This is a genomic window from Meridianimarinicoccus zhengii (genome assembly GCF_003254465.1).
Taxonomy (GTDB): domain Bacteria; phylum Pseudomonadota; class Alphaproteobacteria; order Rhodobacterales; family Rhodobacteraceae; genus Meridianimarinicoccus; species Meridianimarinicoccus zhengii.
Genome location: NZ_QDFI01000028.1, coordinates 1 through 50,137, shown reverse-complemented (window position 1 = coordinate 50,137; position 50,137 = coordinate 1). Strand labels below are relative to the sequence as shown.

55 protein-coding genes, 2 tRNA genes and 2 pseudogenes are annotated in these 50,137 nt (G+C 68.6%); 35 read left to right on the top strand and 24 right to left on the bottom strand.

Annotation, left to right across the window (positions count from 1 at the left end; genetic code table 11):
* Together DDE13_RS10855 and bchO are read left to right on the top strand one after the other, a co-directional pair.
* Positions 1-318 (top strand): annotated as a pseudogene (locus tag DDE13_RS10855) (magnesium chelatase subunit D); the annotation flags it as partial.
* A 4-nt stretch (positions 319-322) separates the two neighbouring features.
* Entirely contained in the window at positions 323-1,186 is an 864-nt protein-coding gene (gene bchO / locus DDE13_RS10850) for an alpha/beta fold hydrolase BchO (RefSeq protein WP_111404102.1), read from the top strand.
* Between the two features lie 58 nt (positions 1,187-1,244).
* On the opposite strand, the gene DDE13_RS10845 is transcribed toward bchO, so the two are convergent.
* Positions 1,245-2,129 (bottom strand): NAD(P)-dependent oxidoreductase, encoded by an 885-nt coding sequence (locus DDE13_RS10845; RefSeq protein WP_111404101.1) that lies wholly within the window; start codon positions 2,127-2,129, stop codon positions 1,245-1,247.
* A 224-nt stretch (positions 2,130-2,353) separates the two neighbouring features.
* Between DDE13_RS10845 and DDE13_RS10840 the strand changes: the two genes are divergently transcribed.
* Together DDE13_RS10840 and DDE13_RS10835 are read left to right on the top strand one after the other, a co-directional pair.
* Positions 2,354-4,183 carry an autotransporter assembly complex protein TamA gene (locus DDE13_RS10840; protein ID WP_111404100.1) on the top strand — a complete coding sequence of 610 codons (1,830 nt, stop codon included), beginning with the start codon at positions 2,354-2,356 and terminating at the stop codon, positions 4,181-4,183.
* 5 nt (positions 4,184-4,188) lie between these two features.
* Positions 4,189-8,256 carry a translocation/assembly module TamB domain-containing protein gene (locus tag DDE13_RS10835; protein WP_162630951.1) on the top strand — a complete coding sequence of 1,356 codons (4,068 nt, stop codon included), beginning with the start codon at positions 4,189-4,191 and terminating at the stop codon, positions 8,254-8,256.
* Positions 8,257-8,274: 18 nt separating this feature from the next.
* Here the strand turns inward: DDE13_RS10835 and DDE13_RS10830 are convergent, their stop codons facing one another.
* The 4 genes from DDE13_RS10830 to gmk are packed head-to-tail and all read right to left on the bottom strand — an operon-like array spanning position 8,275 to position 11,681.
* Positions 8,275-9,330: a sensor histidine kinase gene (locus DDE13_RS10830; RefSeq protein ID WP_111404098.1), complete on the bottom strand. Its 1,056-nt coding sequence runs from the start codon at positions 9,328-9,330 to the stop codon at positions 8,275-8,277.
* 4 nt (positions 9,331-9,334) lie between these two features.
* Positions 9,335-10,507, bottom strand: a complete 1,173-nt coding sequence (locus DDE13_RS10825) for a trans-sulfuration enzyme family protein (RefSeq protein ID WP_111404097.1) — start codon at positions 10,505-10,507, stop codon at positions 9,335-9,337.
* Positions 10,504-11,043 carry a gamma carbonic anhydrase family protein gene (locus DDE13_RS10820; RefSeq protein WP_111404096.1) on the bottom strand — a complete coding sequence of 180 codons (540 nt, stop codon included), beginning with the start codon at positions 11,041-11,043 and terminating at the stop codon, positions 10,504-10,506. Before DDE13_RS10820 ends, DDE13_RS10825 begins: the two co-directional genes overlap by 4 nt.
* The gene (gmk, locus tag DDE13_RS10815; RefSeq protein WP_111404095.1) at positions 11,040-11,681 is read right to left on the bottom strand and encodes a guanylate kinase; all 642 of its coding nucleotides are present in this window, start codon (positions 11,679-11,681) and stop codon (positions 11,040-11,042) included. Before gmk ends, DDE13_RS10820 begins: the two co-directional genes overlap by 4 nt.
* A gap of 331 nt (positions 11,682-12,012) precedes the next feature.
* On the opposite strand from gmk, the gene DDE13_RS22840 reads away from it, so the two are divergent.
* Positions 12,013-12,672 (top strand): PAS domain-containing protein, encoded by a 660-nt coding sequence (locus DDE13_RS22840; protein WP_162630950.1) that lies wholly within the window; start codon positions 12,013-12,015, stop codon positions 12,670-12,672.
* A gap of 59 nt (positions 12,673-12,731) precedes the next feature.
* Here the strand turns inward: DDE13_RS22840 and DDE13_RS10805 are convergent, their stop codons facing one another.
* Positions 12,732-14,102: a class II 3-deoxy-7-phosphoheptulonate synthase gene (locus tag DDE13_RS10805; protein WP_111404093.1), complete on the bottom strand. Its 1,371-nt coding sequence runs from the start codon at positions 14,100-14,102 to the stop codon at positions 12,732-12,734.
* Positions 14,103-14,387: 285 nt separating this feature from the next.
* Between DDE13_RS10805 and DDE13_RS10800 the strand changes: the two genes are divergently transcribed.
* Both DDE13_RS10800 and DDE13_RS10795 read left to right on the top strand, forming a co-directional pair.
* The gene (locus DDE13_RS10800) at positions 14,388-15,371 is read left to right on the top strand and encodes a GlxA family transcriptional regulator (RefSeq protein ID WP_111404092.1); all 984 of its coding nucleotides are present in this window, start codon (positions 14,388-14,390) and stop codon (positions 15,369-15,371) included.
* Positions 15,372-15,507: 136 nt separating this feature from the next.
* Entirely contained in the window at positions 15,508-16,152 is a 645-nt protein-coding gene (locus DDE13_RS10795) for a VPLPA-CTERM sorting domain-containing protein (protein ID WP_111404091.1), read from the top strand.
* Positions 16,153-16,175: 23 nt separating this feature from the next.
* Here DDE13_RS10795 and DDE13_RS10790 read toward each other — a convergent pair whose 3' ends face one another.
* Complete coding sequence (locus DDE13_RS10790; protein ID WP_111404090.1) at positions 16,176-17,294, bottom strand: PQQ-dependent sugar dehydrogenase; 1,119 nt, start codon at positions 17,292-17,294, stop codon at positions 16,176-16,178.
* A gap of 173 nt (positions 17,295-17,467) precedes the next feature.
* Between DDE13_RS10790 and DDE13_RS10785 the strand changes: the two genes are divergently transcribed.
* The 7 genes from DDE13_RS10785 (at position 17,468) to DDE13_RS10755 (ending at position 23,847) form a co-directional block, all read left to right on the top strand.
* Positions 17,468-18,661, top strand: a complete 1,194-nt coding sequence (locus DDE13_RS10785; protein WP_111404089.1) for an ABC transporter substrate-binding protein — start codon at positions 17,468-17,470, stop codon at positions 18,659-18,661.
* Positions 18,662-18,720: 59 nt separating this feature from the next.
* Positions 18,721-19,509 (top strand): ABC transporter ATP-binding protein, encoded by a 789-nt coding sequence (locus DDE13_RS10780; protein WP_111404088.1) that lies wholly within the window; start codon positions 18,721-18,723, stop codon positions 19,507-19,509.
* 73 nt (positions 19,510-19,582) lie between these two features.
* The gene (locus DDE13_RS10775) at positions 19,583-20,293 is read left to right on the top strand and encodes an ABC transporter ATP-binding protein (RefSeq protein WP_111404087.1); all 711 of its coding nucleotides are present in this window, start codon (positions 19,583-19,585) and stop codon (positions 20,291-20,293) included.
* A gap of 3 nt (positions 20,294-20,296) precedes the next feature.
* Positions 20,297-20,674: a hypothetical protein gene (locus DDE13_RS10770; RefSeq protein ID WP_111404086.1), complete on the top strand. Its 378-nt coding sequence runs from the start codon at positions 20,297-20,299 to the stop codon at positions 20,672-20,674.
* Positions 20,671-21,147: a hypothetical protein gene (locus tag DDE13_RS10765; protein ID WP_111404085.1), complete on the top strand. Its 477-nt coding sequence runs from the start codon at positions 20,671-20,673 to the stop codon at positions 21,145-21,147. Before DDE13_RS10770 ends, DDE13_RS10765 begins: the two co-directional genes overlap by 4 nt.
* A gap of 394 nt (positions 21,148-21,541) precedes the next feature.
* The gene (locus DDE13_RS10760) at positions 21,542-22,552 is read left to right on the top strand and encodes a branched-chain amino acid ABC transporter permease (protein ID WP_111404108.1); all 1,011 of its coding nucleotides are present in this window, start codon (positions 21,542-21,544) and stop codon (positions 22,550-22,552) included.
* Between the two features lie 2 nt (positions 22,553-22,554).
* Positions 22,555-23,847 carry a branched-chain amino acid ABC transporter permease gene (locus DDE13_RS10755; protein WP_111404107.1) on the top strand — a complete coding sequence of 431 codons (1,293 nt, stop codon included), beginning with the start codon at positions 22,555-22,557 and terminating at the stop codon, positions 23,845-23,847.
* Positions 23,848-24,028: 181 nt separating this feature from the next.
* On the opposite strand, the gene DDE13_RS10750 is transcribed toward DDE13_RS10755, so the two are convergent.
* Positions 24,029-24,463: a hypothetical protein gene (locus DDE13_RS10750; protein WP_111404084.1), complete on the bottom strand. Its 435-nt coding sequence runs from the start codon at positions 24,461-24,463 to the stop codon at positions 24,029-24,031.
* A gap of 227 nt (positions 24,464-24,690) precedes the next feature.
* On the opposite strand from DDE13_RS10750, the gene DDE13_RS23210 reads away from it, so the two are divergent.
* The 3 genes from DDE13_RS23210 to DDE13_RS10740 all read left to right on the top strand — a co-directional run bounded on the left by DDE13_RS23210 (position 24,691) and on the right by DDE13_RS10740 (position 25,136).
* A complete protein-coding gene (locus DDE13_RS23210; protein ID WP_222626079.1) occupies positions 24,691-24,852 on the top strand; it encodes a hypothetical protein in 162 nt (53 codons plus the stop codon).
* Positions 24,853-24,965: 113 nt separating this feature from the next.
* Positions 24,966-25,040 (top strand) — tRNA-Gly (locus DDE13_RS10745).
* A 21-nt stretch (positions 25,041-25,061) separates the two neighbouring features.
* Positions 25,062-25,136: transfer RNA gene (locus DDE13_RS10740), tRNA-Gly, on the top strand.
* A gap of 135 nt (positions 25,137-25,271) precedes the next feature.
* Here the strand turns inward: DDE13_RS10740 and DDE13_RS10735 are convergent.
* Positions 25,272-25,916, bottom strand: coding sequence for a hypothetical protein (locus DDE13_RS10735; RefSeq protein WP_111404083.1), 645 nt, complete (start codon positions 25,914-25,916; stop codon positions 25,272-25,274).
* 177 nt (positions 25,917-26,093) lie between these two features.
* Between DDE13_RS10735 and hisB the strand changes: the two genes are divergently transcribed.
* Complete coding sequence (gene hisB, locus DDE13_RS10730) at positions 26,094-26,681, top strand: imidazoleglycerol-phosphate dehydratase HisB (RefSeq protein ID WP_111404082.1); 588 nt, start codon at positions 26,094-26,096, stop codon at positions 26,679-26,681.
* Between the two features lie 3 nt (positions 26,682-26,684).
* Positions 26,685-27,323 carry an imidazole glycerol phosphate synthase subunit HisH gene (gene hisH, locus DDE13_RS10725; RefSeq protein ID WP_111404081.1) on the top strand — a complete coding sequence of 213 codons (639 nt, stop codon included), beginning with the start codon at positions 26,685-26,687 and terminating at the stop codon, positions 27,321-27,323.
* Positions 27,324-27,550: 227 nt separating this feature from the next.
* Here the strand turns inward: hisH and DDE13_RS10720 are convergent, their stop codons facing one another.
* Positions 27,551-27,946: a DUF2147 domain-containing protein gene (locus DDE13_RS10720; RefSeq protein WP_111404080.1), complete on the bottom strand. Its 396-nt coding sequence runs from the start codon at positions 27,944-27,946 to the stop codon at positions 27,551-27,553.
* Between the two features lie 184 nt (positions 27,947-28,130).
* Between DDE13_RS10720 and hisA the strand changes: the two genes are divergently transcribed.
* A complete protein-coding gene (hisA, locus tag DDE13_RS10715) occupies positions 28,131-28,847 on the top strand; it encodes a 1-(5-phosphoribosyl)-5-[(5-phosphoribosylamino)methylideneamino]imidazole-4-carboxamide isomerase (protein WP_111404079.1) in 717 nt (238 codons plus the stop codon).
* Between the two features lie 159 nt (positions 28,848-29,006).
* On the opposite strand, the gene DDE13_RS10710 is transcribed toward hisA, so the two are convergent.
* From DDE13_RS10710 to ychF, 3 genes are read right to left on the bottom strand one after another with little or no spacing between them, the layout of a single operon-like run.
* The gene (locus DDE13_RS10710) at positions 29,007-29,498 is read right to left on the bottom strand and encodes a DUF302 domain-containing protein (RefSeq protein ID WP_111404078.1); all 492 of its coding nucleotides are present in this window, start codon (positions 29,496-29,498) and stop codon (positions 29,007-29,009) included.
* Complete coding sequence (locus tag DDE13_RS10705) at positions 29,495-30,169, bottom strand: hypothetical protein (RefSeq protein ID WP_111404077.1); 675 nt, start codon at positions 30,167-30,169, stop codon at positions 29,495-29,497. The genes DDE13_RS10710 and DDE13_RS10705 overlap by 4 nt, the downstream gene beginning before the upstream one ends.
* A gap of 45 nt (positions 30,170-30,214) precedes the next feature.
* A complete protein-coding gene (gene ychF / locus DDE13_RS10700; RefSeq protein ID WP_111404076.1) occupies positions 30,215-31,312 on the bottom strand; it encodes a redox-regulated ATPase YchF in 1,098 nt (365 codons plus the stop codon).
* Positions 31,313-31,436: 124 nt separating this feature from the next.
* Between ychF and trpA the strand changes: the two genes are divergently transcribed.
* Complete coding sequence (gene trpA / locus DDE13_RS10695; RefSeq protein WP_111404075.1) at positions 31,437-32,228, top strand: tryptophan synthase subunit alpha; 792 nt, start codon at positions 31,437-31,439, stop codon at positions 32,226-32,228.
* A 133-nt stretch (positions 32,229-32,361) separates the two neighbouring features.
* Here trpA and DDE13_RS10690 read toward each other — a convergent pair whose 3' ends face one another.
* Positions 32,362-33,165 carry an ABC transporter permease gene (locus DDE13_RS10690; protein ID WP_235868669.1) on the bottom strand — a complete coding sequence of 268 codons (804 nt, stop codon included), beginning with the start codon at positions 33,163-33,165 and terminating at the stop codon, positions 32,362-32,364.
* Positions 33,166-33,362: 197 nt separating this feature from the next.
* On the opposite strand from DDE13_RS10690, the gene DDE13_RS10685 reads away from it, so the two are divergent.
* Complete coding sequence (locus tag DDE13_RS10685) at positions 33,363-33,959, top strand: GcrA family cell cycle regulator (protein WP_111404074.1); 597 nt, start codon at positions 33,363-33,365, stop codon at positions 33,957-33,959.
* 34 nt (positions 33,960-33,993) lie between these two features.
* Here DDE13_RS10685 and DDE13_RS10680 read toward each other — a convergent pair whose 3' ends face one another.
* Entirely contained in the window at positions 33,994-34,890 is an 897-nt protein-coding gene (locus DDE13_RS10680) for a hypothetical protein (RefSeq protein ID WP_111404073.1), read from the bottom strand.
* 143 nt (positions 34,891-35,033) lie between these two features.
* On the opposite strand from DDE13_RS10680, the gene rimO reads away from it, so the two are divergent.
* From rimO to DDE13_RS23205, 3 genes are all read left to right on the top strand, one after another.
* Positions 35,034-36,404 carry a 30S ribosomal protein S12 methylthiotransferase RimO gene (rimO, locus tag DDE13_RS10675; RefSeq protein ID WP_111404072.1) on the top strand — a complete coding sequence of 457 codons (1,371 nt, stop codon included), beginning with the start codon at positions 35,034-35,036 and terminating at the stop codon, positions 36,402-36,404.
* Complete coding sequence (gene cutA / locus DDE13_RS10670; RefSeq protein WP_111404071.1) at positions 36,401-36,736, top strand: divalent cation tolerance protein CutA; 336 nt, start codon at positions 36,401-36,403, stop codon at positions 36,734-36,736. Before rimO ends, cutA begins: the two co-directional genes overlap by 4 nt.
* Before the next feature lie 118 nt (positions 36,737-36,854).
* Positions 36,855-37,283: a CBU_0592 family membrane protein gene (locus DDE13_RS23205; RefSeq protein WP_111404070.1), complete on the top strand. Its 429-nt coding sequence runs from the start codon at positions 36,855-36,857 to the stop codon at positions 37,281-37,283.
* 12 nt (positions 37,284-37,295) lie between these two features.
* Here DDE13_RS23205 and DDE13_RS10660 read toward each other — a convergent pair whose 3' ends face one another.
* Both DDE13_RS10660 and DDE13_RS10655 read right to left on the bottom strand, forming a co-directional pair.
* Positions 37,296-37,604, bottom strand: coding sequence for a DUF6455 family protein (locus DDE13_RS10660; RefSeq protein WP_111404069.1), 309 nt, complete (start codon positions 37,602-37,604; stop codon positions 37,296-37,298).
* An 83-nt stretch (positions 37,605-37,687) separates the two neighbouring features.
* Positions 37,688-38,410: a M48 family metallopeptidase gene (locus DDE13_RS10655; protein WP_235868668.1), complete on the bottom strand. Its 723-nt coding sequence runs from the start codon at positions 38,408-38,410 to the stop codon at positions 37,688-37,690.
* A gap of 46 nt (positions 38,411-38,456) precedes the next feature.
* Here DDE13_RS10655 and DDE13_RS10650 point away from each other — a divergent pair, with 46 nt between their 5' ends.
* Positions 38,457-38,843 (top strand): thiol-disulfide oxidoreductase DCC family protein, encoded by a 387-nt coding sequence (locus DDE13_RS10650; protein WP_111404067.1) that lies wholly within the window; start codon positions 38,457-38,459, stop codon positions 38,841-38,843.
* A 55-nt stretch (positions 38,844-38,898) separates the two neighbouring features.
* Positions 38,899-39,144, top strand: coding sequence for a hypothetical protein (locus DDE13_RS10645; RefSeq protein WP_111404066.1), 246 nt, complete (start codon positions 38,899-38,901; stop codon positions 39,142-39,144).
* On the opposite strand, the gene DDE13_RS10640 is transcribed toward DDE13_RS10645, so the two are convergent.
* Complete coding sequence (locus tag DDE13_RS10640) at positions 39,141-39,368, bottom strand: DUF167 domain-containing protein (RefSeq protein ID WP_111404065.1); 228 nt, start codon at positions 39,366-39,368, stop codon at positions 39,141-39,143. The genes DDE13_RS10645 and DDE13_RS10640 overlap by 4 nt on opposite strands.
* Before the next feature lie 83 nt (positions 39,369-39,451).
* On the opposite strand from DDE13_RS10640, the gene DDE13_RS10635 reads away from it, so the two are divergent.
* From DDE13_RS10635 to DDE13_RS10625, 3 genes are all read left to right on the top strand, one after another.
* A complete protein-coding gene (locus tag DDE13_RS10635) occupies positions 39,452-40,030 on the top strand; it encodes a nitroreductase family protein (RefSeq protein ID WP_111404064.1) in 579 nt (192 codons plus the stop codon).
* Positions 40,027-40,719 (top strand): EI24 domain-containing protein, encoded by a 693-nt coding sequence (locus tag DDE13_RS10630; RefSeq protein ID WP_111404063.1) that lies wholly within the window; start codon positions 40,027-40,029, stop codon positions 40,717-40,719. The genes DDE13_RS10635 and DDE13_RS10630 overlap by 4 nt, the downstream gene beginning before the upstream one ends.
* A gap of 95 nt (positions 40,720-40,814) precedes the next feature.
* Positions 40,815-41,318: a chlorhexidine efflux transporter gene (locus DDE13_RS10625; RefSeq protein WP_111404062.1), complete on the top strand. Its 504-nt coding sequence runs from the start codon at positions 40,815-40,817 to the stop codon at positions 41,316-41,318.
* Here the strand turns inward: DDE13_RS10625 and DDE13_RS10620 are convergent.
* The 3 genes from DDE13_RS10620 to purF all read right to left on the bottom strand — a co-directional run bounded on the left by DDE13_RS10620 (position 41,278) and on the right by purF (position 43,616).
* Complete coding sequence (locus tag DDE13_RS10620) at positions 41,278-41,565, bottom strand: DUF1467 family protein (RefSeq protein WP_111404061.1); 288 nt, start codon at positions 41,563-41,565, stop codon at positions 41,278-41,280. The two genes, DDE13_RS10625 and DDE13_RS10620, sit on opposite strands and share 41 nt — an antisense overlap.
* On the bottom strand, positions 41,562-41,966 hold the full coding sequence (gene mce, locus DDE13_RS10615; protein ID WP_111404060.1) for a methylmalonyl-CoA epimerase: 405 nt from the start codon (positions 41,964-41,966) through the stop codon (positions 41,562-41,564). Before mce ends, DDE13_RS10620 begins: the two co-directional genes overlap by 4 nt.
* 153 nt (positions 41,967-42,119) lie before the next feature.
* The gene (purF, locus tag DDE13_RS10610) at positions 42,120-43,616 is read right to left on the bottom strand and encodes an amidophosphoribosyltransferase (RefSeq protein ID WP_394340298.1); all 1,497 of its coding nucleotides are present in this window, start codon (positions 43,614-43,616) and stop codon (positions 42,120-42,122) included.
* A gap of 243 nt (positions 43,617-43,859) precedes the next feature.
* On the opposite strand from purF, the gene DDE13_RS10605 reads away from it, so the two are divergent.
* Positions 43,860-44,564, top strand: coding sequence for an NlpC/P60 family protein (locus tag DDE13_RS10605; protein ID WP_111404058.1), 705 nt, complete (start codon positions 43,860-43,862; stop codon positions 44,562-44,564).
* Positions 44,565-44,586: 22 nt separating this feature from the next.
* On the opposite strand, the gene DDE13_RS10600 is transcribed toward DDE13_RS10605, so the two are convergent.
* From DDE13_RS10600 to DDE13_RS10590, 3 genes are all read right to left on the bottom strand, one after another.
* Positions 44,587-45,147: a CvpA family protein gene (locus tag DDE13_RS10600; RefSeq protein ID WP_111404057.1), complete on the bottom strand. Its 561-nt coding sequence runs from the start codon at positions 45,145-45,147 to the stop codon at positions 44,587-44,589.
* A gap of 21 nt (positions 45,148-45,168) precedes the next feature.
* Positions 45,169-46,539, bottom strand: a complete 1,371-nt coding sequence (gene radA, locus DDE13_RS10595; protein ID WP_111404105.1) for a DNA repair protein RadA — start codon at positions 46,537-46,539, stop codon at positions 45,169-45,171.
* Positions 46,540-46,727: 188 nt separating this feature from the next.
* Positions 46,728-47,300: a biotin transporter BioY gene (locus DDE13_RS10590; protein WP_235868667.1), complete on the bottom strand. Its 573-nt coding sequence runs from the start codon at positions 47,298-47,300 to the stop codon at positions 46,728-46,730.
* 109 nt (positions 47,301-47,409) lie between these two features.
* Here DDE13_RS10590 and DDE13_RS10585 point away from each other — a divergent pair, with 109 nt between their 5' ends.
* The 4 genes and pseudogenes from DDE13_RS10585 to DDE13_RS10570 form a co-directional block, all read left to right on the top strand.
* Positions 47,410-48,066, top strand: a complete 657-nt coding sequence (locus DDE13_RS10585; RefSeq protein ID WP_111404103.1) for an SDR family NAD(P)-dependent oxidoreductase — start codon at positions 47,410-47,412, stop codon at positions 48,064-48,066.
* A 179-nt stretch (positions 48,067-48,245) separates the two neighbouring features.
* A complete protein-coding gene (surE, locus tag DDE13_RS10580) occupies positions 48,246-49,031 on the top strand; it encodes a 5'/3'-nucleotidase SurE (RefSeq protein WP_111404056.1) in 786 nt (261 codons plus the stop codon).
* The gene (locus tag DDE13_RS10575) at positions 49,028-49,681 is read left to right on the top strand and encodes a protein-L-isoaspartate(D-aspartate) O-methyltransferase (RefSeq protein ID WP_111404055.1); all 654 of its coding nucleotides are present in this window, start codon (positions 49,028-49,030) and stop codon (positions 49,679-49,681) included. Before surE ends, DDE13_RS10575 begins: the two co-directional genes overlap by 4 nt.
* A gap of 72 nt (positions 49,682-49,753) precedes the next feature.
* Positions 49,754-50,137 (top strand): annotated as a pseudogene (locus DDE13_RS10570) (peptidase M23); the annotation flags it as partial.

Here is a 50,137-nt window from a genome sequence, read left to right as displayed (position 1 = left end):
GGGCTGCGCGCGGGACTCGAGGCAGCGCTGGCCGCGCGCGGCCGCGGCATGACACCGACACTGGCGCTGCTGACCGACGGGCGCGCGAATATCGCGCTCGACGGACGTGCCGACCGGACGCAGGCGGGCACGGACGCCACGGCGATGGCGCAAGCGTTGCGCGCGCGTGGCGTACCTGCGGTCGTCCTCGACACCGCCGCGCGGCCGCAGCCCGCGCTGCGTGCGCTCGCCGCGGCGATGGCCGGAACATACCTGCCGCTGCCGCGCGCCGATGCTGGGCGTTTGTCCCGCGCGCTCGGCTCGGCGCTGGCGGACTGACCGGATGGACTGGGCGCGCGACCTGCCCACGTGGCCGCTGCACCAGCATTCGCGGCGCGTTGCCATGCGGCCCCATGACTGGCACGTGCAGGAGACGGGCACCGGCCCGACGCTGCTGCTGTTGCACGGCGCGGGCGGATCGACCCACAGTTTCCGCGACCTGATCCCGCTTCTGGCCGGGGATTTCCACGTGGTGGCGATCGATCTGCCGGGACAGGGATTCACGCGAATGGGCACGAAGCTGCGCTGCGGCCTGCGCCCCATGGCCGAGGACATCGCGACGCTGATCCGGGCTGAGGGTTGGGCCCCCGCGGCCATCGTCGGGCATTCCGCGGGGGGCGCGCTGGCGCTGCGGCTCGCCCAGATCCTGCCCAACGGGGACTCACCGGCGCCGAAGATCATCGGGCTCAACGCGGCCCTTGCCCCGTTCGACGGGCTGGCGGGCTGGTTGTTCCCGGTGCTGGCGAAGACACTCGTGCTCAACCCGCTGGTGCCGCGGCTCTTTTCGCTGACATCGGGCAATCCTGCGCGGGTGCGGCAACTGATCGAAAGCACGGGGTCGCGGATCGGGGACGCGGATCTGGCCCTCTACACCCGGCTGATCGCGGATCGCGGCCATGTGGACGCGACGCTGCGGATGATGGCTGGCTGGAACCTCGACCCGCTGCTCGCGGATTTGCCGGGGATCACGGCGCCCGTCGTGCTGATCGCGGCGGACGGCGACCGGGCGGTTCCGCCAGTGACGTCCGTGCGCGCTGCGGCGCGGCTGCCGGACGCGCGGGTCATCCATGTTGCGGGACTGGGGCACCTCGCCCATGAGGAAGACCCGAACCGCATCGCCGCCATCCTGCGCGACGCGCTGGCCTGATCCCCGGCCGGGCGCGCGGGCGCGGCATCCGCCGCGCCGCGCAACCCAAGAAATTTAATTAAATTTCTTTGCCGCGCAGCACGCGGAGGCGCTGGATCAGGCTGGAGGTGTCCCAGCGTCCGCCGCCAAGGTTCTGCACGTCCCCGTAGAACTGGTCAACCAGCGCCGCGACCGGCATCGTCACGCCGATCTCCTTGGCCTGCTCCAGCGCGATCCCGAGGTCCTTGCGCATCCAGTTCACCGCGAAGCCATGGTCGAAATGGCCATCCACCATCGTGTCGGCCCGGTTGGTCAGCTGCCAAGACCCGCCCGCGCCCTGGCTGACGAGTTTCGCCACCTGCTTGGCGTCGAGCCCGGCTTCCAGCGCCAGCATCAACCCTTCGGAGATGCCCTGGACGATGCCGGCGATGCAGACCTGGTTGACCATCTTGGTCAACTGTCCCGCACCGACATCGCCGAAGCGTTCGGTCGCCTTGGCATAGGCGCCCATCACCGCGGCTGCGCGATCGTAATCGCCCTGCGCCCCGCCGCACATGATCGCAAGCTGGCCTCCCTCTGCACCTGCCTGGCCACCGGAGACGGGGGCGTCGACGAAGCCGATGCCCTTGGCACCCGCGGCGTCAGCGAGTTCGCGGGCCACCGTCGCGGAGGCGGTCGTGTGATCGACCAGCAGCGCCCCCGAGGTCATTCCCGCAAGCGCGCCATCGTCGCCCAACACCACGGACCGCAGGTCGTCGTCATTTCCCACGCAGGTGAACACGATCTCCGCATCCGCGGCCGCTTCGCGTGGGGTCGGCGCGAAGCCGCCGCCATGTTTTCCGGCCCAAGCTTCGGCCTTCGCGGTGGTCCGGTTGTAGACCGTCACGGTATGGCCCGCCGCGGCAAGATGCCCCGCGATCGGGTAACCCATGACCCCGAGCCCCAGAAATGCCAGTTTCGCCATGATCTCGTCTCTCTCCCTGTTGCGGTCGCGGCATGGCGCCGGACGCGATTTCCGCCATCGTGTCGCAGGCAGGACGCGCAGGGTCAATGTGCATGGGTGCAGATCAGACCTGCGCATCCGGGCATCGGCGCCGAAAATTTATGGCGTCGCAGGGTGACATCGCAGCGACGGAATGAGAAAAGCGAAGGGAACGAGGGGCGAACTCTCGCGGGCAGGAGAATGCGGTGCGGTTCAAATGGGCAGGCGCGATCACGATCTGCGCGATGGCGGAAGCGGCATTTGCGGTTGAAACGATCACCGTCAACGTGATCGGGATCGACGACGAGAACCGCGGCGCGGTGACCTCGGCCATCGAGCGGTCGTCCCTGGCCTTCCGGTCGCTGGAGGATCCGTTCGAAAGCGATGCGGACCTGTTCGGCGCGGCGGTTACCGACTATGCGCGCATCCTTGGCGGGCTTTACGGCGAAGGGTTCTACGGCCCCAGTGTCTCGATCCTGGTGGACGGGCGCGAGGCGGCGGATATCGATCCGTTCAGCCCGCCCACGACCATCGAGACCATCACCATCAATGTCACTGCCGGGCCGCGCTTCGGCTTCGGCACGCTGGACGTGGCGCCCCGGCCCGCGGCGCGGCAGGGCACGCGGCTCGTGGATGGGTTCACGAGTGGGCGGCAAGCGCGGTCCGGCCTGATCGCGCGGGCGGCCAACGCGGCGGTCGGCGAATGGCGCGACGAGGGCCATGCCAAGGCGACGGTCGCCGACCAACGCATCACCGCCGACCACCGCGACGCCCGGCTCGACGTGCAGATCGCGCTGGCACCGGGGCCGCAACTGCGTTTCGGCACGGTGGCACTGGGCGGCGACACCGGCGTGTCCGACCGGCGGGTGCGCCAGATCATGGGCTTTCCCGAAGGCGAGGTCTATTCCCCCGAAGCGTTGCGCGAGGCCGTGAACAGGCTGCGCCGTTCGGGCGTCTTCCGCACCGTGAGCGTGCGCGAGGCCGATCAGCCGAATCCGGACGGAACGCTGGATTACGCGGTGACGCTGATCGAGGAAAAGCCCCGCCGCTTCGGGGCTGACGTGGAATACAGCACGGTGGACGGCTTGTCGGTCGGCGCGTTCTGGCTGCACCGCAACCTGTTCGGCGGGGCAGAGCGGCTGCGGATCGACGGGCGGGTGCAGAATCTTGGCGGCGACGAGGCGGGGCTCGTGGATCGCGGGGGCGAGGATTACGAACTGAACCTGCGGCTGACGCGTCCCGGCACGTTCGGCCCTGACAACGACCTGTTCACCTTCGCGTCGCTCGAGTCCATCGACGACCCCGACTACAAGGAAGACAGCTTCCGCTTCGGCGTCGGCGTCACGCGCTATTTCTCGCCCGACTTGACCGGCGAGCTGGCCATCGGCCTGCGCTTTTCCGACGTGACCGACGCGTTCGGAGAACGCACGTTCCGGCACGTGGTGTTTCCGGGCCGGCTGGAATGGGACCGGCGCGACGATCCGGGCAACGCCACGGAAGGCTTCTTCATCGCCGCCGACGCCACGCCCTATATCGGGATCGATGGGTCGCAAAGCGGCACGGTCGCCGAGCTTGACCTGCGCAGCTATTACGGGTTCGGCCCCAACGACACCACCGTTCTGGCCGGACGCGTGCACCTTGGCAGCGTGGTGGGATCTGACCTGGACGCGACCCCGCCAGAATTCCTGTTTTTCTCGGGCGGCGGCGGCACGGTGCGGGGTCAGAAATACCAGTCGCTCGGGATCGAGCAGGCCAATGGCGAAACGTCCGGCGGGCGCAGCTTTCTCGGGCTTTCGGGCGAGGTCCGGCAACTCATTTCCGGCTCCATCGGGGCAGTTCTGTTCGCAGATGCGGGCTATATCGGCGCGGACAGCTACATAGATGGCGACGCGAGGTTCCATGCCGGTGCGGGCGCGGGGGTCAGGTTCGGCACGCCGATCGGGCCGATCCGCGTGGATCTCGCCACGCCCGTCAGCGAATTCGGTGACCGGTTCTCGCGGGTCGAGCTATATATCGGTGTGGGGCAGGCATTCTGATGGGCATGATCCGTTCACTTCTGTCGAAGCCCGCCGCCGCTGTTCTGGCCTCCGCGCTGCTTCTGGCCCCGGCCCCGGCGCAAGAGGCCGATGCGCCCGAAGATGCGGGGTTTCTCGAGAACCTGATCCAGAACGCCCTGGGCGGCGACGGGCGCACCGTGCGCGTGCAAGGCCTGTCCGGCGTGCTGAGTTCGCAGGCCAGCATCGCCGCGATCACCATATCCGACGATGATGGCGCGTGGCTGCGGGTCACCGACGTGTCACTCGACTGGAGGCGGCTGGCACTGCTGCGCGGGCGGCTCGAGGTCAACGCGCTCAGCGTGGGCCGGGTGGAGGTGCTGCGCAAGCCCCTGCCCCCGCCGGCGGCCCCGCCGAAGCTGGCCGCGGACCCCGATGCCGCGCCGGAACCCTTCAGCCTGCCCGAACTGCCGGTGGCGGTGAACGTGGCGCAACTTTCCGTGGGCGTGCTCGACCTGGCCGAACCCGTGCTGGGCTACACCGCGGAACTGTCGATTTCCGGCGCGGCGCGGCTGGAAGGCGGCGAAGGTTCGGCGAACCTGAGCGTGGTGCGGGTGGACGGGCACGCATCGCGCTATGCGCTCGCTGCGGGATTCACCAACGCGACGCAGATCGTGGCCCTCGACCTGGCCGTGACCGAGGCCGAGGGCGGCCTGATCACCACGCTCGCAGGCATTCCGGAAAGCCCGTCGCTGGAGCTGACACTGGCGGGCACCGATCCGCTGTCGGACTTCACCGCAGATCTGGCGTTCCGCACGGACGGGGTGGAACGGCTGGCCGGACAGATCGCCCTGCGCGACCTGCCCGACACCACACCGCCGGAGCGCGAGATCACCGCGGATGTTGCCGGTGACGTGGCGGACCTGTTCCTGCCCGACTACCGCGATTTCTTCGGACGCCGGGTCGAACTGGTGCTGCGCGCGCGGCAGGGGGAAGCCGTGGGGTTCGACATTTCCGACCTGACGCTGCTGACGCGCGGGATGCAACTGCGCGGATCGGTGAACCTGTCGCCCGCGTTCCTGCCGCAAGACGTGGACCTGACGGCGCGGATCGGAACGGATTTGGGCCTGCCCGTGGTGCTACCGATCCCCGGCCCGCCGATGCTCGTCCATGATGCCGACCTTGCGCTCACCTATGACGAGGCGGCGGGCGATACCTTCGCGCTGGATTTCGCGGGGACGGGCGTGATGCGTGCGGACGGGCTGCTGCTCGACACGCTGGCGCTGAACACGACCGGACAACTGACCAAAGACGGTCCCACGGACATCACTGCGGCGCTGGCCGACATCGCCGTGCGGATCAGCGGGTTCTCGACGACCGATGCAGCCCTGTGGGATGCGGTTGGCGACGGGCTTGACGGGTCCGCGCGCGTCGACTGGCAGCGCGACGGGCCGCTGCGCGTCGACGGGATCGACCTGACCGCAGGCGATCTCGGCCTGACCGGCGATGTGGACGTGACCGGGCTGACCGAGGGCGCCATCGCCGTGGCCGCCGATGTCGCCGCGCGCGCAGGGGATCTGTCACGCTTCGCCGCAATCAGCGGGCAGACGCTGGGCGGCGGCATCGACGCGACCTTGCAGGCCGAGTACGACACGGTCAGCGGCGCGTTCAAAGCCGTTCTCGACGGCGCCGCCCGTGACCTCGAAATCGGCGAGGATGCCGCGGACGGGCTGCTGACTGGGGCGGTTGATCTCGGGATCACGGCGGCACGCAACGCGGACGGGCTGTCGCTCGACCGGCTGGACATCGCAGGCGAGCGTATCGACATCACCGGGCGCGGCGGGATCGATCCGCAGGGCTGGCCGCGTGCGGTGCAGGTATCGGGCCGGATCGGGGCCCGCAATGGCGCGCCCGTGGTGCTGCCCGCGCCGGGGCCGCGTACGAGCCTGCAATCCGCGGACCTCGATCTCGCCTATGACCCGGCCTCGGGCGAGGGCTTCGCCCTGACCCTCGATGCGCGGGACCTGTTGCGCGAAGGTGAGGCCGCCATGGACCGCGCGATCCTGCGCACGACCGGAACGTTGCGCCGCGACGGCGACACGGTGGCAGGGCTTGCCGCACAGATCGAAGCCGCCCTGTCCGGGTTGAGCGCAACCGATCCGGACCTGTCGGCGTTGGTCGCGCCGGGCATCAGCTTCGACGCGGGGATCGACTGGGACGCGGCGGCAGAGACGCTGCAAGTCGCCGGGCTGTCCCTGGACTCGGGCGAGCTGCGCGTGGCCGGGGACAGCACGGTCAACGGGCTGGGCGGCGACGCAATGGCGATCGACGCACGCATCGACGCAGCGACCGGCCCCCTGCAGCGCTTCGCCGCGCTGGCGGGGGTGGATCTTGCCGGCCGCGCCGATGCGCGCGGCCGTGTCGCCTTTGCCTTGGACAGCGGCTTTTTCGATGTGGACCTGCGGATCGATGCCGATGACATTGCCACCGGAATCGACCAGGCCGATCAGGTGATCGGGGGCGCGTCGCAGATCGTGGCGCGCGCCGTGCGCGATGCGGACGGCTTGCGCATCGACGAGGCCACGCTGACCAGCCGCGAACTGAACGCGGCCGTCACCGGTGCGATGGTGCGTGATGTCATAAACGTTCGGCTGGACGCGGCGCTGCGCGATGTCGGGCTGCTCGCGCCCGGTTTCAACGGACCGCTGGAGGTGATGGGCACGGCGCGGAATGCCGCCGGGACATGGTCGGTGGACGCCGATCTGACGGGACCGCAGGGGTCGACGGCGCAGGCGGTTGGCGATGCCCTGCGTCCGGACGGGACCATGGACCTGCGTGTGACCGGGGGCCTTCCACTTGGTCTTGTGAACCAGTTCATCCTGCCGCGCACGATCGATGGACGAACGACGTTCGACGTGACCGTGAACGGGCCGCCGGGGCTTGATGCCGTGGCCGGAGAGGTCCGCATCGTTGGCGCCCGGATCGCGGATCCGACCCTGCGGTTGGCACTGGAAAACCTTGGGCTCACGGTCGGGCTGGGCAATTCACGGGCCCAGGTCGATGCAGGTGCCGACATGTCGTCGGGCGGGCGCATCACCGTGGCAGGACCCGTGAACCTGACCGGCGGATTCGACGCGAACCTGACTGCGCAGCTGAATGCACTGACCCTCGTCGACCCCGCGCTTTATGAAATCGGGCTGGGCGGGCAGATCGACGTGACCGGCCCGCTTGCCGGCGGGGCGAACATCGCAGGCCGTATCGATATCGGCCCGAGCGAGATCCGCATCCCCAACGTGGTCGGCGGCGGCGGGGCGCTGCCGGATATCGTGCACGTGGCAGAGCCAGGGGAAAGCCTGCGCACGCGCGCCCGCGCCGGGCTTGTGACCGACGATACGGCGGCGGGTGGCGGCGGTGGCGGGCCCGTGTACGGGCTCGATGTCGTGATTTCCGCGCCGCGCCAGATATTCGTGCGCGGCCGGGGGCTGGACGTGGAACTGGGGGGCATCATCGCCATCCGCGGCACCACGGCGGCACCGCAGCCCGAAGGCGGACTCCGGCTGATCCGCGGGCGGCTCGACCTGCTGTCGGAGCGGCTGGTGTTCGACCAGGCGGAAATCTCGCTCCAGGGCGATCTCGCGCCCGACATCAACATGGTGGCCAGTTCCAACAATGGCGGTGTGCGGTCCCAGATCATCATCGCAGGCCCGGTGGACAACCCGGAGATCCGCTTCGCGTCGGAACCCGAACTGCCCGAGGACGAGGTGCTTGCGCAGCTGTTCTTCGGCAAGCCGGTGCGCGATCTGACACCGCTGGAACTGGCGCAACTCGCCTCCGCCATCAACCGATTGCAGGGTGGCGGCGGCGGCGTGTTCGGTTTCGCGCGCGAGGCACTTGGCGTGGACGATCTGAGCGTGGCCACCGACGAGGACGGGAACACCGCCGTGACCGCGGGCCGCTACATCAACGAGCGCGTCTATACCGACCTCACGGTCGGATCCGACGGCACCTCGGAGATCGAACTGAATTACGAGATCAATTCGACACTGACCGCGCGGGGCCGATTCAACAACGAAGGCGAAACCGGCATCGGCCTCGCCTTCGAGCGTGATTACTGACGCAAGCGGGCGGCGCGGTCATGCTGGGGCGGGCTGGGGAAAGATGGCGGTAAAGCTGCTGCCCTGCCCCAGCCGGCTGTCGATCTTGAGCCGCCCGCGATGGCGGTTCATGATGTGCTTGACGATGGCGAGCCCGAGCCCGGTGCCGCCCATCTGCTTGGCCCGGTGCCCGTCCACGCGATAAAACCGTTCGGTCAGCCGATGGAAATGGATAGAATCGATCCCGGCCCCGAAGTCCTGCACCGTGACCGACACGGCCGGCCCGCCGAGGATCGGATCGCGCGGCAGTGTCGCGAAGCGCAGCTCGACCCGCCCGCCATCACGGCCATACTTGATCGCGTTCTCGACGAGGTTCGTGAACACCTGCCGCAGCTGATCGGCATCGCCCAGCACGCGCGGCAGCGGCGGGTCCGGCGGCACGATGGTCAGCGCGACGCCGCCTTCCTCGGCCAGCGGGCGCAGGCTGTGGCAGACGCTGGCGCAGAGCGCGGCCAGGTCTTGCAACTCTGTCGGGCGGATGCGTTCCTCGGTCTCCACCTGCGACAGTGACAGAAGGTCGTGGACGAGACGGTTCATGCGCTGCGCCTCGCCCTCCATGATCCCGAGAAAGCGGTCGCGCGCCACGGGGTCTTCGCGCGCGGGGCCGCGCAGCGTGTCGATGAACCCGATGATCGCCGTCAGCGGCGTGCGCAACTCATGGCTGACATTGGCGACGAAATCGCGCCGCATCTGCCCGGCCGTCTCGATCGAGGTGACATCCTCGAAGCTGGCGATGACACCCTGCGCGCCGCCCTGCCCCAGCGGCGAACACATCACGCGATACACCGTCTCGCCACTGTGATCCTTGCGGTGGTAGCGGGCCTCGCTTGGCGCAGCGCGGCTGCGGGCGTCGGTGATGGCATCGATGATCGAAGGCTGACGCAGCACGGTCAGGAAGTGCCGCCCCTCGGCACTCTGGCCGAACAGATTGGCCGCGGGCGGGTTCATCAATCCGATACGCTCGTCCGGGCCGACCGTCAGAAGGGGCAGCGGCACACCGGCGAGGACCGAGCGGACCAGATCGGCGTCGGTCATCCGTTCAGACCGCCGCCAGGGCGCGGGCGAAGGCGTCGCGCAGGAAATCCGGTGGCTCGATCCCTACGGATACGCGGAAAGTCCCTTCGGTGATGCCGATGGCGACACGGTCCGCGGGCGACAGCGCGCGGTGCGAACTGGATGCCGGGTGCGACAGGGTCGTCGCCACGTCGCCCAGCGTGGGCGCGAAAGGCAGCGCCGCGGCGGCGCGGACGAAACGGTTCGCCTCCTCCCGCCCGCCATCCAGATGGAAGGTCACCATGTTGCCAAACTGCCTCCCCAGCAGCGCCGCGGCGCGCGCATGGTCGGGGTGATCGGCACGCCCGGGATACAGGACCTGCGCAACCTGCGGGGACGCCGCCAGCATGTCGGCGAGCGCCGCGGCGTTGGCCTGCGCCCGTTCGAAGCGCAGGTCAAACGTCATCAGGCCGCGCTCGGCCAGCCAGCAGTCGAACGGGCTTGGCGTCAGGCCCATGGTCGTCGCGCTGTCGTAGATCGCCTTCGCTTGGTCCGCATCATGGGCATGGGCATAGCCTAGCGTCACGTCCGAATGGCCCGCGAGCAGCTTGGTCACGGAATGGATCACTACGTCGGCGCCCAAATCGATGCCGCGGATCGCGGCCGGTGTGGTGAAGGTGTTGTCCACCACGAGGATCGCGCCCGCCGCCCTTGCGGCATCGCGGATCGCCGCCATGTCGGCCACGCGCAGGGTCGGGTTCGACACGACCTCCACCAGCACGAGCCGCGTGCCGGGCGTGATCGCGGCGGCGAAGGCCGCACCATCGGTGGGGTCTGCGAAGGCGGTCTCGATGCCCATGCGGGGGAGCTCCTCGCGCATCATGCGCAAGGACCGGCCATAAAGCTGCGTGCCCCCCAGCACCCGGTCGCCGGTCTTGAGCAGGCCGAACATCACCGCCGCGACCGCGGCCATGCCGGAGCCTGTAACGATCCCGCCCGCGACACCTTCAAGCGCATCGATCCGGCGCGCGAGCACGGTGGCGTTGGGGTGCCCTTCGCGGGCATAGCTGAAACCCGCCACCTGCCCCGTGTACAGCGCGTCGAGCGCATCGGGATCGGCGGCGGTATAGGCGACAGACGGTTGCAAGGCCGACCCGATGGGTGCCGTTGTGCTGTCGGGCCAGGGCTGTCCGCGCAGCGGATTGCGGAAGTCCGTCATGAAGGGTTCTCCAGAACCGTAAGGCCCGCGGCGAAGCGGCGGGCATTGGCGCGATAGCGCGTGGCCGAGTCGATGAGAGCCGCCCGCGCGGCATCGTCGAGTTGCCGCACGACCTTGCCCGGCGCACCCATCACGAGCGATCCGTCGGGGATCTCCTTGCCCTCGGTCACCAGCGCGCCTGCGCCGATCAGGCAGCCGCGCCCGATGCGCGCGCCGTTCAGCACCGTGGCGCCCATGCCGATCAGGCTGCCCGCCCCGATGGTGCAACCGTGCAGCATCGCCTTGTGCCCGACGGTGCAATCCTCGGCGATGGACAGCGGAAAGCCCATGTCGGTGTGCAGCACGCAGTTTTCCTGGATGTTCGTGCCCGCGCCCACGGTGATCGGTTCGTTGTCGCCCCGCAAGGTGCTGCCGAACCACACCGACGCGCCGCTGTGCAGGATCACCCGCCCGATGACATGGGCGCCGGGGGCGATCCAGACCTCGCCATCCGCGGGCAGTTCCGGCGCATGGCCGTCAAGGGCATAGAGCGTCATGTCCTTTCCTCGAATTCCGTGTTGAGCGCGCGCACGAATTCCACCAGGCCCGCCTGCCGGCTGCGTTTCAGCCGCTCGGCCGTGACGATGGCGCGCAACTCATGTTCCGCCGTATCGATATCCCGGTTCACGAGGACATAATCGTATTCGGCCCAATGGCTGATCTCGTCCCGCGCGCGGGTCATGCGGCCCGCGATCACCTCGGCGCTGTCCTGCCCGCGGCCCGACAGGCGCTGTTCCAGTTCCGCGATGGAGGGTGGCAGCACGAAGACCGACACCACGTCTTCGGCGCGCAGCGAATTGCGGACCTGCTGGCCACCCTGCCAGTCGATGTCGAAGATCACGTCCGCGCCTTCTTCGAGTGCCGCGAGAACCGGGCCCTTGGGCGAGCCGTAGAAATTCCCGAACACCTCGGCATGTTCCAGCAGCGCCCCGTCCTGGACCATCGCGTCGAATTCCGCGTGGCTGTGAAAGAAATACTCCACCCCGTGGGTTTCGCCCGGCCGCGGTGCGCGCGTCGTGGCCGACACCGAGAACCGGATCGACGGGTCCCATGCCCGCAGGCGCCGCGCCAGCGTTGACTTGCCCGCGCCCGAGGGCGAGGACAGGATGATCAGCAATCCGCGCCGTGCCGCCATGAAGCCCCCTTGTCCACGCCCGTCCCGTCGCCCGCACTTGGGCCGGATGCGGGGCCAAGGTCAAGGCACTGCGGGTCGGGCTGTCCTGACTCGCGCCTTGCGGTGGATCATGCAAGAATTAACCATCGGTCAACAAACGGGAACACTTCGCCGCAATCTTGTGTCAAAACTACCTTGGATGCGATGGGACGACGCCACCCGGCCGCGGTCGCGCAAGGCGCCCGGAATGGCTGCGCAAGGGTCGGATTTTTCTGGGAAACGTGTTATGGGCGAGAATGGTCATGAGTTCGAGGCAAACAGCATCATTGGGTTCGGTATGCGCGCATTCAGCATGAAACACCCGGCCATCGCACAAATCGAAGGGTATTGGGAGGCACTGCGCGGTGACCGGCAGGTGCCCCTCCGGGCCGAGGTCGATCCCCGCGGCATCGACCAGGCGCTCGAAAACGCATTCATCCTCGAACGGATCGCCCCGACCGTCGCCCGGTTCCGGCTGGCCGGCATGCATCTGAACGAACTGATGGGGATGGAGGTGCGCGGGATGCCGGTGACGGCCCTTTTCGATCCCGCCGACCGGGCGACCGTCACCGCCCTTCTGGAACACGTGTTCGAAGAGCCGGCAAAGGCACGGATGCGGCTCGAAGCCGCGCCGGGGTCGTGGACGCAACCGGGCGCGGTGGGTGAATTGATCCTGCTGCCGTTGCGCAGCGATCTGGGCGATATCAGCCGGGCGCTCGGCTGTCTCGTGACGGATGGCGCGCCGGTCGGCCGGGCCCCACACCGTTTCCGCGTCGCCGCCGAGGAAATAAAGCCGCTCCAGGGGTTGGTCCGCACGGTCCGGCAGTCGGACTATCCCGGACCCGAAACCCGCCGCACCGAAGACGCACCCGCCCTGCACGAGGACGCCGCGCCCTTCGACAACGATGCGTCGGCGGCCGCTTCGCGGGCACCGCATCTCCGGCTGGTGCATGACAGCGACCGGGAGGGCTGACCGGCCCGTCTTCGCACCCGCGGCGCACGCCCCCGGATAAGGGCGCGCGCCGCGCGAAGTCAGTTCGCGTTGACCGCCAGCGCCTGCCGCGCCGAAGTCAGTTCCTCGGCCACGAGAAAGGCGAGTTCCAGCGACTGGCTGGCGTTGAGGCGCGGGTCGCATGCCGTGTGATAGCGCGAGGACAGATCGTCCTCGGTCACGTCGCGCACGCCGCCGGTGCATTCGGTCACGTCCGATCCGGTCATCTCGAAATGCACGCCACCGGGATGGGTTCCCTCCGCCTTGTGGATGCCGAAGAATTCCCGCACCTCGCGCAATACACTGTCGAAGGGCCGCGTCTTGTAGCCATTGGCCGACTTGATCGTGTTGCCGTGCATGGGGTCGCAGGTCCACACAACGTTGGCACCTTCGTCCTGCACGGTCTTGATGAGCCGCGGCAGATGATCGCCCACCGATCCCGCCCCGAAGCGGGAAATCAGCGTCAGCCGCCCCGCCTCGTTCGCGGGGTTCAGCTTGGCCATCAGCACCTTCAGGTCTTCGGGCGTCGTGGTCGGCCCGCATTTCAGCCCGATCGGGTTCTGTACGCCGCGGCAGAATTCCACATGGGCGCCGTCGGGTTGCCGGGTGCGGTCACCGATCCAGATCAGATGCCCCGACCCCGCCACCGGCAGGCCCGACGTGCTGTCGATCCGGCACAGCGCCTCTTCGTACTCCAGAAGCAGGGCCTCGTGGCTGACGTAGAAATCGACCTCGTGCAGCGTCGGTGCGTTCTCGGCGGTCACACCCGCGGCCTTCATGAAATCCAGCGCGTCCGAGATCCGGTTCGCCAGGTCGCGATACTTTTCCGCCTCGTCATGCTCGGTGAAGCCCAGCGTCCAGGCGTGGACCTTGGTCATGTCGGCATAGCCGCCGGTCGAGAACGCGCGCAGCAGGTTCAGCGTCGCCGCCGCCTGCGTGTAGCCCTGCAGCATGCGCTGCGGGTCGGGCATGCGCGCCGCGGCGGTCGGCGCGATGTCGTTGATGATGTCGCCGCGATAGGACGGCAGTTCCTGCCCGCCGACCATTTCCGTAGGTGCGGAGCGCGGCTTGGCGAACTGGCCCGCCATGCGCCCGACCTTCACCACGGGCACCTTCGCGGCATAGGTCAGCACCATCGCCATCTGGAGCATGACCTTGAACGTGTCGCGGATCGTGTCGGCGCTGAACTGCTGGAAGCTTTCGGCACAATCCCCGCCCTGAAGCAGGAACGCCTCGCCCCGCGCGACCTTCGCCAGTTCGCGCTTCAGCGTGCGCACTTCCCCTGCGAAGACCAGCGGCGGATAAGAGGCCAGTTGCGTTTCCACCGACTTAAGTGCGGCGGCATCCAAATAATCGGGCATCTGCACCCGCGGCTTGCTGCGCCAGTCAGACTTGCTCCAGGTCTGTGCCATCTTGTCCTCCGAAACGATCCCCTGGCTGGGCTTGGGCCGGGTTGGGCCTGATTGCGTGGGGCATCCCCCGGTGTCAAGTCAAACCGCCCCATCCGCGCGACAGCAGGCGGGGCGGAATGCGACAGGCATATGACGGTTTTGTGCCGGGGCGGGCATTCCGGATCTTCCGCGCGGCAATCGGCTGGGCTACGCAGGCGGGGCGCCCGGTCGTTCCGGCACCCGGGCGCCAAGACCGACGGCAGGAACCGCCCCATGACCACCCCGTGACAGCCTCGTGACCGCTCCATGACCCTCACCGCGCCCAAGCCCCACCACTTCGTCTTCGTGCTTCTGCCGCGCTTCAGCATGCTGGCCTTCGCCGCGGCTGTCGAAGCCCTGCGCGTGACCAACCGCATGACGGGGCGGACCTGTTACAGCTGGACGCTGGTCGGCGAAGGCGGGGAAGAGGCAACAAGTTCCGCCGGTGTCGCCGTGCGGCTGTCCGGGGATCTCGAGGTGCTGAACCGAGACGACACGGTGATCGTCTGCGGTGGCATCGACGTGCAGAACGCCACGACCAAGCGACTCGTGAACTGGCTTCGGCGCGAAGCGCGGCGCGGCTGCGCGGTGGGCGGCCTGTGCACCGGCGCCCATGCACTGGCCGCGGCGGGGCTTCTGGACGGGCGGCGCGCGACGATCCACTGGGAGAACCTCGACAGTTTCGCCGAGGATTTCATCGACGTGAACCTGACCCGGTCGGTCTTCGCCATCGACGGAGGGCGCTATACCACCGCGGGTGGCACCGCGTCGCTCGACCTGATGCTGAAGCTGATCGCAAGGCAGGTGGGCGAGGAGACGGCCTCGGCGGTGGCGGACCAGTTGATCTATGCCTCCATCCGCACGGACCGCGACACGCAGCGACTGTCCATCCCCACCCGGATCGGCGTGCGCCATCCCAAGCTGTCCGCGGTCATCAAGGAGATGGAGAACCATATCGAGGACCCGATCAGCCCGGCGGTGATGGCGCGCGACGTCGGCCTGTCCACCCGGCAACTCGAGCGGCTTTTCCGGCGGTACCTGAACCGCAGCCCGAAGCGGTATTACATGGAACTGCGGCTTTCGAAGGCCCGCAACCTGCTGATGCAGACGGACATGAGCGTGATCAACGTCGCGCTCGCCTGCGGGTTCACGTCGCCGTCGCATTTCTCGAAATGCTACCGGGCCCAATACAACACGACCCCCTACCGGGAACGTGGTGCCATGGCGGCCGACCGTGCGGAGCGCGGCTGACAGCCCGCCCCGCCCGGACCACCGCTGTCAGGGCCAGAATCGAGACCTGCAAGATCGTGCGCAATCTGCTATGGTGACACTGGGATGGCCGTGACGCCTTCCTCCACAAGAACTTCCGCAACCGCAGGGAAACACAATGAGATCACTCGCACGCCTTGGCGCAGCCGTCGGGACCATTCTGGTATCCGCCGGCACGGCATTCGCGACGCCCTCGCTCAGTTTCATCGTGGATGGCAACACGTTCACCGACAACTTCAACATCGACAACACGTCAGACGCCGGGGAACAGATGCTCCGGTTCTTCATCGACCTGAGCGGAACCACCGCATTCGCCACCGAGTTCGACACGACCGACGACCCTCGGCCGCCCTCGCCCCTCGACAATCTCGGGACACCCTTCACGCCGCTGGGCGGCACGGACACGACAACCGGCCTGACGTCCTTCAGCGTCGTCGATAACGGCACGACACTGGACATCTTCTTCGACGATTTCCAGCCGTCGGAGACGTTCACCTTCATCATCGACGTGGACCCGACCGATGCCGCCCTCAACAGCACGATCACCGGCGACGAGCTGATCGGTGCGACCGCCTTCGCCGATTTCAGCGATGGCCAGCGCGTCAGCGGAGTCTTCGCCGCGATTTCGGGTAATTCCGACGCGTCGGGCTTCATGGCGACGGGCATCACGGTGACCCCCAAGATTCCGCTGCCCGCACCTGCGCTGCTTCTGATCGGCGGGATTGGCGCACTCGGCGTCGCGGCACGCCGCAAGCGCGCCTGAGCACAACCTGATCTTGACAGTCGTCAATCGGCCGGTGTCACCCGGAAGATCGCGCCGTTGTTTTCCGAAATGAACCAGATCGCGCCATCCGGGCCTTCGCGGATATCCCGCACGCGATCCGTTTCCGGGCCCTCGATGCGCTCGGCTTCGTCAAGGGTATCGCCGTCCACGCGGGAGATCAGGCCGGAATTGAGACTGCCGGTGAACATGTCGCCCTTCCATTCCGGCCAGAGCGCACCCGAATAGATCATCAGCCCCGATGGCGCGATGGATGGATCCCAGTAATGGGCGGGCTGCTCCATGCCCTCCCGCGCTGTGCCCTCGCCGATGCGCGCACCCGAATAGTGGCGCCCGAAGGAGATGACGGGCCATCCGTAATTCGCGCCCTTCTCGATCCGGTTGACCTCGTCCCCGCCACGGGCACCGTGCTCCACCAGCCAAAGCTGGCCGTCCGCGTCCAGCGTGGCGCCTTGCGGGTTGCGGTGCCCGTAGCTCCAGATCTCTGGCTGCACATCGTCGCGCCCCGTGAACGGGTTGTCCGCGGGCACGCTGCCGTCTCGATTGAGACGGATCACGCTGCCCTCGTGCCGCGACCGGTCCTGCGCGCTGGGGCGGTCGCCCCGGTCGCCGGTCGTCAGGTAGATCATCCCGTCGCGGCCTTCGACCATGCGCGATCCGAAATGCCGCCCGCCACTGCTGCCCGGCGCCATCTCGAAGATCACCTGCACATCGTCCAGCGCCGTGCCGTCCTCCGCCAGAACCCCGCGGGCCAGCGCCGTGCCCGCTCCGCCGTCCTGCGGGCGCGCGAAGCTGAGATAGACCTCGCGGGTCGTTGCGAAATCGCGGGGCACCAGCACGTCGAGCAATCCGCCCTGTCCGACCGCCGCGACACGTGGAACGCCGGCCACGGTCTGCGCGCGCCCGTCCGCCACATGCAGCAGCCGCCCGTCCCGTTCGGTGATGAGCAGCCCGCCACCCGGCAGAAACCCCAGCGCCCATGGCGTGTCGAGCCCCGACACGACCCGATCCACCCGAAGCGGACCCGCGCTGCTGTCGAGCGTCTGCGCGGACGCCGCGGCAGCCAACAGCAAAGCCGCCAGCCCCGTGACTGCCCGCGCGATCCATGGCTTCCCTTGCATCATGCCGAACCTCCCGTGTCATGTGTGTCTTGCAAAAGGCATAGAGCGCGCCCCGCGGCCCGGCGAGGCACGAAACCGTGTGCCCTGAACCAAAGCCCGCTTTTCATTCCCCGCGACGCGCACTAGCCTGCGCAACGGGATCGTTTCCAACCGGATTCCACGACAGGGAGATACACATGAAAACACTGGCAAAAGGCGCAACGATCGCAGCCATGCTGTGCAGCGCCGCCGCCGTGCAGGCGCAGGAAGAGATCAAGATCGGCGTCGTTCTGGGCTTCACCGGCCCGCTGGAAACGCTGGCACCGCCCATGGCCGGTGGCGCGGAACTGGCGATCGCCGAGATCAGCGAAAGCGGCCTGCTGCTGGGCGGGTCCATGGTGACGCCGGTGCGCGGCGACAGCACCTGTGTCGATGCCGCAGCGGCCACGGCGACGGGCGAACGGCTGGTTACCTCGGAAGGCATCGCCGCGATGGTCGGCGCCATGTGTTCGGGTGCCACCGGCGCCATCCTGAGCAACGTGGCGCTGCCCAACGGCATCGTCATGATCTCGCCCTCCGCCACCTCGCCGGGCCTGTCCACGGTGGAAGACAACGGCCTGTTCTTCCGCACCGCGCCGTCCGACGCGCGGCAAGGCGTCGTGATGGCCGACATCATCATGGAGCGCGGCATCGACACCGTCGCCGTCACCTACACCAACAACGACTATGGCAAGGGTCTGGCCGACAGCTTCCAGCAGGCGTTCGAAGCCGCGGGCGGGACGATCACCCTGTCGGCGCCCCACGAAGACGGACGGGCCGATTACTCGGGCGAAATCGGGGCGTTGGCATCAGCCGGGGGCGATGCGCTCGTGGTTGCGGGCTATGTCGACGAAGGCGGGTCTGGCATGGTCCGCGCGGCGCTCGACACGGGTGCGTTCGACATGTTCGTGTTCCCCGACGGGATGGTCGGCGATGCGCTGAGCGCGAATTTCGGCACCGAGATCGAAGGGTCCTTCGGGCAGAACCCCGGCTCCGACAGCGACGGCGCAGCGATCTACGAAGAACTGGCCGCGGCTGCGGGCGTGAACGGCGAGTCCGTGTACTCCAAGGAAGCCTATGATGCGGCGGCATTGATCCTGCTGGCCATGCAGGCGGCGGGATCGTCCGCGGCAGGCGATTTCAAGGAACACGTGATGGACGTGGCCAACGCACCGGGCGAGCCGATCATGCCGGGTGAACTGGCCAAGGCACTGGAAATCATCGCGGATGGCGGCGACGTGGATTATGTCGGCGCGTCGGCGGTGGAACTGATCGAACCGGGCGAGGCCGCGGGCGTCTACCGCGAGATCGAGATCGTGGACGGCGAAGTCAGCACGGTCGGCTTCCGCTGATCCATCGGGCATGGCCGCGCACAAGCGGCCATGCCCCTGCATGAAAGGAGCCGCCCGCCATGATCGCGGTGGACGATCTGCACAAGCATTTCGGCGGGTTTCACGCCGTGGACGGCGCGAGCCTGACCATACGGGACGGGTCCATCACCGGGCTGATCGGCCCGAACGGCGCCGGAAAGACCACGCTTTTCAACGTGATCGCGGGTGTTCTGAAACCGACCTCGGGGCGCGTCACCATGGGCGGGGACGACATCACCGGGCTGCCGCCGCATGAGTTGTTCCATCGCGGGCTGCTGCGGACGTTCCAGATCGCCCATGAATTCAGCTCCATGACGGTCGCGGAGAACCTGATGGTCGTGCCGGGGCACCAGGCCGGCGAGACGCTGTGGAACGCCTGGTTCAAGCGGGCACTGATCGCCGAGGAAGAGCGGTCCTTGATGAAGAAAGCCCGCGAAGTTCTTGAATTCCTGACCATCGACCATCTTGCGGATGAAAAGGCCGGGAACCTGTCGGGCGGGCAGAAGAAGCTGCTGGAGCTCGGCCGGACGATGATGGTGGACGCCAAGATCGTGTTCCTGGACGAGGTCGGCGCGGGCGTGAACCGCACGCTGCTGAACACGATCGGGGATGCAATACGGCGGCTAAACGTCGAGAGAGGTTACACCTTCTGCATGATCGAGCATGACATGCAATTCATCGGGCGGCTGTGCGACCCGGTCATCTGCATGGCCGAGGGCAAGGTGCTGGCAGAGGGCAGCATCGACGAGATCAAGGCGAACGAGGCGGTGATCGAGGCCTATCTTGGCACTGGGTTGAAGAACAAGGTGCAGGCGGGGGCAGCGTCGTGACGGTCGTTCCCGTGCATATGAATCGCATATTACTTTCATATGACTCGCATATGACTCCGAAGCGGGTTCGCCCATGACCGCGCCCTTCCTTGACGCGCGCGGCATGACCGGCGGCTATGGCGCTGCGGACATTCTGCATGACCTTACCATCACCGTCGCGCGGGGCGAGATCGCGGTGATCGTCGGCCCCAACGGCGCGGGCAAGTCCACCGCCATGAAGGCCGTCTTCGGGATGCTGCCGCTGCGCGCGGGCACGGTCACGCTCGACGGGCGGGACATCACGGGGCTCACGCCGCAGGACCGGGTGGCGGCGGGCATGGGCTTCGTGCCGCAGGTCCGCAACATCTTTCCGACGATGACCGTGCAGGAGAACCTGGAGATGGGGGGCTTCCTGCGGCGCGACGACATCGCCGACACCATCGCGCAGGTCTATGACCTGTTCCCGATCCTGAAAGACAAGCGCCACCAGCACGCGGGCGAGTTGTCGGGCGGGCAGCGCCAGCAGGTCGCGGTCGGGCGCGCGTTGATGACCCATCCGCGGCTTTTGATGCTGGACGAACCCACCGCCGGGGTCAGCCCCATCGTGATGGACGAGTTGTTCGACCGCATCATCGAGGTGGCGCGGACGGGCATTTCCATCCTGATGGTGGAACAGAACGCCCGGCAGGCGCTGGAGATCGCCGACACCGGCTATGTGCTGGTGCAGGGGCGCAACCGTTACACCGACACCGGGGCGGCCTTGCTGGCCGATCCCGAGGTCCGCCGCAGTTTCCTGGGGGGCTGAGGCGTGGCGGGTCCGGTCACGGCACTGGCGGGCGCGCTGGTCTGCGCCTTCACCACGGCCAGCATCGACGGGCGCGCGGCGTTCGACAGTGCTGCATCGGCGCGGGCCGTGCCCGTGGCGGATGCGCCGGGGCTGGCGGTCCTGCGGCTGGACGACAGCCCGCCCCGGCTGGCCGCCGTGCGGCGCGAGGGGGTCTGGCTGAGCCTGCGCACCGCGCCGGACATCGATCACGGCAACCGGGTCGCCGTGCTGGACCTTGCGCAATCCGGACCGCGTGCAGGTCTGGCCGTGCTGGTGGTGTCCGACCCGGAGGCCGCGGCGCGGATCGTGAGCCGTGAGGGTCGCTGCACCGCCGAGGCGACGCCGGAGGGGTCGGAATGAAGGTCGTGTCGTGCATCGACGTCGCCGCGACGCGGCAAGGGCTGCACCCGGCCGCTTATGGGGGCATAGCCCGCGGTCGGGGGCTGCCCGGCTTGCCGCCGGGCGAGCGACATTTCATCCTTGGCGCTCTGTTCGCCGCGCTTGCGGGCGCAACCGCCCTGCCCGCCGCGGCCATCGACGCGGCCTGCCATTTCACGACCGAGTGTTTCGAGAACGAGCCCTGCGACGAAGCCGATTTCGTCCTGCGCATTCGTCCCGGCCCCGAGGAGATGTCGGTGCGGCTGGGCGGCCCGGCGGATGAGGTCACGGGCGAGCTTGGCGTGGCGCAGAGCGGCGCGACGCTGGTGCTCGCGCGCGGCCCGTCCAGCGTGCAGATCCTGACCATCGGCCCGGACGAGAGCGCACGCTATACACTGCACCTGACGGATGGCCCGGCCATGGTCAGCTATATCGGCACCTGCGAGGACGAGTGATGCAAAGAAAGGGCTACATCATCCTTTCGACCCTTTTGGGGGGTCTGCTGTCACTCCCAGATCCAGCTTTCTCTGACGTCGAAAGGTACGACTGCAATTTCACTTCGACTTGTTCGCCAGAGTCTGGTTGCAAAGCCACTGATTTCACAATCGAATTCACTTGGGATCCCCAGTCTCAAGAGGCTCTACTCGTTGCAAACAACGGAACGGCCACAGTCCTAGCCATTCGCGGTTCCAACGCCTCCAGTTTTCTTGAGCTGCTGGAAAGCGGCGTTGTTCAAACCACGACAGTCAGCGACGCTGGTTCTGCTGTCCATAGCAGGCACACGGTTCTCGGGTCTGAACTCGTTGCAAGTCAACAACATGGAACGTGCATTAGGAGCCGCCTAGAATGATCGACTTTCTGAACGCGGTCATCGTGCTGGCCAATTTCGTGATCATCCCGGCGATGGCTTACGGCGCGCAACTGGCGCTGGGGGCGATGGGGGTGACGCTTGTCTTCGCCATCCTGCGCTTCACCAATATCGCGCACGGGGACACGATGGCCTTTGGCACCATGGTCGTGATCTTCGGCACCTGGGGCTTGCAGGGGCTGGGCGTGTCCATCGCCCCGCTGCCCACGGCGCTGCTCGCGCTGCCCTTGGGGATCGCGGTGACGGCGCTGTTGCTTCTGGGCACCGACCGTGTGGTCTATCGCTTCTACCGCGCGCAGAAGGTCAACCCGGTGATGCTGCTGATCGTGTCCGTGGGCGTGATGTTCGTGATGAACGGGCTGGTGCGCTTCATCATCGGCGTGGACAGCCAGCGGTTCGACGATGGGGCGCGTTTCGTCGTCAGCGTGCGGCAGTTCCGCGAGATGACGGGGCTGGACGAGGGGTTGGCGCTGCGCAGCACGCAGGCGATCACGCTGGTGACGGCGGTGATCGTGGTGGCGGCGCTGTTCTGGTTTCTCAACCGCACGCGCACGGGCAAGTCCATGCGCGCCTATGCCGATAACGAGGATCTGGCGCTGCTGTCCGGCATCGACCCGGAGCGGGTGGTGCGGATCACATGGCTGCTGGTGGCGGGGCTGGCGACGATCGCGGGCACGCTTTACGGGCTCGACAAGTCGTTCGACGCCTTCACCTATTTCCAGCTTCTGCTGCCGGTGTTCGCGGCGGCCATAGTGGGGGGCCTCGGTCATCCGGTGGGCGCCATCGCGGGTGGCTTCGTCGTGGCCTTTTCCGAGGTGGGCGTGACCTATGCGTTCAAGCGGGTGGTGACGTATCTTGTTCCCGAGGGGTGGGAGCCCGCGGGGCTGCTGCAGATCCTCGGGACGGATTACAAGTTCGCGGTCAGCTTCGCGATCCTCGTGGTGGTGCTGATCTTCCGGCCGAACGGGCTTTATGGAGGGCGCACGGCATGACGATGCGCGAGGCGGGACTGTTCGCGCTGGTGGCGGCGCTGATCGTGGGCACGGGGATCGTGCAGGGCTGGAATTCCGCGCTGCTGATCCTGAACATGGGGCTGGTGTCGGCGGTGATGGCGCTGGGGCTGAACCTGCAATGGGGCTTTGCCGGGCTGTTCAACGTGGGCGTCATGGGGTTCGTGGCACTGGGCGGGCTGGCCGTGGTGCTGGTGTCCATGCCGCCGGTGCCAGAGGCATGGTCCGCCGGTGGGTTGCGCGCCATGGCGGGCCTTGCCCTGGGCGCGGGCGTGATCGTCGGCGCCGTCGCGCTGTGGCGGCGGCTGCCGGCGGGGCGCATCCGCGGGCTGGGGATGACCGCATGGGTGGTGGCGGGGTTCTTCGTCTACCGCGCGGTGATGGCGCCCGCCGTGGGCGCGATCGAGGACGTCAACCCGGCGGTGAGCGGCTATCTGGGGGGCTTCGGCCTGCCGGTGCTGCTGGCTTGGCCAGTGGGCGCGCTGCTGGCGGCCGGGGCCGCATGGGTGATCGGCAAGACCGCGCTGGGGCTGCGGGCCGATTACCTGGCCATCGCCACGCTGGGGATTTCGGAAATCGTCATCGCCGTGCTGAAGAACGAGGACTGGCTGAGCCGCGGGGTGAAGAACGTCAACGGCCTGCCGCGCCCCGTGCCGAACGAGATCGACCTGCAGGCCAGCCCGGATTTCGTCGCGCGGGCGGCGGAGTGGGGGCTGGACCCGGTGACGGCCTCCACGCTTTACGTCAAGGCGGGCTATTCGCTGCTGCTGGCGGCCGTGCTGGTCGTGGTGCTGGTGCTGGCGCAGATGGCGCTGCGGTCGCCCTGGGGGCGGATGATGCGCGCCATTCGCGACAACGAGGTGGCGGCGAGCGCCATGGGCAAGAACGTCACGGCGCGGCATCTGCAGATCTTCGTGATCGGCTCGGCGGTCTGCGGGCTGGCGGGCGCGATGATGACGACGCTGGACGGGCAGCTGACACCGACGAGCTACCAGCCGCTGCGCTATACCTTCCTGATCTGGGTGATGGTGATCGTGGGCGGATCGGGCAACAATTTCGGGTCGGTGCTGGGCGGTATGCTCGTGTGGTTCCTGTGGGTGCAGGTGGAACCGATGGGCCAGTGGCTGCTGGGGGTCGTGACCGCCCCCCTGCCCGATGGCAGCGCGCTGAAGGATCATCTGCTGGCGGGTGCTGCGCAGATGCGGCTTCTGACCATGGGGGTGGTGCTGCTGCTGGTGCTGCGCTTCAGCCCGCGCGGGTTGATGCCGGAGCGCTGACGGAACCGGGCGGTCGAGCGCCTCAGGGGATCGGCCGGGGCTGCGCGCGCCTTTCGCATCTCATCCAACAGATGCGTGGGGGCAACGCCCGCCCGCTCCTGACGCTGATCGTTCGGGGGCCGGCGTGATACATGGTAACGACCACGCTCGCGGACGGAGCGTTTGACCGGCAGGAGGCCGATCAGGCCAGCGCGTGTTCGGTCCGTTCCCACCGTGCGTAGATGTAGATCAGCGCCGCGATGGCGGTCGATCCGGCCATCACGTAGAACCCCATGAACCCCGCCGCGCCGAAGATCGTGGGCCGCGTGAACAGGCTCGTCCAGACCGTCAGGAAAGCGAGGGACGCGGCCCCCGCGAGAAGAAGCAGCACGGACCAGCGGTTGCGCTTCCACAGAAGCCACGCGCCCACGAGCCCGCCCCAGGTCCCGATGGCCCAGATGGCGCTCACCCAAGGCGACAGCCCGGCCACGAGATCCGCGAGTTCGGCCGGAAAGAGGCCGAGCCAGACGGAGACCCCCAGCTTGGTCAGCGCGTATTCCAGCGCCGCGAGGGCATAGAACAGCAGGGTCAGTGCCGCGACGGGAAAATGGTGCCAGGGGGTCTTGGACGGGGTCATGGTCTGCTCCGTTGAACGTGGCCGCAGGTTTGCCGCGCGGGCGCGTTTTGTCCAGCCGCAAGGTGACGCGCATGCCCCTGAACCCGGCGGCCCACGGGTTGCGCGGCGGCGCAGACCGCCCTAGGGCGTGCCCCGCGGATACCGGACGGGCGCCGCCGCCGCGCCGGTCCGTGCGGACGCACATCGGGGATCACGCCGTCAGATCGGTATGAAACGGGAAAACCAGAATGAAGATCAACACATTGCGGCGCAATCTTTACCTGTTGGCGAAGCTGCTGGGCGATGTGCAGGCCGTGCGGTCGCCCCGCAAGGGCGCGATCACCCGCCGGATCGGGCGGCGCATCGCGGGCAAGGCCACGGGGCGGATGCTGGGCCGGCTGTTCCGCTGACCGGCGCGCGGCGCGGCCGGCCATCGCGCACCGCGGTCATTTCACGTCAGAGGGCCGTTTTTCCGCTTGAACCCGCGCGGCGCTGTCGTTAGAGAACCGCTACTCTTCAGGGTGCGGGCGTAGCTCAGGGGTAGAGCATTACCTTGCCAAGGTAAGGGTCGGGCGTTCGAATCGCCTCGCCCGCTCCAGGAAGAGACCGGCATCCGGACGCGGGCGTAGCTCAGGGGTAGAGCATTACCTTGCCAAGGTAAGGGTCGTGAGTTCGAATCTCATCGCCCGCTCCAGGATGATCCGTTTCCCGATTTTTCAGATGCGACTGCTCGCGTGCCGGTATGGCTGTGCCAGCGGACCCTGCGCGACATGGCATGACCCGCGCGCCGTTTCCGGCGCGCGGTTGAACCGGCAGTGGCGAGCCGAGATCAGGCAGCCCGGCGCCGCGCCCGATACGACAGCCCGCCCATCCCAATCAGGACCGGCGCCAGAAGCGCGAACCCGGCAGGAAGGGGCACCGGCGCATCGACGATATCGTCGTTCACGCCGTCGGTCGTGCCGTCGTAATTGTAGGTCAGCGAGCTGATCGTCGCAAAGGCCGACCGTTCGGCGGAGAACAGGATATACCCGATGATCCCGCCATCGAGGGTCATGGTCGAGATCTCGGCCGGAACCGAGACGGAGTCCACCAGCGCGCCCGTGGGCGAATACGCGGCGTAGACCGATGGCTCCAGCGCCCAGTAATCGATCGTCACGGTGTCGGTCGTATCCAGAAAGTTGATCCGCCCGAATTCGCGGGGCGCCGCCGTGCTGCCCGCACGCGCCACCGGTCCGCTTGCGATGCCGATGCCGTCGAACGTGTCGCGGCTGTCCTTGTAGAGATAGGCGTTCACGACCGTGATCCCGAAATTCTCGGCATAATAGTCGTTGTAGGCCGGGTCGCTTTCCACGTCGAACTGGGTGCCGGGAAAGTTCGGCACGTCGAAGCTCGGTGTGAAGGCGGCACCCTGCGCGGTCACGGCCATGCCCGCCAACGCCGCAGCGACCACCAAGGGTTTCACGATATTTTCCATGTCGGCTCCCCGCCATTTGTTAAGCACTCGTTAACCGTATATCGGAACACGATTCGGCACAATGACCGGCGGCAGGCTGCGTGGGGGCGCAGAATTTCACGCTGCAAGGGGCGGCCCCGCTTGGACATGGCGCGGCGCCTGCCTATAAGCGCGCAGCAGGCAGCCCGGAGACAGCGCATGCGCACAGCCACCATCAGCCGCAAGACCGCGGAAACAGACATCGCCGTGACCGTCGATCTGGACGGGACGGGACGGTACGACAACGCCACCGGTGTCGGTTTCTTCGATCACATGCTGGACCAGCTCGCCCGTCATGCGCTGATCGACATGGAGGTGCGGGCCGTGGGCGACCTGCATGTGGACGACCACCACACGGTGGAGGACGTCGGGATAGCGCTGGGGCAGGCCCTCGCGCGGGCGATGGGCGACAAGCGCGGCATCCGGCGGTACGGCGCGTGCCTGCTGCCCATGGACGATGCGCTGGTGCGCGCGGCGCTCGACCTGTCGGGGCGACCTTACCTCGTGTGGAACGTCGATTTCCCGGCGGCGAAGATCGGGACCTTCGACACGGAACTGGTGCGCGAATTCTTCCAGGCGCTGGCCACCCATGGCGGGATCACGCTGCATGTGGACGCGCTGCACGGGATCAACAGCCACCACATCGCCGAGGCCGCGTTCAAGGCGGTGGCGCGGGCGTTGCGTGACGCGCTGGAGCCGGATGCCCGCAAGGGCGATGCGATCCCGTCCACCAAGGGCAGCCTGTAGGCCATGACGACCGTCCTGATCGATTACGACAGCGGCAACCTGCATTCGGCGGAAAAGGCGTTCCAGCGCATGGCGGCCGAAACGGGCGGCGGGCCGGTGATCGTGTCCGACCGCGCCGAGGACGTGGCCCGCGCGACCCGCGTCGTGCTGCCGGGCGACGGGGCCTTCCCCGCCTGCCTTGCGGGGCTGCGCGCGCGCACGGGCCTGTTCGAGGCGATGGTGGAGGCCGTGACGGTCCGCGCCGTGCCCTTCATGGGGATCTGCGTGGGCATGCAGATGCTGGCGACGCGCGGGCACGAATACGGGGTCACCGATGGCCTGGACCTGATCGGCGGCGAGGTGGTGCCGATCGCGCCTGCCGACACGGCGCTGAAGGTGCCGCATATGGGCTGGAACGACCTGGTGATCGACCGCGCCCACCCGGTGCTGGACGGCGTGGCCACGGGCGATCACGCCTATTTCGTCCATTCCTACCAGTTCCGGGTCGCGGATCCGGCGCAGCGGCTGGCCCATGTGGATTACGGCGGCGAGGTCACCGCCATCGTGGCGCGCGACAACATCATCGGGTTGCAGTTCCACCCGGAAAAGAGCCAGGCCGCCGGGTTGCGCATGATCGCCAATTTCCTGCGCTGGCGGCCCTGAGCGGCGCGGCCCATTGCCCGTCGTCCTGCCGATCGGGCAAACGCGGCCTGCCGCACAGCGCGGTCGTCTTCAGTCGTAAGGATTCCTCGGGGGGTGAGCGTCGCCTGGGGAACGCCCCTGCGAAGCGTTTCCGGCGCGAACGCCCCGCAGGGGCCGGCGGGGCAGACGGCCCCCGCCCGAACCCGGCCCTGCCCCCGTTGCGACGTGGCCCGCGCCCGAGACCCGTCTTAGTCCACCCGCGCCCAGGTCTGGCTGCGGCAGATGCCGATCACGCAGCCCGAGACCTCAAGCCGGTCGCCATCGAGGGTCATTTTCGACGCATAGGTCTTGTCGCGGTCCGGCGCCCAGATCTTGCCGCCGCCATAAGCGCCACCGCCCTGCGGGGCCATGTCCCAGACGATCCGGCGGCCCAGCGTGTCGGTGTCGCGCGCGCGGCCGTCGCCGTCATAGGCGCGCACCAGCGTGCCGCACAGGGCGTCATCGCAGGGCGCGATGCGCACATGCCCGAACGCACCGTCATCGCCCGGCTGGGTCTGCCAGACGCCTTCCACCGGGTCGGCCTGCGCCGCCCCCGCCGCCGCGGCCAGCGCCAGCGCGGCCGTCAGTCCCTTCCATCCCCGCATCGCATCCTCCTCGTCTGCGTTCCGCCGCCACAATGCCGCGCAGGGCATGCGGGGCAAGCGTGACGCTGCGGCGCATCGTCTGCGTCCGGCTGCGGGGGACGCGCCCGACCCTCTTGGCTTCGCCGCGCCCCCGTGCAAGACACCGCGCGACATCCGTGCCGCCGCCGCGAAAGGACCCTGCAACATGATCCTCTACCCCGCCATCGATCTGAAGGACGGCCAGTGCGTGCGCCTGCTCAAGGGCGACATGGACAAGGCCACGGTGTTCGGCGACGATCCGGCGGCGCAGGCGCGGGCGTTCCAGGACGCGGGCTGCGGCTGGCTGCATCTCGTGGATCTCAACGGCGCTTTCGCGGGTGCACCGGTGAACGGCGCGGCGGTGGAGGCGATCCTTGCGGCCACGGATATCCCCGCGCAGCTTGGCGGCGGGATCCGCGACATGGCCACCATCGAGACGTGGCTGGACAAGGGCGTCGCGCGCGTGATCCTTGGCACCGTGGCGGTGGAAGACCCGGACCTCGTGCACGCGGCGGCGAAGGCGTTTCCCGGACAGGTCGCCGTGGGGCTGGATGCGCGGGGCGGGCGCATCGCCACGCGCGGCTGGGCCGAAGAGACGCATCTGACGGTCACCGACCTTGCACAGCGGTTCGAGAACGCGGGTATCGCCGCGATCATCTACACCGACATCGAGCGGGACGGCGCCATGGGCGGGCCAAACATCGCGGCCACGGCGGCGCTTGCGCGGGCCGTGTCGGTGCCGGTCATCGCATCGGGCGGCGTGTCGTCGCTGGACGACCTGATGGCGCTGCGGGACACCGGCGTGGTCGCGGGCGCGATCTCGGGCCGGGCGCTCTATGACGGGGCGCTGGACCTGCGCGCGGCGCTGGCTACGCTGGGGTGAGCCGTCATGGCCGCTGCCCGTGCCCCGCGCACGGGTTCGGACGTGGCAGGCGTCGGGCTGCGGGCGGGCACACGCCTGCTATAGTGGCGCCACGTCTGGTGTGGGATCGCGCCCTGCGTTCACATGGCGTCCGGGCCTGTCCCGGCCGCGGACGGCGCGTCAGGGCTGGACGTTCTCGATGGCCGCGGCGCCGAGCCGCATCAGCGCGCCGCGGATCGTTTCCATGTAGGGCGCCTCGGGGCTGACATCGTAGCCGCCGAGGAACGCCGACGGATCCTCGTGCGCGAGCCGGGTCACCCCGTCATCGCCTTCGTAGACGAGGATGCGCAGCGGCAGCGCGAGCCCGGCCAGCAGGTCGTCCTGCATGACCTGCGTGCCGAGCGCGGGATTACCGAAGATCACCACCTGCGCGTCGTTGAGCGACTGGTCCACCGACGCGGCGCCGGCCGCGTGGTCGATCACGGCAAACACCGTGGCCCCGGCGCCCTCGATGGCGGCCACCAGCGCCTCGGTCGTGGTCGCGACATCCGCCGGGCTTTCCTGCACGATGAAATCGCGCTCCAGCATGCCGTGGGCCTGCGCCAGTGGCGCGGCAAGTGCGATAAGCCCCGCCGCCAGCGCGGCTCGTATCCAGGATTTGTCGAGCGTCATGTCTCACACCTCCAAAGGTTCGGGTCTCCCGGCGTTTCCTCATGGCTGGGGCAAATCCGGTCCAGTGCCCGAACATAGGCCCCGCGGTTCGCGCCGACCACCTCCGACACGCGCGCAAGCCCCGCTTCGGCAGCCGCCCGCCCGCCGTCATAGACGACCGCGGTCTGGAACCAGCCATCCACCTGCAGGATCACCGCATCCTCGATGCCTGCGGCTTGCAGCAGCCCAAGCTGCGCGCGCTGCCCGTCGAGACTGCGCTGGGTGCCGGCGATCACGACCCATGGCGGTGTCGACGCCGACGGCTCCCCCTCGCCTTCCTGCATTTCGCTGACCGGCACATCGATCTCGACGTCGAAGCCGGCCTCTGCGGCCGCGTCGATGGCGGTCCACAGGCTATTGTTCTGGGCCTGCATCTCGGCGAGCCGTTCTTCAAGGAAGATCACCCGCGAGTCGCTGTCGGCGATTTCCTGCGTCACGCGCGTGAAATCGGCCTCCAGAAGCGGCGTCTTGATGCGCACGTCGAAGCCTTCGTCCTGCAGCGCCTCGAACACCCGCGCGCTGCGGTCTGCGAATTGCGCAGGGATCAGCACGGCCGCCGCCAGCGCGCCCGCGGCGAGCACCGCGATCACGGTCCACAGGAATTCGCGCAGGGTCACGAGGAACGCCTTCATGCCCCGACCATGGGCTGTGGGGCGCGGCCCCGTCCACCCCTTATCTCAGGCGTTGAAGAGGAAATGCAGCACGTCGCCATCCTTGACGGTATAGGCCTTGCCCTCGACCCGCATCTTGCCTGCGTCCTTCGCGCCGGCTTCGCCGCCCAAGGCGATGAAATCGTCATAGGCGATGGTTTCGGCCCGGATGAAGCCGCGTTCGAAATCGCCGTGGATCACGCCCGCCGCCTGCGGGGCCAGCGTGCCGCGCCGGATCGTCCAGGCGCGCGCTTCCTTGGGGCCAACGGTGAAATAGGTCTCGAGTTGCAACAGGTCGTAGCCCGCCTTGATCAGCCGGTCGAGCCCCGGTTCTTCGAGCCCCAGATCGGACAGGAACACCGCCGCTTCCTCGGCATCGAGCTGGCTGATCTCTTCCTCGATGGCTGCCGAGATGACGACCGTGGCCGCCCCCTGTGCCGCGGCCATTCCGGCCACCCGCGCGGACTGGGCATTGCCCGTGGCCGCCGAGGTTTCCTCCACGTTGCAGACATAGAGGATCGGCTTCGTGGTCAGGAGCTGGAGCATCTTCCACGCCTTCGCATCCTCGGCATCCACCTCCACGCTGCGGGCGGGATTGCCCTCCTCCAGCGCGGCAAGGGCGGCCCTGAGCAGCCGTTCCTGCTGCACGGCCTCCTTGTCGCCGCCGCGCACCTTGCGGGTGAGGTTCGCGAGCCGCTTCTCGATGCTTTCGATATCGGCGAGCATCAGTTCCGTCTCGATCGTTTCCGCATCTGCGACCGGGTCCACGCGGCCATCCACGTGGGTGACGTCGTCATCCTCGAAGCAGCGCAGGACATGGGCGATGGCGTCGCATTCGCGGATATTGGCGAGAAACTGGTTGCCAAGCCCCTCGCCCTGGCTGGCACCCTTCACCAGACCCGCGATATCCACGAAGGTCATGCGCGTGGGAATGATCTGCTTGCTGCCGGCGATCGCGGCCAGCCTGTCGAGCCGGGCATCGGGCACGGCCACGTCGCCGACGTTCGGTTCGATCGTGCAGAAGGGAAAATTCGCAGCCTGCGCCGCCGCCGTGCGGGTCAGCGCATTGAACAGGGTCGATTTGCCCACGTTCGGCAGACCGACGATCCCCATCTTGAACCCCATGGCACGCTCCTTCGCTTGGCCCGGCGCTTCCCTACGCCGCGCGCCGCACGGGCGCAAGCGGGCGCACCTTGCCTTTTGCGCGCGCATGGGCCACACCCCGGCGACCACCGGAGGAGACCGCAGAATGACCCGTATCGATGCCAAGTTCGCCGCGCTGCGGGCCGAGGGACGCAAGGCCTTCGTGGCCTATGTCATGGCGGGCGATCCGGATTACGACACCTCGCTGGAACTGGTGCGCGGGCTGCCCGGTGCAGGCGTCGACATCATCGAGCTGGGCATGCCCTTCACCGATCCGATGGCGGACGGCCCGACCATCCAGCTTGCGGGCCAGCGGGCGCTGGCGGCAGGCCAGACGCTGCAACGCACGCTCGACATGGCGCGGTCCTTGCGCGAGGTGGACGACACGACGCCCATCGTCATGATGGGCTACTACAACCCGATCTATTCGCGCGGCGTGGACACGTTCCTGAAGGACGCCAAGGCCGCCGGGATCGACGGGCTGATCGTCGTGGACCTGCCCCCCGAGGAGGACGAGGAACTGTGCATCCCCGCGCAGGCGGCGGGGCTGAATTTCATCCGGCTGGCGACGCCGACGACCGACGACAAGCGCCTGCCCAAGGTGCTGCAGAACACGTCGGGCTTCGTATACTACGTGTCGATCACGGGGATCACCGGGGCGGCGGCGGCCAGTGCCGCGGATGTCGCCCCCGAGGTCGCCCGGATCAAGGCGCAGACCGACCTGCCGGTGATCGTGGGCTTCGGCATCCGCACCCCCGACAGCGCGCGCGAGATCGCGTCGGTGGCCGATGGCGCGGTCGTGGGCACCGCCATCGTCAAGCAGGTCGAAGAGGGCCGCCCGGTCCCCGAGATCCTGAATTTCGTCAGGGGCCTCGCCGACGGCGCGCACGGGGCCTGAACCGGGGACCCTGCCTGCGACACGGCGCGCGCGTGAGGGTGCCACTGTCGGCACGGCGGACCGTGCCGACGCCCACGTCCCCTTCCGACGGCTTGCGCCGCGCCCGGCCAGCGGCCGAGACGCGGCCTGCCGCTCAGGCCTTCATCCGGAATCCCGTCCGGAACCAGCGCAGGCACAGGGCAAGAGCCGCGACGGTAAAGACGCCCACGATGGGCAGGCCCATCCAGGGGCTGCTGTCCGACGCGCCGATCACCCCGTAGCGCACCCCGTCGATCAGGTAGAAGACCGGGTTCACATGGGTCAGGATCTGCATCGCGCCCGGCAGCCCCTCGACCGAATAGAACGTGCCCGACAGGAAGCTGAGCGGCGTGATGATGAAATTCGTGATCGCCGCCATCTGGTCGAACTTGTTCGCGAGGATCGCGGCGATGATCCCCAGCGCGCCGAGGAACACGCTGCCCAGCACGACATAGACCAGCACCCAGATCGGGTGCGCCATCCCCTGCCCGAGAAAGATCGCGGCCACGATCAGGATCGCCACGGCCACGAACAGCCCCCGCGACACCGCGCCCGACAGGTAGCCCGCCACCAGTTCGGCGGGCGACAGGGGCGGCATCAGCGTGTCCACGATGTTGCCCTGCACCTTGGCGATCATGATGGCCGAGGACGTATTGGCGAAGGCGTTCTGGATCACCGTCATCATCAGGATGCCGGGGGCGAGGAATTCCACGAAGGGCACGCCCATGACCTCGCCCCGCCGCGTGCCGATGGCGAGCGAGAAGATGGCGAGGAACAGCCCGGCGGTGATGAGCGGCGCCATGAGCGTCTGGGTCCAGACCGCCATGAAGCGGCGTGTCTCCCGTTCGGCGAGCGTCCACAGCCCGAGCCAGTTGACCCGTCCGAAGCGCCGCACGCCCATTTCCCGTATCTGCGTCATCTGCTGTTCCTGCCCGTGTCGGTGCCCATGTCGGTGCCTGTCGCGCGGGGCCGTCCGGCGCCGCGGCCGCGGGATGCCTTGTATCCCGCGCCTGCGTGATTAGAATAGCGTGCTGAGGATTACAAACGATCCCCGCGCGCCCCGACGGGCCGCATCGCGGGGATGCACCGTGCAACACGAGAAAAGCAAGGCATGCCATGTCCTGGACCGAAGACCGCGTCGAGACGCTGAAGAAGATGTGGGCCGACGGCCAGAGCGCCAGCCAGATCGCCAAGGAACTTGGCGGTGTGACACGCAATGCCGTCATCGGAAAGGTCCATCGGCTGGGCCTGTCGAACCGCACCGGCGGCGCCGCACCGGCCGGCGATCCGGCCGAGGCCCAGCCCGCGCCCGTGACCGAGACCGTGGCCCCCGACACGGCACCGGCTGCCACCGCGGCCGATACCGCCGCCCCCGCGGCGCACCCGGACCCCGCCCCGGTCGAGACCGCCCCTCGCCCCTCCGTGCCCGCACGACGCCAGATCATCCCTGCGGGCCAGCCGCTGCCGCCGCAGCCATCCGCGAACGAGATCAGCCCCGAGGCCCTCGCCTCCCAGCGCGAAGTCGAGAAACGCGCCAAGCGGCTGTCGCTGATGGAACTGACGGAACGGACCTGCAAATGGCCCATCGGCGATCCGGCCACGCCGAATTTCTGGTTCTGCGGGCTCCCGGTGGAACAGGGCAAACCCTATTGCGAAGCCCATGTCGGCGTCGCCTTCCAACCCATGAGCGCTCGGCGCGACCGGCGGCGATAGGCGGGACCGAAAGCGTGGAACGGAACATCGGCCGTCAGCCGGTGTTCGCCACGCTGTCCTTGGCCTTCGTCACGAGGAGTCCCGCGATCCGGTCGAACGCAAGACCGATCACGATCCCGACGATCACGCCCAGCAGCGGCTTGCCATCCACGGCATCCTTGAGCTCGGTCCCGGCCACGCCGAGGATGATCCAGTCCACCGCGACGAAGACGAGCGTCAGGAACAGCAGCGCGAGACCGAAGGCGAGACGCTCCACCGGCCAGAACCGGAACCGGTCGTTCGTGCGATAGGATTCCAGACTGGCCCGCTGTGCGGCGTAGAATGCGGTGACGACCTCCGCCACCGCGAAACCGATCACGCCAAAAAGAAACGCCGCCGTGCCGGACAGTACGGCCCGGAAATCGACGCCTGAAAGGACGGACTGCGACGCGACGCCGCCGGGCGCGGCGAAACGGGCCTGCGCGGCGGACAGGATCGTCGCCTCGTAAATCCAGAGCGCGTACAGCCCCGCCACCGCAAGGGTCGCGGTCACGATCAGCGTCAGAACGGTCATCGCCGCGTAAACCCGGCGGGCCTTTCGCAGGTGCGGTTCGACCTGTTCGACCCGAAGACGTTGCAATTCAGTCAATTGCGACGCGGTGTCCGGGTTCGGACCGACCAGCCCCTGGTACCCGATCCCGGCAAGATGCTGGAACAGCGACGCCACAAGCGCCTTGCTGCGCACCAGCTCGCGGATGGTCTGCGCGGTGCCTTCGATCTGCGAATAGAGCGTGGCCGCACTTTCGCTCAGTGGCTCCGCGTGACGGGGGCGCGTGAACTTCAGCTTCTGCACGCCATGGTCCGTGACCACGTCCACCGACGAGAAATAAAGCGGCGGCGGGTCGTTCTCGGCAACCGCGTCCTGTTCGGACCAGTCGATATCTTCGGGCATGCGGGGCTCCTGGCAACGCCCTCGGGTGGCTTGAAGGTACACCATGCCACCCCCTGCGGCAACGCTGCCGCCGGGCTTGGGCGGTTGGCCGGCCCGGTGCCGTCCCGATTGCACAGGACGCGCGCAAGCCCTATAGCCGCGTCATGAGTGCCAACCCGCCCGACCTGCGCCCCGATCTCGCCCCCAAGGCCCGGATCGGCGATGCGCGCCGCCCCGGCCAGCCCGCCATCGGCATGGTCTCGCTCGGCTGCCCCAAGGCGCTGGTGGACAGCGAGCGCATCCTCACCCGCCTGCGCGCCGAAGGCTACGCCATCGGGTCGGACTACGCGGGCGCCGACGCGGTGATCGTGAACACCTGCGGGTTCCTCGACAGCGCCAAGGCCGAAAGCCTCGAGGCGATCGGCGAGGCGCTGGCCGAAAACGGCCGTGTGATCGTCACCGGATGCCTTGGCGCCGAACCCGATTACATCACAGGCACCCATCCGCGCGTGCTCGCCGTGACCGGCCCGCACCAATACGAGGCCGTTCTGGATGCCGTCCACGCCGCGGTGCCGCCGCAGCCCGACCCCTTCGTGGACCTGCTGCCCGCGCAGGCCGTCACGCTGACGCCACGCCATTACAGCTATCTGAAGATTTCCGAAGGCTGCAATCACGCCTGCAAGTTCTGCATCATCCCCGACATGCGCGGCAAGCTTGTCTCCCGCCCCCACAAGGCTGTGCTGCGGGAGGCCGAACGGCTGGTCGCGGCGGGCGTGCGCGAGCTTCTGGTCATCAGCCAGGACACCTCCGCCTATGGCACGGACTGGCGCGACCGCGACGCGAAGGCCCCCATCGTGGATCTCGCCCGCGACCTTGGCACGCTCGGGGCTTGGGTGCGGCTGCACTATGTCTATCCCTACCCCCATGTGCGCGAGATCATCCCGCTGATGGCCGACCCGGCCTCGGGCGTGCTCCCGTACCTCGACATCCCGTTCCAGCACGCCCACCCCGACACGCTGCGCCGCATGGCCCGCCCCGCCGCGGCGGCGCGCACGCTGGACGAGATCGCGGCCTGGCGCGCGGCCTGCCCGGACATCACCCTGCGCTCCACCTTCATCGTCGGCTATCCCGGCGAGACGGAAGGGGAGTTCCAGACCCTGCTCGACTGGATGGACGAGGCGCAGCTCGACCGTGTCGGCTGTTTCCAGTACGAAAACGTCGCGGGGGCCCGCGCGAACGCCCTGCCGGATCACGTGCCCGAAGATGTCAAACAGGACCGCTGGAACCGCTTCATGGAAAAGGCGCAGGCCATTTCCGAAGCGAAGCTGGCCGCAAGGGTGGGCCAGCGCCTGAAGGTCATCGTGGACCTGGTGGAAGACGACGCCGCAACCTGCCGCACCATGGCCGACGCGCCGGAAATCGACGGCAACCTCTTCATCGACGAGGGCCACGCGGGCCTGACCCAAGGCGATATCGTCACGGTGGAGGTCGACGAGGCAGGCGACTACGATCTCTGGGGCCGCATCGTCCCATGACCGGGGGCGCGGTCATCTTGCTGCGCTGCCCCTGCCCCGATGCCGACAGCGCCGCGCGCATCGCCGATGCGGCGATCGACGCGCGGCTCGCCGCCGCGGCGACCCTGTCTGACGGCGAAAGCCGCTACCGATGGCAGGGCGCGATTCACGCCCACCCGGAAACCGTTCTGCTGCTGACCACGGTGGAAGATCGCCGCACGGCCCTGTGCGACCTGATCGCGCGCCTGCATCCCTATGACCTGCCCGCGATCACATGGGTCCATGCGGACGCGACACCGGCCACGGGGGACTGGGCGCACGCCGCCTGCACGGGCGAACCCGACGCACACTGAGCGCGCCGCGAAACGTGCGCTCCGGCACGGAGCCGCACCGAAAGGTCGGGTATCGCGGACTTGGGGACCGTCGGACGGGATGTCAGGGTGCGGCTGACCCGACAGGATACATGACCCGATGCTGACCGACGCCGCCCTGCCCCTCGGCCTGCCCTTCGGGCTTGCGCTGCCCACGCTTCTCGGGGTGGCCGGGTTCGTGGTCTATGCGGGCGCGGACATCGCGCTCTGCCTGCGGCGGCTGTCGAGCGAAGGGATCGCCTTCTACCTGCTCAACATCGCCGCCGCCACGCTGATCGGGGTCAGCCTGCTCTACAGCTTCAACCTCGGCGCGTTCCTGACGGAGCTGTTCTGCCTCGGCACCTCGGTACTGGCCGTGGCGCTGCGGCTGCGGGACCGGCGCGCGGTGCCTGCCCTGCGCCGGACACGCACCCGCACCCTGCCCCAGCCCATGCAGGGCGCGCGCCCGATGCCCGGCCGCCCGCACGGTCCTGTCGGTCCCGCGCGCGCCCATGCGGGCCGGAGCCTTTTTCCCGACCGGATGGCCTGATCCGCGCGCGCCTCAACCCGCCTCGCGGGCATCGGCATCCGCCGTGGCCGCCCCGAGAAAATCGAACATCTGCACGTTGGCGCAGGCCTGCGGCACCACCGCCGCACCCGGTTCCTGCCTGGCGAGCCGGTCATGGCAGCCGCCCGACCGTTCCCAGTCGCAGCCCCGGCAGCGGTGGACCATCCCGGCCCATTCCTGCTGGGTGAGCGCGCCATCGGCCTGGCGCGCGGCCAGGTCGACGCCCGTGGCCCTCGCCATCGATTGCGCCAGCCACAAATGCGTTACCATGTCGCCAAGGGGCTTCGGATCGGTGCGGGACATGGGAAACCTCCGGGCTGCGATGGCGGATTGCCCGGCCAGCCTGTCGCCCCGCTTCCCCCCGCGCCTTGATCCAGATCAAGCCGCTATTGCACCGACAGCCGCGCCGCCGTGTCGCGCACGACCTGCTGGCGAGCCGCGTTCGGGGGGTGCGAACCGAGGAACCGGTCCCCCGGATCGGGGATCCGCGCGAAGAACGCCGCCCCCTGCACCGGGTCGAAACCCGACCGCGCGGCGATGACCGTGCCAAGCGCATCGGCCTCCAGCTCGAACTCTTTCGAGAACACGCGCGATCCCGCCTGCGCACCAAGCCGTTGTGCCGCCTCGACGCTGGACGGATCGCCGCCCGACGCCGCGATCACCGACCCGATCAGCACGGCGCCCCAGACCGCGCTGGCCTGCTGGCGGTCGAGGTGGCCCTCGATATGGTGCGCGGCCTCGTGCCCCAGCACGAAGGCGAGTTCATGGGCATTGCGCGTCTCGCGCACCAGCGGGCCGGTGACGATCAGGATGGGTCTTCCACGGTCGTCGCGGGTCTGGAACGCGTTGGCGGGCACGCCCGGCCGGTCGTCATAGATGATGCGGAAATCGCAGTCCCGCACGGTGCCCCGGCGGCGGCACAGATCCTCGGCCACCGGCTCGACCCGCGCCACGACCTGGGCGAAGGGCAGCTTGGCCCCCGGCGCAACCGTGGTCCGGGCGGCGACGGGCGCGGCTTCACGCGGCGGCGGCGGGGCCTGCACGGCGCATCCGCCCAACAGAACCGCTGCCGCCAGCCACGCCATCCCGTTCCGCCATCCCGTCGCCAACGCCGGTCTCCGCTTGTCTTGTCCCATAGCACCCTATCTAACGCCCATGACCGCATCCACAATCGTCATCTACAACGCCAACTGCCCGATCTGTTCGCGCGAGATCGCGGGCTACCGGCGGTACTGCGACGCCCGGGCGCTGCCCGTGGCGTTCCGCGATCTCGACCGCACCGATCTCGGCGCGCTCGGCCTGACGCCCGAAGACGCCGCCCAGCGGCTCCACGTGATCGACGACGGCACGCTTCTGGCGGGCACCCCCGCCTTCCTCGCGCTCTGGTCGGCCATGCCGCGCTTCCGCCCGCTGGCGCGCATCGTGGCGCTGCCGGGTCTGCGCCAGTTCGCCACGCTGGTCTACGAAGGGCTGGCCGCGCCCGCGCTTTACGCCCTGCACCGCCGCCGGGTGCGCCGCGCCGCCGCGCAAGCGGGCCGTTGAGCCGGGCGCGCCAATCCCCTAGCCTCCGGTCAGACCCCGCAGCAGAGGCGCCCCCATGTTTTCCATCGAGCACGATTTCGACGCCACCGTCATCACGCTGGTCGATGACAGCGCGGCCCCCCTGTCCGAGGACATCACCGTGCAGGCCTTCGAGGATTGCGTGACGGTCGAACAGTTCGACCCGCGCCGCGACGACACGCTGCGCATCACCTTCACGCTATCGCAGGTGCGCGACCTTGCCGCGGCGCTCAACCTGCCCGAAGGCGTCTACCGGCTGACCCCGAACAAGCCCGTGCGCTAATCCAGCACGAACACCTTGTCCCGCGCCTTCGCCCCGCGCCACAACCGCAACCGCGACGGCGCTACGCCCAGGTGTTCCGCCAGTAGCGCGCGCACCGCCGCGTTGGCCTTGCCCCCTTCCGGCGGCACCGTCACATGGGCGCGCAAGGCCCCGTCCGGCCCGACCTCGATCCGCGCGCGCGCCGCGCGCGGCGTGACCCGCACCGCGATCCGTCTGCCGTCCATCGCAGCCCCCTTGCAGACCCCTTGCAGCTTGGGCCCCGATGGCACAGGTCTACCCGGACAGACCCCGCAACCGAAAGCCCGCCATGCCCGACCCGAACCCCGCCGCGCTCGATTTCCTGCTGAACCGCCGCTCGCGCCCTGCCAAGACGCTCGGTGCGCCATGGCCCGGCCGCGCGGACCTGCGACCGATCCTGACCGCCGCCGCACGTACGCCCGACCATGGCAAGCTGGAGCCGTGGCGTTTCATCGTGCTGGGGCGCGACGCCAACGACCGGCTGGCCGATGCCGCCCACGAGATCGGCACCGCACAGGCCCGCCCGCCCGAGGATATCGCCAAGTTCGCCGACCAGTTCGCGCGCTCGGGGCTGTGCGTCGCGGTGATCGCGTCGCCGAAACCCTCCGACAAGATCCCCGGGATCGAGCAGACCCTGTCGGCGGGCGCGGTCTGCCTGTCGCTGCTGAACGCCGCGCTCGCGTCGGGCTGGGGGGCCAACTGGCTGTCGGGCTGGGGCGCGCACGACCCCGATTTCCGCGCCCGCGCGCTCGGCCTCGCGCCCCATGAAACCGTCGCGGGCTTCATCCATGTCGGCACCGAAACCAGCGCCCCGCCGGACCGGCCACGCCCGGATCTCGACGCCATCACCGACTGGCGCGACACGTGATCTTCGCCGCCATATCCCGCGCGCTCGCGCAGGCGGGCGACCCGACCTTCCGCGGCGTGCTGCTGCGTGGGCTCGGGCTGACGCTCGCGCTGCTGGTGGCCATGGCGGCCGGGATGGGCTGGCTGGTCGGCTGGCTCGTGCCCGATACCGTGTCCCTGCCGCTGGTGGGCGAGCTGACATTCCTCGACAGCCTTGCGTCGGGCCTGTCCGTGTTGGGGGTGCTGGCGCTGTCCACCGTGCTGATGGTCCCGGTCGCGTCGGCCTTCACCGGCATCTTCCTCGACGATGTCGCGGCGGCGGTCGAGGCACGCCACTACCCCGACGCCACCGCACGCCCCGCCGCGCCGATCCTGTCGGCCATCGCCGACAGCCTGCGGTTTCTCGGCGTGATCGTTCTTGCGAACCTCTGCGCACTGGTGCTTTACCTGATGCTCCCGCCCGCGGCCCCGCTGATCTTCTGGGGGCTGAACGGGTTCCTGCTGGGGCGCGAGTATTTCATGCTCGCCGCGCTGCGCCATCTGGACGAACCCGGCGCCCGCCGCCTGCGCCGCCGCCATGGCGGGCGCATCTGGCTCGCCGGGGCGATCATGGCCGTGCCGCTGACCGTGCCGGTGCTGAACCTCGTGGTGCCGGTGCTGGGCGCGGCGACGTTCACGCACCTGTTCCACCGGCTCGACGCGCGGGGCTGACCGGCCCGCCGGGTCCGGATATCCCGACCTGCGCACCCGGCGCAAACGTGCGCCGCGATACGGAAAATCATCCGCAACTCGCCCAATAGGCGGGCATGCCATGCTCAACGCGCCCCGAAAACGCCCATCTGCTGCGCCCGCTGCAGGAACGCATCGCGCAGACGCTGCTGTTCGAACTCGGCGGCCTCGCGCTGGTGTTGCCCGCCTATAGTGCCATCACCGGGCACGGCACCGGCGAAAGTGCGGCGCTCATGGCCATGCTGGCGCTTGGCTGTCTTCTGGCCGGGCCACTGCACAACGCGGTCTATGACCGGATCGACCTGCGCCGGACCGGGCGCACCGCCTGCCAGCGCGGCCCCCGCGCGCGGCTGGCGCACGCGATCAGCCACGAACTGGCGCTCACGGCGGTGGGTATCCCGATCCTGATGGGGCTGGGCGGGCACGGGCTGTGGGACACGCTCGCGCTCAACGCAATGCTCACGCTGGCCTATACCGCATGGGCCGCAGTGTTCTACCTCGCGTGGGATCGTGCGCGGCCCATCGCGGGGTCCGCCCCGATCACTCCGCCCGGAAGCTCTCGGGCCCCATCCGCCCCATGATGTCGATGTCGCGCACGGTAATAGCCCCTGACAGGATCGTGCCGCCGATGACGATCCACAGACCCACCGCCCAGTATGTCGTCAGCCGCGCCCGGCGCCACATCTGCGGATTCGATGGGGCCGACGCATGGGTGCCCGGCACGATCTTCCCCTCGTCGCCCTGCGTGGTCAGGCGCAGGGGCAGCACGACGAAGAACACCATGAACCAGATCACGGCGAACAGGACGATGGCGGAGGTGACGCTCATACCTGCTCCAGTTCCACGAGACAGCCGTTGAAATCCTTCGGGTGCAGGAACAGCACCGGCTTGCCGTGGGCGCCGATCTTCGGCTCGCCGTTGCCCAGCACCCGCGCGCCCGTGGCCGCCAGATTGTCGCGCGCAGCGATGATGTCGTCCACCTCGTAGCAGATGTGATGGATACCGCCCGCCGGATTCTTTTCAAGGAACCCCTTGATCGGGCTGTCCTCGCCCAGCGGATACAGCAATTCGATCTTGGTGTTCGGCAGTTCGATGAACACCACCGTTACCCCGTGGTCCGGTTCGTCCTGCGGCGCGCCCACCATGGCCCCCAGCGCATCGCGGTACTGCGCCCGCGCGGCCTCCAGGTCCGGCACGGCGATGGCGACATGGTTCAGACGACCGATCATGGAAAACTCCCCTGTGGCTTGCGCCCGGTTATCCCGCGCCGCGGCGCGGCGGGCAAGGCGCCTGCCCCGGCCCAAAGGTCGCATGGCGCAAAGGCGGGGTCATCTTCTGTCCGGAAATATCCCCGCCGGAGGCATGAACCCGCCGCGCAGCTGCTATTCCGCCGCTGTCTTCAGTTCGAACCCGCGCGCGATCATGTCGGCAGGTACCACCGGGTAATCGCCAGAAAAGCACGCATCGCAATAGCGCGGCGCCTTGGGGTCGCGCCCGCCTGCTTCGCCCACCGCGCGGTAAAGCCCGTCGAGCGAGATGAAACGCAGGCTGTCCACGCCGAGGTAATCGCGCATCTCGTCCTCGGACATGTTCGCCGCCAGCAGCTTGCCGCGTTCCGGCGTGTCCACCCCGTAGAAACAGGGCCATGCCGTGGGCGGCGACGCGATCCGGAAATGCACCTCGGCCGCCCCCGCATCCAGCACCATTTCCTTGATCTTGCGGCTGGTGGTGCCGCGCACCACGCTATCATCCACAAGGATCACGCGCTTGCCCGCCACCAGCGCGCGGTTCACGTTCAGCTTCAGCCGCACGCCCATGTTGCGGATCTGCTCGGTGGGTTCGATGAAGGTCCGGCCCATGTACTGGTTGCGGGTGATCGCCAGCGTGAAGGGCAGCCCGCTTTCGGCGGCATAACCCACCGCGGCGGGCGTGCCGCTGTCGGGCACGGGGATCACCATGTCGGCGTCGACCGGGGCTTCCTTCGCCAGTTCCACCCCGATGGCGCGGCGCGTCTCATAGACCGACCGCCCGCCGAGGATGGAATCGGGGCGCGAGAAATAGACATGCTCGAAGATGCAGAACCGCCCCGCCTTGCGTTCGAACGGGAAATAGCTCTGCACCTCGTCGCCCGAGATCACGACCATCTCGCCCGGTTCGATCTCGCGGATCAGTTCCGCCCCGATGATGTCCAGGGCACAGGTCTCCGACGACAGCGCATAGCCGTCGCCCACGCGCCCCAGCACCAGCGGCCGCACGCCAAGCGGATCGCGCACACCGATCAGCTTGGTGCGCGTCATCGCCACGACCGAGAACGCCCCCTCCACCCGGCGCAGCGCGTCCTTCATCCGCTCGGGGATGTCGCGCTGCAGCGACCGCGCCATCAGGTGGATGATGCATTCGCTGTCGCTGCTCGACTGAAAGATCGACCCGCGCTCGATCAGCTCGCGCCGCAGCGCATCCGCGTTGGTGATGTTACCGTTATGGGCGATCGCCGCCCCGCCCATGGAGAACTCGCCGAAGAACGGCTGCACGTCGCGGATCTGCGTGTTGCCCTTGGACCCCGCCGTCGAATACCGCACATGCCCGATCGCCAGCGACCCCGGCAGCGTGTCCATCACCGACTGCTTGGTGAAACTGTCGCGGATATAGCCGAAGCGGCGCACGGAATTGAACCCGAACTCCGGGTGATGGCTGACGATCCCGCCCGCCTCCTGCCCGCGATGCTGAAGCGCGTGCAGCCCGAGCGCCACGAAATTCGCGGCCTCGGATGTGCCGATCACCCCGAAGACGCCGCACTCCTCGCGCAGCTTGTCGCCATCGGGGTCGAACGGGTGGCGGGGCAGGTTACGGGGTCGATCGTCGTGCGGCGGCACGGACAGGGCATCATGCGACACGGGCGCAGGCTCCGATTCCACTGGGGACGGCGCACCCTTAACCCAATGCCCCGGCGCTGTCACGAAACGATCACATGGCGGCGGCATCGGCGCGGCCCGCGCACAGGCACCGCCGCCCGCCTGCGCAGGATTTCCGCACCTGCGCAAATCTTGGAACTGCGTTAAGCTGGCGGCGTTAACCACGTTTTGACCGGCATGTTTCGACCGGCTTACCGACAGGAGGGCGCCATGACCCCAGACGATTGGAAGAACGTGCAGCGGCGGCTGGTGAAGCTCGGCTTCAACCCCGGCCCCATCGACGGGATTCGCGGTCGCATGACCGTGGGCGCGGTCAAGCGGTTCCAGGAATCCCGCGGGCTGGTGGCCGACGGCATCGTGGGGCCGCGCACCCGCGCCGCGTTGTTCGGACCGGACGCCCCCGGCGAACGCCCCGCCACCGACGACATGCCCTGGTATGCCGAGGCGATCCGCCTCGTCGGCACGCGCGAGATCGCCGGGTCGAAATCGAACGAGGTCATCCTCGCGATGGCCGACACGATCGACATCGACTACAGCGGCGACGACATCCCGTGGTGCGGGCTGTTCGTGGGCCATTGCATCGGGTCTTCGCTGGGCGACGAACCCCTACCCGCCAACCCGCTCGGCGCGCGGCAATGGCTGCGCTTCGGCGAGGACTGCACCCCGCAGGTCGGCGCGGTGCTCGTGTTCTGGCGCGGCAAGAAAAGCGGCTGGCAGGGCCATGTCGGCTTCTACCACGGCGAGGACGCGACCCATTACCACGTGCTTGGCGGCAACCAGTCCGACAGCGTCAACGTGATGCGGATCGACCGCAAGCGGCTTCTGGGCGCGCGCTGGCCGCTGACCGCCGGGCGTCCGCTCGGGCTGGTGGCCGAAGGCGACAGCGACGCGAAGGTGTCCACCAACGAGGCGTGACCGCCCCAACAGGCACCGGCGCTTATGCGTCGGTGCCGCAGCTGCCCACCAGCTCCTCGTAGCGCAGCAGGATCCAGCCCGGCGCATCCTCGGGCACCCAGGCGTTCAGATCGCTCGACACGCTGTCGAAAACCTGCACGGTGCGGCTGTCCTCGATCATCTGCACCGGGCTTCCGGCGACCACGCGGTCATAGACCACCAGCGCCACGGCCACCAACAGGATGCCCCGCAGCGCGCCGAAGACGAATCCCAGCCCCTGGTCGATCCCCCCCAGCGCGGACCGCTGGACCACCGTCGAAAACAGCGGCGTGAACAGCGACACGACCACCAGCGCCAGCGCGAAGACGACCGAGAAGGCGGCGATGATCGACAATTCGCACGACCCGCGCAGGAAATCGCCGACATAGGGAATTTCCTTCACAAGCGGCTCGGCCTGTGCCGCGAACAGAAACGCAAGGATCGCTGCCGCGACCCAACCCGCGATGGCCATCCCCTCACGCACGAAACCGCGGGAATAGGCCAGAAGCGCCGAAACCACGATGACGGCCGCAACCACCCCATCCACAACGGTGAAACCGTCCATCACCTTCTCCCTTGCACCGCGCTAACCGGCCCCGAAAATATCACCGACAAAGCCGGTCAGATCGGCCTGCGGGGACAGTTGCATCGCGGCACTCGCCACGCCCTTGCCCCCCGCGGGCAGGATCGCCTTGGAAAAACCAAGTTTCTCCGCCTCTTTCAACCTGTTTTCCGCCTGCGTGACGGGACGGACCGCGCCGGACAGGCTGATCTCGCCGAAAACCACCGTCTCGGGCGGCAGGGCGATGTCCTCGCGCGCGGACAGCAGCGCCGCGGCCACCGCCAGATCCGCCGCAGGCTCGGACACCCGCAACCCGCCGGCCACGTTGAGATAGACGTCGAGCCCCGCGAAGGGGATGCCCGCGCGCGATTCCAGCACCGCGAGGATCATCGCCAGCCGCCCGCCATCCCAGCCCACGACGCTGCGGCGGGGGGAGCCATGGGGCGCGGGCGCGATCAGCGCCTGGAATTCGCAGAGCACGGGCCGCGTGCCCTCGATCCCCGCGAACACCGCCGACCCGGCGGCAGGCGAGCCCCGGTCGGCGAGGAACAGCGCCGACGGGTTGGCGACCTGCGCCAGCCCCTTGCCGGTCATCTCGAACACGCCGATCTCGTCCGCGGGGCCGAAGCGGTTCTTGACGCTGCGCAGGATGCGGAACGGATGCCCCCGTTCGCCCTCGAAATAGAGCACCGTATCGACCATGTGCTCGACCACGCGCGGCCCGGCGATCTGGCCGTCCTTGGTCACGTGCCCGACCAGCACCACCGCGATCCCGCGCCGCTTGGCGAAGGTCGTCAATTCATGCGCCACCGCGCGGACCTGCGACACCGACCCCGGCGCCGAGTCCACGGTATCGAGCCACATGGTCTGGATCGAATCGACGATCACCAGCGCCGGGGCCTCCGTCTCCAGCGTCGTCAGGATATCGCGCAGGTTCGTTTCCGCCGCCAGCCGCACGGCGGCATCGGCCAGCCCCAGCCGCGCGGCGCGCATCCGCACCTGCGCGGTCGATTCCTCGCCCGAGACATAGACGGTCGCCAGACCCCGGCGGGAAAACGCCGCCGCCGCCTGCAGCAGCAGCGTCGATTTCCCGATGCCGGGATCGCCGCCCACCAGCGTGGCCGAGGCAGGCACCAGCCCGCCGCCCAGCACTCGGTCCAGCTCCGCCACCCGCGACTCCGTGCGCGGCGGCGGCGCGTCCTCGCCCGTCAGCGGCACGAGCGCCACGGCCTTGCCGCGCACCAGCCCGCCCGCGCCGCGCCCCGGTCCGGGCCCGGCAGTCAGCGGCTGGTCCTCGACGATGGTGTTCCATGCACCGCAGGCGTCGCAGCGCCCGGACCACTTGGCATGGGCCGCGCCGCAGGCGGTGCAGGTATGGGTCATCGGTTTTGCCATGGTCCCCGCCATGCCCCAGCCGCGGACAGGCCGCAAGCCCGCGCCGAAGGCCGACACGGGTCATACGGGAGTCATATGAAATTCATATGCGACTCCTACGGGACTCCTACAGGTCTCCTACACGTTTCCGACACGAAAAAGCCGCCCCGAAGGGCGGCCCGTTCCGGTCAGGACTGTACCAGTTCGCGTCAGCCGCGCGCCTTCAGCGCCTGCCAGCCGCCCGCCGCGATCATCGCCGCGACGCCCGACTTGACCAGACCGCCCAGCAGAAACGGCAGCGCGCCCGCCGCGATGGCGCCATTCAGATCGAGCGGCGTGATCGCCCAAAGCCATGCCACACCCGGCACGAACAGCAGCGTCGCGGGGATCAGCGCGGCGGCGAACAGGCGCAGCACGCCCTGCCCCAGCCCGCGCTCCACCAGCCAGCCGGTGAGCCAAGCCATGCCAACGAAACCAACAAGATAGCCGCCCGTCGGCCCCATCATGTAAGCCGCCCCGGCAGCCCCGCCCGCGAACACGGGCAGCCCCATGGCGCCCTGTGCGAGATAGGCGAGCAGCGTCACGGCCGCGAGCCGCGCACCATAGGTCAGACCGATCAGCGAGATCGCCAGCGTCTGCAGCGACATGGGCACCGGGTACATGGGCACCTCGGCCCGCGCGGATGCGGCCACCAGCAGCGACCCCGCCACCACGAGCGCGATCTTCGCGCCAAGGCCGGATTGCGGCAGCACCGCCTGTGTCAATGTCTCGTTGCGGATCATGGCGCGCCTCATCTGTTGGTGTCACCGGCCTTTTTCGCGCACCCTCCCCGAAAGTCAAGCATCCCCCTTGCGCCATACCCGCGCGCCCGCCTAAGCGGACGCCATGGACATGACACAGACATCCCTTCCCGTGCTCGTCACCGGGGCCTCGCGCGGGCTCGGGGCGGGATATGCGCTGGCGCTGGCACGGCGCGGCTTTCACGTCATCGCCGTCGCGCGCACCGTGGGCGGGCTCGAAGACCTTGACGACCGGATACAGGCGGCGGGCGGGTCGGCGACGCTCGCCCCGCTCGACATCACCGACGCGGGCGCGATGCAGCACCTGTGCCGCCAGACCCATGACCGCTGGGGGCGCCTGCACGCCTGGGTGCACACGGCGATCCACGCCAGCCCCCTGACGCCCGCGCCGTCCATCGACGACAAGGACTGGGCCCGCGCTGTCGCCATCAATGCCGACGCCACGCGGCGGTTGATCGTCTATGTCGCCCCCTTGCTGGGGCGCGACGGGCGGGCGGTGTTCTTCAACGACCCGAACGCCAGCGGCAAGTTCTTCGGCGCCTACGGGGCCACCAAGGCCGCGCAGATGGTGCTGGCGCGATCCTGGGCCGCGGAGTCCGCCCGCATCGGCCCGCAGGTCGCGATCCAGACCCCGGCGCCCATGGCCACCGCCACCCGCGCCCGGTTCTATCCCGGTGAGGATCGGGCGGCGCTTGCCCATGCCGGGGACGAGGGCGAGCGGCTCTGCGCCGCGTGGCTGGCGGGCTGACACCGGGCCGCCGAGGCCGCGCGCCCCGACCGGGCCAACGCGCTGCACCGTCGGGTCCGTTGCGGGAACGCGCGGGCGGCGCCCCATGCCGCATCGCGGCGAGCGCTTGTCCCGGACCGGCGGAGAGACTAAGCACGCACACGACACCCCACCCGCGAAACGGCCCCCGGAGACCCATCATGCGCATCCTGCTGACCAATGACGACGGCATCAACGCACCGGGGCTGAAGGTGCTCGAAGCCATCGCCGCGGAGCTTGCAGGCCCGGATGGCGAAGTCTGGACCGTGGCCCCCGCGTTCGAACAATCCGGCGTCGGTCACGCGATCACCTTCAACCACCCCACGATGATCGCCCAGATCGACGACCGTCGCTTCGCCGCCGAAGGCTCCCCGGCCGACTGCATTCTTGCCGGCGTGCATGACGTGCTGAAGGGCGAACGCCCGGACCTTGTGCTGTCGGGCGTAAACCGGGGCAACAATTCGGGCGAGAACGTGGTCTATTCCGGCACCGTCGGCGGTGCGATGGAGGCGGCGTTGCAGGGCCTTCCCGCCGTGGCGCTGTCGCAGTTTCTCGGCCCGCGGACCCATGACCTCGACGATCCGTTCGAGGCCGCTGCGGCCCACGGTGCCGCCACGATCCGCCGCCTGCTCGACCACGCCATGTGGGACGACGCGGACTACCGCCTGTTCTACAACGTGAACTTTCCCCCCGTCGCCGCGGAGGACGTGAAGGGCCTGCGCGTAACGCGGCAGGGCTTCCGGCCCAACACCTTCTTCACCGTCGAACCGCATCTCGAGCCGTCGGGACGGCGGTTCCTGTGGGTGCGCGGGGCGGCGCAGGACGTGGACAGCGAACCCGGCACCGACGTGGCCGAGAACATCGCCGGGCACATCACCGTGACCCCGTTGCGCGCGGATCTGACCGCGCACGAGGTGCTGGCGGATCTGAAGGACCGGCTCGAATGACGGCACCCGATGAACGGCCCGCCGAAAAACTGGCGCAGTTCGTCTTCACACTCCGGTCCAAGGGCATCACCGACGACCGGGTGCTGACAGCGCTGGAAAAGACCGACCGCGCCGCGTTCATCCGCGGCACCTTCGCGCCGCGTGCCCATGACGACATGCCGCTGCCCATCGAATGCGGCCAGACGATCAGCCAGCCGTCGGTCGTGGGGCTGATGACGCAGGCCTTGCGGGTCGGACCGCGGGACACGGTGCTGGAGATCGGCACCGGGTCGGGATACCAGGCGGCGGTGCTCAGCCGTCTCGCGCGGCGCGTCTACACGGTCGAACGGTTCCGCCAACTGGCCGAGGCCGCACAGGCGCGGTTTCGCGCGCTCGACATGGCCAACATCACCGTCTTCACCGCAGATGGCAGCCACGGGCTGCCGCAGCAGGCACCGTTCGATCGCATCCTCGTCACCGCCGCGGCCGAGGACCCGCCCGGTCCGCTCTTGGCGCAATTGCGCACGGGGGGTATCATGGTCGTGCCGGTGGGCCAGTCCGACACCGTCCAGACGCTGGTCAAGGTCACCCGCACCGAGACCGGGTTCGAGTATGACGAACTCGGCGCCGTGCGTTTCGTGCCCTTGATCGAGGGGCTGGGCGATGGCTGATCCCGCCGGGACCGCGCATTGCAACCGAACCCGCCACAGAGCGGGGCATCATGAGGCACGCGAGAGATGACCATGGCCGATCCCGATCCGACCCGCGTCCTGCGCCGCATGGCGCCACTGGCGCTGGCCGCGCTGCTTGCAGGATGCAGCAGCCTGTCCCTGCCCGGCGGATTCGACCTCATCAGCGGGCCGCCCGAAACGGAAACGCGTGCGCCCACCGCGCCGCGCCCGGAACCCGATGCGCGCGGCGTGATCTCCTATCCGAATTACCAGGTCGCTGTGGCACAGCCTGACGATACGGTGCGCGCCATGGCCGGGCGGCTGGGGCTGGGACCCGACGCGCTGGCCGATGCCAACGGCCTGCCGGCCGATGCGCGGCTGCGCCAGGGCGAACTGCTGCTGCTCCCGTCACGCGTGGCCGCGTCCGGCGCGACCCCCGGCACCACGGGCGCGCCC

Coding starts and splice junctions, on each gene's coding strand:
- DDE13_RS10735 (WP_111404083.1), bottom strand. CDS start 25,916: ATGGAAAATATCGTGAAACCCTTGGTGGTCGCTGCGGCGTTGGCGGGC.
- DDE13_RS10635 (WP_111404064.1), top strand. CDS start 39,452: ATGCCCGACCCGAACCCCGCCGCGCTCGATTTCCTGCTGAACCGCCGC.
- DDE13_RS10620 (WP_111404061.1), bottom strand. CDS start 41,565: ATGAGCGTCACCTCCGCCATCGTCCTGTTCGCCGTGATCTGGTTCATG.
- DDE13_RS10820 (WP_111404096.1), bottom strand. CDS start 11,043: ATGACGCTCTATGCCCTTGACGGCCATGCGCCGGAACTGCCCGCGGAT.
- DDE13_RS23210 (WP_222626079.1), top strand. CDS start 24,691: ATGAAGATCAACACATTGCGGCGCAATCTTTACCTGTTGGCGAAGCTG.
- DDE13_RS10805 (WP_111404093.1), bottom strand. CDS start 14,102: ATGGCACAGACCTGGAGCAAGTCTGACTGGCGCAGCAAGCCGCGGGTG.
- hisH (WP_111404081.1), top strand. CDS start 26,685: ATGACGACCGTCCTGATCGATTACGACAGCGGCAACCTGCATTCGGCG.
- DDE13_RS10835 (WP_162630951.1), top strand. CDS start 4,189: ATGATCCGTTCACTTCTGTCGAAGCCCGCCGCCGCTGTTCTGGCCTCC.
- DDE13_RS10825 (WP_111404097.1), bottom strand. CDS start 10,507: ATGACGGACTTCCGCAATCCGCTGCGCGGACAGCCCTGGCCCGACAGC.
- DDE13_RS10660 (WP_111404069.1), bottom strand. CDS start 37,604: ATGTCCCGCACCGATCCGAAGCCCCTTGGCGACATGGTAACGCATTTG.
- DDE13_RS10755 (WP_111404107.1), top strand. CDS start 22,555: ATGCGCGAGGCGGGACTGTTCGCGCTGGTGGCGGCGCTGATCGTGGGC.
- DDE13_RS10650 (WP_111404067.1), top strand. CDS start 38,457: ATGACCGCATCCACAATCGTCATCTACAACGCCAACTGCCCGATCTGT.
- hisA (WP_111404079.1), top strand. CDS start 28,131: ATGATCCTCTACCCCGCCATCGATCTGAAGGACGGCCAGTGCGTGCGC.
- DDE13_RS10585 (WP_111404103.1), top strand. CDS start 47,410: ATGACACAGACATCCCTTCCCGTGCTCGTCACCGGGGCCTCGCGCGGG.
- DDE13_RS10705 (WP_111404077.1), bottom strand. CDS start 30,169: ATGAAGGCGTTCCTCGTGACCCTGCGCGAATTCCTGTGGACCGTGATC.
- DDE13_RS10795 (WP_111404091.1), top strand. CDS start 15,508: ATGAGATCACTCGCACGCCTTGGCGCAGCCGTCGGGACCATTCTGGTA.
- DDE13_RS10645 (WP_111404066.1), top strand. CDS start 38,899: ATGTTTTCCATCGAGCACGATTTCGACGCCACCGTCATCACGCTGGTC.
- DDE13_RS10605 (WP_111404058.1), top strand. CDS start 43,860: ATGACCCCAGACGATTGGAAGAACGTGCAGCGGCGGCTGGTGAAGCTC.
- radA (WP_111404105.1), bottom strand. CDS start 46,539: ATGGCAAAACCGATGACCCATACCTGCACCGCCTGCGGCGCGGCCCAT.
- DDE13_RS10690 (WP_235868669.1), bottom strand. CDS start 33,165: ATGACGCAGATACGGGAAATGGGCGTGCGGCGCTTCGGACGGGTCAAC.
- surE (WP_111404056.1), top strand. CDS start 48,246: ATGCGCATCCTGCTGACCAATGACGACGGCATCAACGCACCGGGGCTG.
- DDE13_RS10640 (WP_111404065.1), bottom strand. CDS start 39,368: ATGGACGGCAGACGGATCGCGGTGCGGGTCACGCCGCGCGCGGCGCGC.
- DDE13_RS10720 (WP_111404080.1), bottom strand. CDS start 27,946: ATGCGGGGATGGAAGGGACTGACGGCCGCGCTGGCGCTGGCCGCGGCG.
- DDE13_RS10600 (WP_111404057.1), bottom strand. CDS start 45,147: ATGGACGGTTTCACCGTTGTGGATGGGGTGGTTGCGGCCGTCATCGTG.
- DDE13_RS10780 (WP_111404088.1), top strand. CDS start 18,721: ATGATCGCGGTGGACGATCTGCACAAGCATTTCGGCGGGTTTCACGCC.
- DDE13_RS10575 (WP_111404055.1), top strand. CDS start 49,028: ATGACGGCACCCGATGAACGGCCCGCCGAAAAACTGGCGCAGTTCGTC.
- DDE13_RS10775 (WP_111404087.1), top strand. CDS start 19,583: ATGACCGCGCCCTTCCTTGACGCGCGCGGCATGACCGGCGGCTATGGC.
- DDE13_RS10830 (WP_111404098.1), bottom strand. CDS start 9,330: ATGACCGACGCCGATCTGGTCCGCTCGGTCCTCGCCGGTGTGCCGCTG.
- DDE13_RS10785 (WP_111404089.1), top strand. CDS start 17,468: ATGAAAACACTGGCAAAAGGCGCAACGATCGCAGCCATGCTGTGCAGC.
- DDE13_RS10845 (WP_111404101.1), bottom strand. CDS start 2,129: ATGGCGAAACTGGCATTTCTGGGGCTCGGGGTCATGGGTTACCCGATC.
- DDE13_RS10765 (WP_111404085.1), top strand. CDS start 20,671: ATGAAGGTCGTGTCGTGCATCGACGTCGCCGCGACGCGGCAAGGGCTG.
- mce (WP_111404060.1), bottom strand. CDS start 41,966: ATGATCGGTCGTCTGAACCATGTCGCCATCGCCGTGCCGGACCTGGAG.
- bchO (WP_111404102.1), top strand. CDS start 323: ATGGACTGGGCGCGCGACCTGCCCACGTGGCCGCTGCACCAGCATTCG.
- DDE13_RS10800 (WP_111404092.1), top strand. CDS start 14,388: ATGACCCTCACCGCGCCCAAGCCCCACCACTTCGTCTTCGTGCTTCTG.
- DDE13_RS10680 (WP_111404073.1), bottom strand. CDS start 34,890: ATGCCCGAAGATATCGACTGGTCCGAACAGGACGCGGTTGCCGAGAAC.
- DDE13_RS10590 (WP_235868667.1), bottom strand. CDS start 47,300: ATGATCCGCAACGAGACATTGACACAGGCGGTGCTGCCGCAATCCGGC.
- gmk (WP_111404095.1), bottom strand. CDS start 11,681: ATGGCGGCACGGCGCGGATTGCTGATCATCCTGTCCTCGCCCTCGGGC.
- hisB (WP_111404082.1), top strand. CDS start 26,094: ATGCGCACAGCCACCATCAGCCGCAAGACCGCGGAAACAGACATCGCC.
- ychF (WP_111404076.1), bottom strand. CDS start 31,312: ATGGGGTTCAAGATGGGGATCGTCGGTCTGCCGAACGTGGGCAAATCG.
- trpA (WP_111404075.1), top strand. CDS start 31,437: ATGACCCGTATCGATGCCAAGTTCGCCGCGCTGCGGGCCGAGGGACGC.
- DDE13_RS10710 (WP_111404078.1), bottom strand. CDS start 29,498: ATGACGCTCGACAAATCCTGGATACGAGCCGCGCTGGCGGCGGGGCTT.
- DDE13_RS23205 (WP_111404070.1), top strand. CDS start 36,855: ATGCTGACCGACGCCGCCCTGCCCCTCGGCCTGCCCTTCGGGCTTGCG.
- DDE13_RS10625 (WP_111404062.1), top strand. CDS start 40,815: ATGCCATGCTCAACGCGCCCCGAAAACGCCCATCTGCTGCGCCCGCTG.
- DDE13_RS10790 (WP_111404090.1), bottom strand. CDS start 17,294: ATGATGCAAGGGAAGCCATGGATCGCGCGGGCAGTCACGGGGCTGGCG.
- DDE13_RS10685 (WP_111404074.1), top strand. CDS start 33,363: ATGTCCTGGACCGAAGACCGCGTCGAGACGCTGAAGAAGATGTGGGCC.
- DDE13_RS22840 (WP_162630950.1), top strand. CDS start 12,013: ATGAAACACCCGGCCATCGCACAAATCGAAGGGTATTGGGAGGCACTG.
- cutA (WP_111404071.1), top strand. CDS start 36,401: ATGACCGGGGGCGCGGTCATCTTGCTGCGCTGCCCCTGCCCCGATGCC.
- rimO (WP_111404072.1), top strand. CDS start 35,034: ATGAGTGCCAACCCGCCCGACCTGCGCCCCGATCTCGCCCCCAAGGCC.
- DDE13_RS10750 (WP_111404084.1), bottom strand. CDS start 24,463: ATGACCCCGTCCAAGACCCCCTGGCACCATTTTCCCGTCGCGGCACTG.